Annotated in this window: 51 protein-coding genes and 1 other RNA gene (2 of these 52 running past the window's edge); 29 read left to right on the plus strand and 23 right to left on the minus strand. The window is 35.0% G+C overall.

What is annotated here, in order from left to right; translation table 11 throughout:
* Nucleotides 1-1,055, minus strand: the 5' portion of a protein-coding gene (locus tag ES724_RS06785) for an ABC-F family ATP-binding cassette domain-containing protein (RefSeq protein WP_146931309.1). Its footprint begins 577 nt before the window's first position; only the first 1,055 of its 1,632 coding nucleotides appear in the window; it begins with the start codon at nt 1,053-1,055; its stop codon lies off the left edge, out of view.
* 181 nt (nt 1,056-1,236) lie between these two features.
* Here ES724_RS06785 and ES724_RS06790 point away from each other — a divergent pair, with 181 nt between their 5' ends.
* Nucleotides 1,237-2,658, plus strand: a complete 1,422-nt coding sequence (locus ES724_RS06790; protein ID WP_146931311.1) for a hypothetical protein — start codon at nt 1,237-1,239, stop codon at nt 2,656-2,658.
* An 81-nt stretch (nt 2,659-2,739) separates the two neighbouring features.
* Here ES724_RS06790 and fsa read toward each other — a convergent pair whose 3' ends face one another.
* From fsa to ffs, 3 genes are all read right to left on the minus strand, one after another.
* Nucleotides 2,740-3,393, minus strand: coding sequence for a fructose-6-phosphate aldolase (fsa, locus tag ES724_RS06795; RefSeq protein ID WP_026839165.1), 654 nt, complete (start codon nt 3,391-3,393; stop codon nt 2,740-2,742).
* Between the two features lie 48 nt (nt 3,394-3,441).
* On the minus strand, nt 3,442-4,260 hold the full coding sequence (locus ES724_RS06800) for an SDR family oxidoreductase (RefSeq protein ID WP_146931313.1): 819 nt from the start codon (nt 4,258-4,260) through the stop codon (nt 3,442-3,444).
* A gap of 40 nt (nt 4,261-4,300) precedes the next feature.
* An RNA gene (gene ffs, locus ES724_RS06805) (signal recognition particle sRNA small type) lies at nt 4,301-4,399 on the minus strand.
* An 87-nt stretch (nt 4,400-4,486) separates the two neighbouring features.
* On the opposite strand from ffs, the gene ES724_RS06810 reads away from it, so the two are divergent.
* Entirely contained in the window at nt 4,487-5,542 is a 1,056-nt protein-coding gene (locus ES724_RS06810; protein WP_146931316.1) for a glutaminyl-peptide cyclotransferase, read from the plus strand.
* A complete protein-coding gene (locus ES724_RS06815; RefSeq protein WP_146931319.1) occupies nt 5,539-5,943 on the plus strand; it encodes an acyl-CoA thioesterase in 405 nt (134 codons plus the stop codon). The genes ES724_RS06810 and ES724_RS06815 overlap by 4 nt, the downstream gene beginning before the upstream one ends.
* A 19-nt stretch (nt 5,944-5,962) precedes the next feature.
* Here ES724_RS06815 and hemL read toward each other — a convergent pair whose 3' ends face one another.
* From hemL to ES724_RS06835, 4 genes are all read right to left on the minus strand, one after another.
* Nucleotides 5,963-7,249, minus strand: coding sequence for a glutamate-1-semialdehyde 2,1-aminomutase (gene hemL / locus ES724_RS06820; RefSeq protein WP_146931321.1), 1,287 nt, complete (start codon nt 7,247-7,249; stop codon nt 5,963-5,965).
* 21 nt (nt 7,250-7,270) lie between these two features.
* The gene (locus ES724_RS06825; protein ID WP_146931324.1) at nt 7,271-8,083 is read right to left on the minus strand and encodes a glucosaminidase domain-containing protein; all 813 of its coding nucleotides are present in this window, start codon (nt 8,081-8,083) and stop codon (nt 7,271-7,273) included.
* Nucleotides 8,076-9,011, minus strand: coding sequence for a 1-aminocyclopropane-1-carboxylate deaminase/D-cysteine desulfhydrase (locus tag ES724_RS06830; RefSeq protein WP_146931488.1), 936 nt, complete (start codon nt 9,009-9,011; stop codon nt 8,076-8,078). Before ES724_RS06830 ends, ES724_RS06825 begins: the two co-directional genes overlap by 8 nt.
* Nucleotides 9,012-9,246: 235 nt before the next feature.
* Nucleotides 9,247-9,573: a hypothetical protein gene (locus tag ES724_RS06835; protein WP_146931327.1), complete on the minus strand. Its 327-nt coding sequence runs from the start codon at nt 9,571-9,573 to the stop codon at nt 9,247-9,249.
* Nucleotides 9,574-9,605: 32 nt separating this feature from the next.
* Here ES724_RS06835 and ES724_RS16465 point away from each other — a divergent pair, with 32 nt between their 5' ends.
* From ES724_RS16465 to ES724_RS06850, 4 genes are all read left to right on the plus strand, one after another.
* Complete coding sequence (locus ES724_RS16465; RefSeq protein WP_170249857.1) at nt 9,606-9,773, plus strand: DUF5522 domain-containing protein; 168 nt, start codon at nt 9,606-9,608, stop codon at nt 9,771-9,773.
* A gap of 61 nt (nt 9,774-9,834) precedes the next feature.
* Nucleotides 9,835-11,874, plus strand: a complete 2,040-nt coding sequence (locus ES724_RS06840) for a urocanate hydratase (protein ID WP_146931330.1) — start codon at nt 9,835-9,837, stop codon at nt 11,872-11,874.
* Nucleotides 11,875-11,902: 28 nt separating this feature from the next.
* Nucleotides 11,903-12,445, plus strand: a complete 543-nt coding sequence (locus ES724_RS06845; RefSeq protein WP_146931333.1) for a DUF4136 domain-containing protein — start codon at nt 11,903-11,905, stop codon at nt 12,443-12,445.
* Nucleotides 12,446-12,568: 123 nt separating this feature from the next.
* Nucleotides 12,569-14,326: an aromatic amino acid hydroxylase gene (locus tag ES724_RS06850; RefSeq protein WP_146931336.1), complete on the plus strand. Its 1,758-nt coding sequence runs from the start codon at nt 12,569-12,571 to the stop codon at nt 14,324-14,326.
* Nucleotides 14,327-14,597: 271 nt separating this feature from the next.
* On the opposite strand, the gene ES724_RS06855 is transcribed toward ES724_RS06850, so the two are convergent.
* The 3 genes from ES724_RS06855 to alaS form a co-directional block, all read right to left on the minus strand.
* Nucleotides 14,598-15,212, minus strand: a complete 615-nt coding sequence (locus tag ES724_RS06855) for a DUF4230 domain-containing protein (RefSeq protein WP_146931339.1) — start codon at nt 15,210-15,212, stop codon at nt 14,598-14,600.
* Nucleotides 15,213-15,586: 374 nt separating this feature from the next.
* The gene (locus ES724_RS06860; protein ID WP_146931342.1) at nt 15,587-16,564 is read right to left on the minus strand and encodes a GSCFA domain-containing protein; all 978 of its coding nucleotides are present in this window, start codon (nt 16,562-16,564) and stop codon (nt 15,587-15,589) included.
* A 36-nt stretch (nt 16,565-16,600) separates the two neighbouring features.
* On the minus strand, nt 16,601-19,216 hold the full coding sequence (alaS, locus tag ES724_RS06865; RefSeq protein WP_146931345.1) for an alanine--tRNA ligase: 2,616 nt from the start codon (nt 19,214-19,216) through the stop codon (nt 16,601-16,603).
* A gap of 131 nt (nt 19,217-19,347) precedes the next feature.
* Between alaS and ES724_RS06870 the strand changes: the two genes are divergently transcribed.
* The 5 genes from ES724_RS06870 to ES724_RS06890 are packed head-to-tail and all read left to right on the plus strand — an operon-like array spanning nt 19,348 to nt 22,514.
* Entirely contained in the window at nt 19,348-20,325 is a 978-nt protein-coding gene (locus tag ES724_RS06870) for a M23 family metallopeptidase (protein ID WP_146931348.1), read from the plus strand.
* The gene (locus ES724_RS06875; protein WP_026839180.1) at nt 20,325-20,654 is read left to right on the plus strand and encodes a MerR family transcriptional regulator; all 330 of its coding nucleotides are present in this window, start codon (nt 20,325-20,327) and stop codon (nt 20,652-20,654) included. Before ES724_RS06870 ends, ES724_RS06875 begins: the two co-directional genes overlap by 1 nt.
* Nucleotide 20,655: 1 nt before the next feature.
* Nucleotides 20,656-21,255, plus strand: coding sequence for a LemA family protein (locus ES724_RS06880; RefSeq protein ID WP_146931350.1), 600 nt, complete (start codon nt 20,656-20,658; stop codon nt 21,253-21,255).
* Between the two features lie 8 nt (nt 21,256-21,263).
* On the plus strand, nt 21,264-21,704 hold the full coding sequence (locus ES724_RS06885; RefSeq protein ID WP_146931353.1) for a TPM domain-containing protein: 441 nt from the start codon (nt 21,264-21,266) through the stop codon (nt 21,702-21,704).
* Complete coding sequence (locus tag ES724_RS06890; protein WP_146931356.1) at nt 21,705-22,514, plus strand: TPM domain-containing protein; 810 nt, start codon at nt 21,705-21,707, stop codon at nt 22,512-22,514. It begins immediately after the preceding gene.
* A 218-nt stretch (nt 22,515-22,732) separates the two neighbouring features.
* Here the strand turns inward: ES724_RS06890 and der are convergent, their stop codons facing one another.
* The 3 genes from der to serA all read right to left on the minus strand — a co-directional run bounded on the left by der (nt 22,733) and on the right by serA (nt 26,691).
* Nucleotides 22,733-24,040: a ribosome biogenesis GTPase Der gene (der, locus tag ES724_RS06895; protein ID WP_146931359.1), complete on the minus strand. Its 1,308-nt coding sequence runs from the start codon at nt 24,038-24,040 to the stop codon at nt 22,733-22,735.
* Nucleotides 24,041-24,194: 154 nt separating this feature from the next.
* Nucleotides 24,195-24,776 carry an RBBP9/YdeN family alpha/beta hydrolase gene (locus ES724_RS06900; protein WP_146931362.1) on the minus strand — a complete coding sequence of 194 codons (582 nt, stop codon included), beginning with the start codon at nt 24,774-24,776 and terminating at the stop codon, nt 24,195-24,197.
* 22 nt (nt 24,777-24,798) lie between these two features.
* Complete coding sequence (gene serA / locus ES724_RS06905) at nt 24,799-26,691, minus strand: phosphoglycerate dehydrogenase (RefSeq protein WP_146931365.1); 1,893 nt, start codon at nt 26,689-26,691, stop codon at nt 24,799-24,801.
* 1,044 nt (nt 26,692-27,735) lie between these two features.
* Between serA and sbcD the strand changes: the two genes are divergently transcribed.
* From sbcD to ES724_RS16470, 3 genes are all read left to right on the plus strand, one after another.
* On the plus strand, nt 27,736-28,962 hold the full coding sequence (gene sbcD / locus ES724_RS06910) for an exonuclease subunit SbcD (RefSeq protein ID WP_146931368.1): 1,227 nt from the start codon (nt 27,736-27,738) through the stop codon (nt 28,960-28,962).
* 3 nt (nt 28,963-28,965) lie between these two features.
* A complete protein-coding gene (locus ES724_RS06915) occupies nt 28,966-31,989 on the plus strand; it encodes an AAA family ATPase (protein ID WP_146931371.1) in 3,024 nt (1,007 codons plus the stop codon).
* A gap of 119 nt (nt 31,990-32,108) precedes the next feature.
* Complete coding sequence (locus ES724_RS16470; RefSeq protein WP_170249858.1) at nt 32,109-32,276, plus strand: hypothetical protein; 168 nt, start codon at nt 32,109-32,111, stop codon at nt 32,274-32,276.
* Nucleotides 32,277-32,366: 90 nt separating this feature from the next.
* Here the strand turns inward: ES724_RS16470 and ES724_RS06920 are convergent, their stop codons facing one another.
* On the minus strand, nt 32,367-33,194 hold the full coding sequence (locus tag ES724_RS06920; protein ID WP_146931373.1) for an alpha/beta hydrolase: 828 nt from the start codon (nt 33,192-33,194) through the stop codon (nt 32,367-32,369).
* Nucleotides 33,195-33,450: 256 nt separating this feature from the next.
* On the opposite strand from ES724_RS06920, the gene ES724_RS06925 reads away from it, so the two are divergent.
* Nucleotides 33,451-34,368 (plus strand): oxidoreductase, encoded by a 918-nt coding sequence (locus tag ES724_RS06925; RefSeq protein WP_146931376.1) that lies wholly within the window; start codon nt 33,451-33,453, stop codon nt 34,366-34,368.
* Between the two features lie 202 nt (nt 34,369-34,570).
* Here the strand turns inward: ES724_RS06925 and ES724_RS06930 are convergent, their stop codons facing one another.
* Both ES724_RS06930 and ES724_RS06935 read right to left on the minus strand, forming a co-directional pair.
* Nucleotides 34,571-35,968 carry an exonuclease domain-containing protein gene (locus ES724_RS06930; RefSeq protein WP_146931379.1) on the minus strand — a complete coding sequence of 466 codons (1,398 nt, stop codon included), beginning with the start codon at nt 35,966-35,968 and terminating at the stop codon, nt 34,571-34,573.
* A gap of 276 nt (nt 35,969-36,244) precedes the next feature.
* Complete coding sequence (locus ES724_RS06935) at nt 36,245-36,763, minus strand: DUF4494 domain-containing protein (protein ID WP_026839193.1); 519 nt, start codon at nt 36,761-36,763, stop codon at nt 36,245-36,247.
* Nucleotides 36,764-37,182: 419 nt separating this feature from the next.
* Between ES724_RS06935 and hemN the strand changes: the two genes are divergently transcribed.
* From hemN to ES724_RS06965, 5 genes are all read left to right on the plus strand, one after another.
* Nucleotides 37,183-38,547, plus strand: a complete 1,365-nt coding sequence (hemN, locus tag ES724_RS06940) for an oxygen-independent coproporphyrinogen III oxidase (protein ID WP_146931382.1) — start codon at nt 37,183-37,185, stop codon at nt 38,545-38,547.
* A 124-nt stretch (nt 38,548-38,671) separates the two neighbouring features.
* The gene (deoD, locus tag ES724_RS06945; RefSeq protein WP_146931385.1) at nt 38,672-39,370 is read left to right on the plus strand and encodes a purine-nucleoside phosphorylase; all 699 of its coding nucleotides are present in this window, start codon (nt 38,672-38,674) and stop codon (nt 39,368-39,370) included.
* A gap of 1,058 nt (nt 39,371-40,428) precedes the next feature.
* Nucleotides 40,429-41,691 carry a PAS domain-containing sensor histidine kinase gene (locus ES724_RS06955; RefSeq protein WP_146931390.1) on the plus strand — a complete coding sequence of 421 codons (1,263 nt, stop codon included), beginning with the start codon at nt 40,429-40,431 and terminating at the stop codon, nt 41,689-41,691.
* Entirely contained in the window at nt 41,692-42,735 is a 1,044-nt protein-coding gene (locus ES724_RS06960; protein ID WP_146931393.1) for a response regulator, read from the plus strand.
* A gap of 432 nt (nt 42,736-43,167) precedes the next feature.
* Nucleotides 43,168-43,974, plus strand: a complete 807-nt coding sequence (locus ES724_RS06965) for a universal stress protein (protein ID WP_146931395.1) — start codon at nt 43,168-43,170, stop codon at nt 43,972-43,974.
* Between the two features lie 287 nt (nt 43,975-44,261).
* Here the strand turns inward: ES724_RS06965 and ES724_RS06970 are convergent, their stop codons facing one another.
* The 6 genes from ES724_RS06970 to ES724_RS06995 form a co-directional block, all read right to left on the minus strand.
* Nucleotides 44,262-44,645: a group III truncated hemoglobin gene (locus tag ES724_RS06970; RefSeq protein ID WP_146931398.1), complete on the minus strand. Its 384-nt coding sequence runs from the start codon at nt 44,643-44,645 to the stop codon at nt 44,262-44,264.
* 3 nt (nt 44,646-44,648) lie between these two features.
* Entirely contained in the window at nt 44,649-44,930 is a 282-nt protein-coding gene (locus tag ES724_RS06975) for a hypothetical protein (RefSeq protein ID WP_146931401.1), read from the minus strand.
* Between the two features lie 277 nt (nt 44,931-45,207).
* A complete protein-coding gene (locus tag ES724_RS06980; protein ID WP_146931404.1) occupies nt 45,208-46,482 on the minus strand; it encodes an acetyl-CoA hydrolase/transferase family protein in 1,275 nt (424 codons plus the stop codon).
* A 66-nt stretch (nt 46,483-46,548) separates the two neighbouring features.
* Nucleotides 46,549-47,115 carry a YceI family protein gene (locus ES724_RS06985; RefSeq protein ID WP_146931407.1) on the minus strand — a complete coding sequence of 189 codons (567 nt, stop codon included), beginning with the start codon at nt 47,113-47,115 and terminating at the stop codon, nt 46,549-46,551.
* A gap of 95 nt (nt 47,116-47,210) precedes the next feature.
* Nucleotides 47,211-48,482: a hypothetical protein gene (locus ES724_RS06990; RefSeq protein WP_146931410.1), complete on the minus strand. Its 1,272-nt coding sequence runs from the start codon at nt 48,480-48,482 to the stop codon at nt 47,211-47,213.
* 24 nt (nt 48,483-48,506) lie between these two features.
* Complete coding sequence (locus ES724_RS06995; protein WP_146931412.1) at nt 48,507-49,085, minus strand: YceI family protein; 579 nt, start codon at nt 49,083-49,085, stop codon at nt 48,507-48,509.
* 183 nt (nt 49,086-49,268) lie between these two features.
* Between ES724_RS06995 and ES724_RS07000 the strand changes: the two genes are divergently transcribed.
* The 8 genes from ES724_RS07000 to ES724_RS07035 form a co-directional block, all read left to right on the plus strand.
* A complete protein-coding gene (locus ES724_RS07000) occupies nt 49,269-51,671 on the plus strand; it encodes a heavy metal translocating P-type ATPase (protein ID WP_146931415.1) in 2,403 nt (800 codons plus the stop codon).
* A 4-nt stretch (nt 51,672-51,675) separates the two neighbouring features.
* The gene (locus ES724_RS07005; RefSeq protein ID WP_146931418.1) at nt 51,676-52,047 is read left to right on the plus strand and encodes a hypothetical protein; all 372 of its coding nucleotides are present in this window, start codon (nt 51,676-51,678) and stop codon (nt 52,045-52,047) included.
* Nucleotides 52,048-52,143: 96 nt separating this feature from the next.
* The gene (gene ccoS / locus ES724_RS07010; protein WP_146931421.1) at nt 52,144-52,338 is read left to right on the plus strand and encodes a cbb3-type cytochrome oxidase assembly protein CcoS; all 195 of its coding nucleotides are present in this window, start codon (nt 52,144-52,146) and stop codon (nt 52,336-52,338) included.
* Nucleotides 52,339-52,340: 2 nt separating this feature from the next.
* Nucleotides 52,341-54,536: a cytochrome-c oxidase, cbb3-type subunit I gene (gene ccoN / locus ES724_RS07015; protein ID WP_146931424.1), complete on the plus strand. Its 2,196-nt coding sequence runs from the start codon at nt 52,341-52,343 to the stop codon at nt 54,534-54,536.
* A 12-nt stretch (nt 54,537-54,548) separates the two neighbouring features.
* Nucleotides 54,549-54,755 (plus strand): cytochrome c oxidase subunit IV, encoded by a 207-nt coding sequence (locus tag ES724_RS07020; protein ID WP_026839210.1) that lies wholly within the window; start codon nt 54,549-54,551, stop codon nt 54,753-54,755.
* Nucleotides 54,756-54,757: 2 nt separating this feature from the next.
* Nucleotides 54,758-55,714 carry a cbb3-type cytochrome c oxidase N-terminal domain-containing protein gene (locus tag ES724_RS07025; RefSeq protein ID WP_146931426.1) on the plus strand — a complete coding sequence of 319 codons (957 nt, stop codon included), beginning with the start codon at nt 54,758-54,760 and terminating at the stop codon, nt 55,712-55,714.
* A 250-nt stretch (nt 55,715-55,964) separates the two neighbouring features.
* Nucleotides 55,965-57,383 (plus strand): cytochrome c oxidase accessory protein CcoG, encoded by a 1,419-nt coding sequence (gene ccoG, locus ES724_RS07030; RefSeq protein WP_146931428.1) that lies wholly within the window; start codon nt 55,965-55,967, stop codon nt 57,381-57,383.
* Between the two features lie 131 nt (nt 57,384-57,514).
* A protein-coding gene (locus ES724_RS07035; RefSeq protein WP_146931431.1) for a FixH family protein crosses the window boundary here: on the plus strand, nt 57,515-57,671 show its beginning. 293 nt of this gene lie beyond the right edge of the window; 157 of the gene's 450 nt are visible here — the first part of the coding sequence; its start codon is at nt 57,515-57,517; its stop codon lies beyond the right edge, outside the window.

Consider the following 57,671-nt stretch of genomic DNA (forward strand, 5'->3'; position numbering starts at 1 on the left):
GAATAGATAACGATCTTATCTCCCTTTTTCAGGTTGATATCTACATTTTTGAAAATCACCTCTCCATCAATAGATGCTTCCAAACCTTCAATATTTAATATTTGATCTCCCGCCTCACGTTCTCTTTCAAAAATAATGGCAGGATATCTTCTACTTGAAGGTTTAATACCTTCAATATTTAGCTTATCTATCATTTTTTTACGAGAAGTCGCTTGCTTAGATTTTGCAACGTTTGCGCTAAATCTTCGAATAAACTCTTCTAGCTCCTTTTTCTTTTCTTCGGCTTTCTTATTTTGTTGTGAGCGTTGTCTTGCTGCTAGCTGAGAAGATTCGTACCAGAAAGTATAGTTTCCACTAAAATGATTGATTTTACTAAAATCTATATCAGAAATATGGGTACACACTGCATCTAAAAAGTGCCTATCGTGAGAAACTACGATTACAGTGTTTTCGTAATTTGCTAAGAAATTCTCTAACCACAAAATAGTTTCGTAATCCAGGTCGTTGGTAGGCTCATCCATAATAAGCACGTCTGGATTACCAAATAAAGCCTGAGCTAATAAGACTCTTACTTTTTGTTTCCCATCCAGATCCTTCATTAATGTATAATGATGATTTGCTTTAATCCCTAAATTAGAAAGTAAGGCGGCTGCGTCACTATCTGCATTCCAGCCATTCATCTCTTCGAATTCTACTTGCAATACCCCTACTCTTTCTCCATCTGCATCATTAAAATCTTCTTTGGCATAAATGGCATCCATTTCATTTTTAATCTTATACAATGGCTTATTCCCTATAATTACCGTTTCCAGCACCGAAGTTTCATCATATAAATTGTGGTTCTGCTCTAAAACAGACATTCTCTTTCCTGGCTCCAAATGCACATGACCGCTTGTAGGATCCATTTTTCCCGAAAGTATGTTTAAAAATGTAGATTTTCCGGCACCGTTAGCTCCAATGATTCCGTAAATATTACCCTGTGTAAAGGCTGTATTTACCTCATCGAATAATATACGTTTACCAAATTGAACCGATAAATTAGATACTGATAGCATATTTTTATATTTTCTTTCTGAAATTTTTGCAAAAATAACCATTATTGCCCACGTGATAAAACATTAACGTTTTAATTAATCCTTTTAACGAGTGGTTAACATGAAGCAAATATCTCAAAATCTATATTTGTAGCAGTACATACCATATCTGCTTTAAAAAAACAAGCAAGAATTACCCCAAATGAAATTTAAATTACCTCTTTTACTAATTATTTCTTTGTTTTTTCTCTCCTGCGACAAAGAAAACAAAACTTCTAAGGAGGTTTATATAAAAGGCCAAATAGCCAATCCCAGTAGTGAGTACGTTGTCATTTCTAAGAATAACATAAATATTGATACACTGCGATTAGATAAGAATAATCGATTTGAAGGAAATCTAAAAGATATAGAAGCAGGCTTATATGTTTTTAGACATCCGCCAGAAAATCAAATAATCTATTTAGAACCTGGAGACAGCACTTTAGTATGGCTGAATACCCTAGAGTTCGATGAATCTTTGAATTTCAGCGGAAAAGGTTCTGAAAAAAGCAATTTTCTTACCAATTTATATCTCCTTAATCAACAAGATAACGATCTTATTTTATCTTACTATAAATCTGATCCTTCAGAATTTGCTAAAAAAACAGATTCTATAAGAGCCAATAGAAAGCAAAAACTGATTGATCTTGAAGAAAAATATGAGGTTTCGCAAGATTTTTATAAAATTGCAAATTCAAGTATTAACTATGAGTATTACGATCTTAGAGAACGTTACGCATTTTTAATTAGAAAATACAACCCTAGCTTAGTAGAAAAGATCCCATCAGATTTTCATGATTATAGGAAAGATGTTTCCTTTAACGACACTATTCTAGAAGATTCTTATGTCTATTTAAATTTTATAGATGATTTTTTAAGAACAAAAACTTTAGAAGATTGCGCTAAAATTAAACCAAACGATAAAAATTGCACTAATTTAAATAGTTTCGAAAATATAAAATCCCGTATAGAATTAGTAGATTCCTTAATTCAGAATAAAAATATAAAGAATACATTTTTAGACAGATTAGCCTCACAAGGAATCATTTATTCCCAAAAAGAAGAAAATATAGATTTGATTTTGAATTTATTGAAAAATATGGATTATTCCGGAAATATGAAAAATGGAATAGCTCAGATGGCTAAAATCCAATCAGATTTTTTACCAGGTAATTCCCTTGGTGATAAGGTTTATATAAATACGAAGAAGGATACTGTTAAGCTTAAAAGTTTTACGCGAAAACCAACGATCACTTATAGATGGATGAGCTCGTCCTCATCGCATTACATATGGCAACAGGACATTATTAAGAATTTACAATTTAAATATCCAGAAGTGGATTTTATAGGTATAAACCTAGACATGGCTGATCCTGATAAATGGATTGAAGTTATTAAAAACAATTCATTCGATCCTAAATTACAATTTCAAGCCACTAATATTCGGGTAGATGAGAACCTTCTTAAAAATTATTTGAATAAGTTAATTTTCATGGATGCTAAGGGTACTATTATAAGAGGAGATCTTCAAATAAACACTCCAGACCTGGAAAAGAAGATCTTGGAATTTATAAGCCAGCAATAACAAATTTCATGTAATAAGAAACATAAAAAAGCCTGATCAAATTAATGATCAGGCTTTTTTTGAATTATAATCTGTTTAAAATTAATTCCCTTTATTATAATCTTCAAGGAATTTAGCCAATCCAATATCTGTAAGTGGATGATTTAGCAATCCTTCTATAGACGACAATGGCCCTGTCATTACATCTGCTCCTAGTTTTGCACAATCTATAACATGCATAGTATGTCTTACTGAAGCTGCCAAGATTTGAGTTTCGAATTCGTAATTATCGTAGATCAATCTGATTTCTGAAATAAGATTTAAGCCATCTGTAGAAATATCATCTAATCTCCCAATAAACGGAGAAACATAAGTTGCTCCCGCTTTAGCAGCTAATAAAGCTTGCCCTGCAGAAAACACCAAGGTGCAATTTGTTTTAATTCCTTTGTCACTAAAATATTTAATGGCTTTTATACCATCTTTAATCATAGGAACTTTCACTATAATCTGCTCATGCAATTCAGCTAATTCCTCTCCCTCTCTTATAATTCCTTCATAATCTGTAGCAATAACTTCTGCACTAACATCGCCATCTACAATATCACATATCTTTCTATAGTGCTTAAATATATTATCCTTCCCTGTAATTCCTTCCTTAGCCATAAGGGATGGATTAGTGGTAACCCCATCTAAAACCCCTAGTTCTTGAGCTTCTCGTATCTGGTCAAGGTTTGCAGTATCAATAAAAAATTTCATAGTCTTGTTTTTAAATAAGTTTAATACTTGTATTTACGCATTGCAAAATTACAATTTATAATGCTTTAGCAAGATCTTCTCATATAATTTGTCCGGAAGAATTCGCTTTAAAGCTATTGAGAATTTTTGTAAAGGTTCCCCAACTTTATAATGACCTCTTGGCTTTGGAGTATTTATAATTTTATAGATCATTTTAGCCATAAGCTCTGGGTCCTTACCTTCATCAACATGCTTATTCATTATATCCAGCGTATTCTGATACGCTTTTCTATAAGGTGATGTCTCCAAAACCGGAGCATGATATCTTCCAGCAGCAATATTGGTTGCAAAATCGCCTGGAGCCACATTAGTCATATGAATATTAAAATTCTTTAGCTCCATTCTAAAAGCCTCTGTAGTTAACTCTAAGGCTCCTTTGGTTGCAGAATATATTCCGCGGTACGGCAATCCCATATATCCCGCAATAGAAGTAATATTAATTATAAGTCCTCCCCCTTGCTCACGCATTTTAGGAAGTACGGCTTTGGTCACATTCAACGGACCAAAATAATTGGTATCGAATGCTTTTTTGATCTCTTCTTCAGGAGTTTCTTCAATAGGACCTGTGATCCCGATTCCTGCATTATTGATTAGAATATCTATTTTTCCTTCTTTTTCTATCAATTCAGAAATAGCTGAAATGATAGTTTCATTTTTAGTAACATCTAATGCTAAAAGAGGAAAGGAAGTTGATTGCGTCGGATTTGGATTTCTACTTGTTCCGTAGACCTTAAAATTATTAGACATTAAGAATTCTCCTATGGATTTTCCAATTCCGGAAGAGCCTCCTGTAATAAGAACAATTTGTGGGGAAGTATCTGTTTTCATGATCACAAAGATGCGATAAAATTTAAATATCAGATACAAAAAATGGCAAGCGACCCACATCACACCGCTACGACCACTTACCCTTGCTGCGTTCCCGCCCTGGGGGATTCAGCAGGAGCTGGTTGTGTGGGACTTGCCGCTGCAAATATACAATGTTTACTACATTTTGCAAGGATTTTTTAAATTGAATTAATTAAATTAGCCCAAAGCAAATACCAATATTTTCATGAAGAAAGCTAAGTTCCTGTTACTGTTTATTTTAAATGTTTTATTTATTTCCTGCGGAAGCAATTCCGATAAAAATAAAAGTGATTTTTCTCTCAGTTTTGTGAGTTCTAAAGCCGAATTTGAGGTAGGTGAAACAGTAAAAGTGAGTATTCAGAATCCTAAAAACAAAAAAATAGATTCTACTTCCTTTTATTTTGAAGACCAATTATTGGGAACTGCAACAGCTGCTCCCGAATTAGAAATTCCTTTAAATTTTGAAAAACTAGGAAATCAGAAGATCAACGCAATTGTTTTTTCTGAAGGAGCAACGGACAGTCTTCAAATTGACTTTAAAATTTTTAATAATACTGCCCCTGAGATATACACATATAACATTATAAACACCTACCCTCATGATGTGGGAGCCTATACTCAAGGCTTAGAGTTTTTTAATGATACTTTATATGAAAGTACGGGACAATATGGTACTTCAACATTGAGAAAAGTAGATTTTAGAACTGGGGAAGTTTTTGAAAAAACAGAATTATCCGATCAATATTTCGGAGAAGGTTTATCTATTCTTAATGGTAATATTTATCAACTTACCTGGAAAGAAGGAGAAGGACTTATTTATAACCTTGAGAGCCTCAAAAAAACAGGTTCTTTCAAATATAATAATAGTAAAGAAGGCTGGGGCTTGTGCAATGATGGTAAACAATTCTACAAGAGCGACGGAACCGAAAAGATCTGGATCTTAAATTCAGAAACTTTAGCTGAAGAAACTTTTATACAACCCACCACAAATAGATCTATCTCGACGCAATTGAATGAATTGGAATGGGTAGAAGGGAAAATTTATGCAAACACCTATCAAAAAGATGGCGTTGCCATCATTAATCCCACGAATGGGGCTATAGAGGGAATTATTAACTTTAAAGGCTTAAGAGATAAGGTAAGCCAGCATCCTGAGTTAGATGTTTTAAATGGGATCGCATATAACCCAAATACTAAGAAATTGTATGTGACTGGAAAGAACTGGGATAAATTATTTGAAATTGAAATAATTAAAAAATGAGTGGTACTCCCGAAATCTTTGAAAAAACTATCACTGTAAAAGCTTCAGATCTAGATGAACTGAAGCATGTAAATAACGTTCAGTATGTCCAATGGATCCAAGATATTGCAAAAGAACATTGGGAAAAACGAGCTTCAGAAGAAATATTGAACACCTGTTTCTGGGTCGTGATTCGTCACGAGATAGATTATAAACAACAAGCTTTCTTGGATGATGAATTAATAATTCAAACTTTTGTAGGAGAACATACTCATGTAACCTCACAAAGATTGGTAAACATCTTGGACAAGGAAACTAAAAAGGTGCTTGTAAAAGCCAAGTCCACTTGGTGCTTGATGGATTACAACACCAAAAAACCCGTAAAGATCTCACAAGAGATGTTACGGGTTTTTTATATGTAAATTCTAGAGAAGGCTTTCCTTATAAAGTTTTAGCAACCTTATCTACCGCTGCTATAGTTTTATCCAGATCTTCATAAGATAAAGCTTCAGTTATAAACCAAGTTTCAAATGCACTCGGTGCAATATAGATACCCTCAGCCAACATTCCGTGAAAAAATTCTTTAAAGATATGGTTGTTAGCATTCGCTGCCGAGGCAAAATCTGTTACCGGAGTTTCAGAAAAATGAATTGAGATCATAGACCCTATTCTATTAATAGTATGCGGAATATTGTTCGATTTCAAAGCTGCACCGAAGCCTTCATGTAAGTAGGCAGTTTTCTCATCTATACTTTTAAAGATCTCTCTCTTACTATCCAACTCTTCTAACATCGCCAAACCAGCAGCCATTGCCAAAGGATTTCCACTTAAGGTTCCTGCTTGATACACTGGCCCTATTGGTGCCAAATAATCCATAATCTCTGCTCTGGCAGCAAAAGCGCCAACTGGCAATCCGCCACCAATTACTTTACCAAAAGTTACTATATCTGCGCGCACATCCAGTCTTTCCTGAACTCCACCTCGCGCCAATCTAAATCCAGTCATCACCTCATCAAAAACCAATAAGATATCATTCTCATCACATAGTCGGCGTAATCCTTCTAAAAACCCATTACTTGGGGCAATACAGCCCATATTTCCCGCCACAGGCTCCAAAATTATACATGCAATTTCTCCCTGATTCAGTTCTACAAGATTTCTAACATCTTCAAGGTCGTTATAAGTTGCAAGCAAGGTATCCTTGGCAGTACCTGTAGTCACCCCAGGACTATTCGGAGTTCCAAAAGTTACGGCACCACTGCCCGCTTGAATTAAAAATGAATCACTATGACCATGGTAACAACCAGCAAATTTTATAATTTTTTCTTTTCCTGAAAAGCCACGCGCCAATCTCACAGCACTCATACATGCCTCTGTTCCGGAATTTACAAATCTTATCTTATCTATATTCGGAACCATTTTTACTGCCAATTCAGCAATCTTGGTTTCAATCTCTGTGGGAGCTCCAAAAGAAGTTCCTTTTTTCGCCTTTTCAATAACCGCATCTACAACGGGTTTAAAAGCATGACCAAGGATCATTGGCCCCCAAGAATTTATATAATCTATATACTTGTTTCCGTCTTCATCATATAAATAAGCACCTTCAGCTTTTTCAATAAAAATTGGGGTTCCTCCAACTGCATTAAATGCTCGAACTGGAGAATTTACTCCTCCAGGTATTACTTTCTGTGCAGCTTCAAATAATGCACTACTTCTTTTATAATTCATAATATATTTTCAATTTTATACTTATTTCAAAATCAATTCCTGTCCAATAGAAATATTGTTATTAGATAAATTATTGATCCTGCGTAAGTCCTCGACGCTAATATTATTTCGTTTTGAAATAGAATATAAGGTGTCTCCTTTTTGTACTATATAATTATTAGACCCATTTGCTTGAACAGCCACTTCTCTTCTGTCTCTTTTATAGGTATTACCTAAAACTTCACTATCAAATCTATCAAGATTATACCGTTCTATTATTTCTATTAGCTTTTTGGGATACAATCTATCTGTTGCATACCCCGCAGCACGAAGGCCTTTTGCCCAGGCTTCATAATCATCGGGATCCAATTCAAAAAGATCTGCATAACGCCTTCGCTGGCTTAAGAATAAAGAATGATCGCGATAAGAATATTTAGGATCGTTATATTTCCTGAAGCATTCCTGAGATCTATCATCATCATGATACACCTTATCACCTTCCCAGTCATGGCATTTTATTCCAAAATGATTATTAGCCCTCCTGGTGAGATCTCCTCTTCCTGCTCCAGATTCCAAAATTCCTTGTGCCAGTGTAATACTAGCCGGGATCTTATAGAGTCTCATTTCTTCTTGAGCTATCTCATAAAATTCAGCCACATACTCTTCTACCACATTTGCGTACGAGCCTCTGGGAGCACTTTCTCGTTTAGAAGAACTCTGGTCATCTCTTTTTGAAGAAACTTCTTTTCTCTCTTCATTTTTATGTGAAGCCACCTTCTTTTTACTTCCACATGAAGCTAGAAAGAGTAAAAGAAAGAGCCCTACGAAAAGCTTATGAAGTTTTATTTTATACATCTAGTAACGGAAGATTTTTTTTGATCAATAATTCATTCATTCCGGGGATACCTTGAAGCCCTCCAGTATGAATGGCTAAAATACGAGAATTTTGAGGGAATTTAGAATTTTCTATCATATTGATAATCCCATATAACATCTTACCTGTATAAACGGGATCGAGCGCAATCTCGTATTTTTCATTGAACTGATTTATAAAATGTACCAACTTAGAATCCACTTTTGCGTAGCCTCCAAAATGATAATCGGTTACTAAACTCCAATTGTTTTGTGTAGAATATTTTTTTATTTCTGATGAGATCCAATCCCCTTTAAGTGCTGGAAATCCTAAAATTTTTTGATTGGGATTTGAGGTATTAATAATCCCCGCAATCGTACCAGCTGTACCAATAGAACAACAGATATAATCAAACTCCTTATCTTCCTCTTTTAAAATTTCTTCGCAACCTTTTATCGCCAAAGAATTTGTTCCTCCCTCTGGAAGAAGGTAGAAATCTCCAAATTCCGCCTTTAAATTCTCGATAAAATCTGGCTCCTCTTTTCTTCTATAAGTTTCTCTGGAAATAAAATGGAGTTGCATCCCATGCACTTCTGCATATTTTAAGGTCTCATTAGTATCCAAGGTTTTCTTAACATCCTTCCCTAGCTCCTCACCCCTAATAATTCCTATCGTTTTTATACCATATTTCTTACCTGCAGCAGCGGTTGCGGCAATATGGTTAGAATAAGCCCCGCCAAAGGTCAAGAGTGTTGGAGTGTTGCTTTTTAAAGCTTCAGAGATATTATATTTTAATTTTCTGAATTTATTTCCTGAAACAAAAGGATCTATCAGGTCTTCTCTTTTTATATGTAACGAAATGTTGGAAGGTTTAAAATGAGCAACCAGTTGATTGGTTGAAAAAGTAAAATTAAAATCGGCTTCCTGCATCATTCTGCAAAGATTCAAAAAATGCATTCAGAAAATATAAAAAACTAGTGTCAATTTTTGAAGAGATAAAAGATATTGATTGTCCATAAATAATAATGAATTAATAAATAACGTCATTCTGTTCCGAAACTTCGGGAGATTCAGAATCTAACAACCCCTTATCTTTACAGTGAATTGAGACCCTGAAATAAATTCAGGGTGACGGGATTACTATTAGTACAAAAAGTGGATATACCTATAAATATTTCAGGAAACCCCAAAATCTTCTGTCTTTTATATAGTTCATATTCAACTCATTCCTATAAGCCTCCTTTTCAAAAGATATATTTCGGTATGCTAAAAATTTATTTTTATACTGAAGATATCTGATGCCAAATTCTATCCCGTACCACACATAGAAAAACACGATGAGCATTTCTACTTGCTGCTTTAAATGGATCTTTTCATGATTTAGTAAAACAGGATCATTTTTAAAACTTTTATTTTTCACAATAATAAATGGCCATAGGCTAATCCCATTAAAACCTTTAGCGAGTAGAAATTTGTTTACCAGAACAATCATTGGCGAAAGTTAAGAATTTGTATTTTTGTGATATGAATAATTTTTCAAAAAAGATTCCTTTAGAGGAAGGTGATTTCTATATAACACCAGAAGGCTACAGGTGTTTTACAGAGCAATACCATTTAAAAAGAGGGTATTGCTGTGAGAGTGGTTGTAGGCATTGCCCTTACGGGTATGATAAGAAAACAAACTCTATATAATTTCATGATATTTCCTTCAAAAGAAGCCTACATAAAAAAATCAATTTAAAATAGCGCATTAATGAATTTTAAAGATCTTATCCTACAGGGAATTCCTTCAACACTGCCAGAGCAACGAACTTATGATCTATCTGTAAATCATACCCCTAAGAGAAAAGAAATTTTAAATGCTGAAGAAAAAAATCTTGCTTTAAGAAATGCATTACGATATTTTGAACCAGAACATCACGCCACTTTAATAGAAGAATTCAAAGAAGAATTGGAAACCTCCGGAAGGATCTATATGTTTAGATTTAAACCGACTTACGATATTTATGCAAGGCCGATTGAGGAATATCCGGGACCTTGTTTGCAAGCGAGAGCTATTATGCTAATGATCCAGAATAACTTGGATCCAAAAGTTGCTCAACACCCTGAAGAATTAATCACTTATGGTGGAAATGGTGCCGTATTCCAAAACTGGGCGCAATATTTATTGGTGATGAAGTATTTGGCGCAAATGGAAGATGACCAGACCTTGGTTATTTATTCCGGACATCCAATGGGATTATTTCCTTCCAACAAAAATGCTCCACGCGTGGTAGTAACCAACGGAATGATGATTCCAAATTATTCCCAACCAGATCACTGGGAAAAATTCAATGCATTGGGTGTAACTCAATATGGCCAAATGACTGCAGGCAGCTATATGTATATTGGACCACAAGGTATTGTTCATGGAACTACTATCACCGTATTAAATGCGGGTAGAAAAATAGCCGAAAATAAGGAGGATCTAGCTGGTAAACTTTTTATCACTTCTGGTTTAGGCGGAATGAGTGGAGCGCAGCCAAAAGCGGGAAATATCGCTGGATGTATTACTGTTTGCGCTGAAATAAATCCGAAAGCGGTTCATACTCGTCATTCTCAGGGATGGGTAGATGAAGTTTTTACAGATCTTAACGAATTAACTAAAAGGGTAAATCTAGCTAAGCATAACAAAGAAGTGGTTTCCATCGCTTATCAAGGGAATATTGTAGATGTATGGGAACATTTTGATAAAGTGAATCTTTTCGTAGACTTAGGAAGTGATCAAACTTCATTACATAATCCATGGGCTGGTGGTTATTATCCGGTAGGGATGAGTTTGGAGGAATCTAATGATATGATGGCTAATGATCCGAAGGAATTTAAAATTAAAGTCCAGGAAAGCTTATGCAGACAAACTACTGCAATAAATAAACACACCAAGAAAGGAACTTATTTCTTTGATTATGGAAACGCATTCCTATTGGAGGCTTCTCGGGCAGGTGCTACTATTTATAAAAATAAGAATGGGGAGTTTGTAGATTCCAGCGCTTTTAAATCATCAGACCTGGAAAGTGCTCCTTTTGCATATCCTTCTTATGTGCAAGATATTATGGGTCCGATGTGCTTCGATTATGGATTTGGACCATTTAGATGGGTTTGTGCATCTGGACTTCAGGAAGATCTAGACAAAACAGACAAAATTGCTACAGAAGTATTAGAAAGATTAAAAAAGGATGCTCCAGAAGAGATCCAATCTCAATTATCTGATAATATAAAATGGATAAGGAATGCCAAAGCCAATAATTTGGTAGTTGGGTCTAAAGCCAGGATTCTTTATGCCGATGCTATTGGTAGAACTGAAATTGCTAAAGCCTTTAATAATGCTATTGCAGAAAATAAAATAGGCACTGTTGTTCTAGGTAGAGATCATCATGATGTTTCAGGAACAGATTCTCCCTTTAGAGAGACCTCCAACATTTATGATGGTTCAAGGTTTACGGCAGATATGGCTATCCAGAATGTAATAGGTGATAGCTTTAGAGGAGCTACCTGGGTGAGCATCCATAATGGTGGTGGCGTTGGCTGGGGAGAGGTTATAAATGGTGGTTTCGGTATGGTTCTTGATGGTACAATAGAAGCGGAAAACCGCTTAAAATCTATGCTGTTTTGGGATGTAAATAATGGTTTAGCAAGACGGTCTTGGGCACGAAATAAGGAAGCAATTTTTTCTGTAAAACGTGCGATGGATCAAGAGCCAAAACTTAAGATAACTATCCCAAATCTTGTAGATGATGCGTTGTTTTCAGAATAAAGACCACAAACCATTTAAAACTTGATTTATGAAATTCTTTAAAATTACAGCCGTGCTATTGTTGTTAGCTGTGGGCATGACTTCATGCAATACAGTTAAGGTAGCATCAGATTACGATCAGAATGTGAATTTTAGCCAGTACAAAAGTTTCGCGTTTTTTAAGCCCGGAATCGATAAAGCTGATATTTCAGATTTAGACAAAAAACGAATTTTGCGAGCTATAGAAGAAGAAATGATGTCGAAAGGCTTTACCAAGTCTGAAGAACCAGATCTTTTGGTTAGTATTTTCACTAAAACTAAAGAGAATATCAATATTTATCAAAATAATAGATTTGGATATGGTTATGGTTGGGGATGGTATCCTTGGTACTGGGGAGCAGGACAGAATACTGTTAGCACAACCAGCGAAGGAACACTTTATATAGACCTTATAGATTCTGAAGGAAAAGAATTAGTATGGCAAGGAATGGGTACTGCCGCACTTGCTAAAGAAGTTAATAAAAAGCAAGAGCGAATAAGCGAGATCGTAGAGAAAATTTTTGAGAAATATCCTCCGGGACAAACAAATTAATATAACTAAAGCCTCCAAATTGGAGGCTTTTTTATTACTTGCTATTATTCAGAAATAAGCAAAGGCTTTATATTTGGGTTCCTATTTTGTATCTTTATACTCACATTTAATGAGTTACCAGCTATGTTAGAAAAAATTGAATCTAATGAGATTTTAGAGAGGCTTCCTGCACATCTAAAGCAATTTATTAAACCTCAGGATTATGGCGAATACAGCGCTATAAATCAAGCACTTTGGAGGTATGTGATGCGTAAAAACGTAGAATACCTAAGTAAAGTGGCTCATAAATCTTATTTAGATGGCTTAAAGCAAACCGGGATCTCTATAGATCATATTCCCAACATGTATGGAATGAATAGGATCTTGCAAGAAATAGGATGGGCAGCAGTTGCTGTAGATGGATTTATCCCACCAGCTGCATTTATGGAATTCCAGGCTTACAATGTATTAGTAATTGCTAGCGATATTAGACAAATAGATCATATAGAATATACTCCCGCACCAGATATTATACATGAAGGAGCAGGGCATGCCCCTATTATTGCAAATCCGGAGTATGCTGAATACCTTAGAAGATTTGGTGAGATTGGCTGCAAAGCGATCTCCAATGCTAAGGATTATGAGATGTATGAAGCCATTAGACATTTATCTATAATCAAAGAGGCAGAAGATACTCCCGAAAAAGAAATCAAAGCCGCGGAAGATAAAGTAGATTATTTACAGAATAATATGGGAGAGCCAAGTGAAATGGCTCAAATAAGAAATCTTCATTGGTGGACCGTAGAATATGGACTTATCGGTTCATTAGAAAAGCCTAAGATCTATGGAGCAGGACTGCTCTCTTCTATTGGTGAAAGCGCTTGGTGTATGACGGATAAGGTTAAGAAAAGGCCTTATTCCATTGAAGCAGCAAAACAGGAATTTGATATTACAAAGCCACAGCCACAATTATACGTGATCCCGGATTTTGCTCACCTAAGCAGTGTTTTAGAAGAGTTTGCGAACTCAATGGCATTAAGACGTGGAGGCTTGGAAGGGATAAATAAATTAATTAATTCTAAAATTCTAGGATCAATAGAATTGAGTACCGGCCTACAGATCTCTGGAGATTTCACCAATGTGATAGAATCAGACAACAAACCGGTATATTTTCAAACTACAGGAAAAACAGCCTTATCCTATAGAGACAAAGAACTTGTGGGTCATGGCGTAAATAATCATCTGGAAGGTTTTGGATCCCCAATTGGGTTACTAAAGGGGATTAATTTAGCCATAGAAGATATGAGCCCCCGCGATCTTAAAGCTTATGATATTTATGAAGAAAAGAAAATTTCCTTTGAATTTGAAGGAAATATAAAAGTAAGCGGAAGGATTGTTACAGGAACTCGAAATTTACAAGGAAAAATTATACTTATAAGACTTAAAGATTGTACGGTTACTCACGGTGAAGAAACCTTATTTAAACCAGAATGGGGACATTACGATATGGCGATCGGGAAGAATGTGATTTCAGCATTTGCAGGCCCTGCAGACCCTTTATCCTTCGACCTTATAACCCATACCCCATCAAGTACTACAATTAAGAGTAAAAAGAATCCAGAGAAATTGGAACTGGAATCGTTATATGAAGCAGTAAGGGATAGCAGAGAAGGTAACAATACAAAATTTTCTCTTCAGGCCGCTTTCGATCTGGTGCAAAAGCATCATCATAACGATTGGTTGCTTTCCGTAGAAATTTATGAATTAATATTTCATCAAGATCCAAAACTCGCTAAAGAAATTAAAGAGCATCTCAATAAATTGAAAGTGCGCAGACCAGATGTGGCTCATCTTATAGATGGCGGATTGGAGTTAATTGAAAACGATCTAGTTCTGGATTAAGAATAAAAAATAACTTATTAGATTAAAAACCCCTATCAATTATGTCTTAAAATAATTGATAGGGGTTTTGCATACTACTAATTTGGAACCGTCAAAAGCCAAGTAAAGAAGCGGCTTGAAAAAAAATAAAAGAGTATTCAAACAATAATCAATTTGCAACTTAGCCAAAAGAATAGAAGAGTGCTCAGAGAACTAGTTGGAAAATATTGAGAATAGAAATTCGATTTTTTTTTAAAATTGCAGCTGAAGTTAAAGCTTGGAGAAGATAAAACTAAAACTTCAAGGATTCCATAGAATCAGAACTTTCAATCTCATTGCCATTATATTCCAAGGTCCACCCCATTGTATTTGTGAGAATATATATCTTTTGGAGCTCACTGATCAACCTGTTTTCAGCATTGGACTTGAGAGTCGACTTTTCTATTTTCGTCTTTAAGGACTTCTCTATTCTCTTCTTAATATTGTTATAATCTTCTGCTTCAAACTGATTTAGATAATCCTGAGTTACATCGTAATATTGAATATTTGGATTTATAGAGATCTCTTCTTCGGGAATAAAAGTTATGGTAACCGTTTTCGTTTTAGGATCAATTTCCGTTTTAAGCTTACTTAGATCATATGCAATAGTTACTTCTGCATTTACAATAATCAATGCTTTTTTCCTTGCAGAAAGCACATCTAAATAGAACTTTTTAGAATCTTTATATGAGAACACCTGAGCAAAGTTACCTTCTGTAACTACTAATTTTCCAACATTTTTGATCTGTTTCTCAATCAAACCCGTACTTTCAATTAGTTGATCTTTATCTTTCTGCTTATCGTCAAAATATTGATAAGCGATAAAGCCAATTATCACTAAAACTACTAAAAGTAAAACTTTCCTCATGTCAAAAACTTTGACGCAAGATACAAATATGTTTAGATGCTATTTCAATTAAAAGGAGTCGGAAAGACATAAAAAAAGCTAATGGACGGCCCCACCCGTCCATTAGCAATTAATTCTAAAATCTACCCCAACAAATTTTAGAAACTTAGTTTTAAAATCAGATCAAAAATCACAAAGTGAAAAGTGATATTACTTTTAAAACTTAATTAAAATTACAAAAATTAATTCTATAATCAATACTTATAAACTAATAAAATAAACCTATAATCTTATAAACCAAGTGTTTAATAAGAAGTTTATAATAGAGTTATTAACAAATTATGATTCCGATAACATAAATTATGTTCTTCAGAAATGTCTTCGCAAAAATTAAATTATAAAGGAATATTTTTAAAAGTGGCGGTAGGTATTTTATTTTTCAAGCTAAGGATTTTATCCTCCAAATTTTTTAAAAAGAGCTGATGCTTTTCTGAGTTTTCGTTGAAAGGTTTATGTCCTAAACCACTATGAATTATTTCAATAGATTTAAATAATTCTAATGCTTTTTTCGCTATCCATCCTTCAGTAAAATGTGACCAGATATAGTCTATCGCAAGAGAATTGGGATGCAGCATATCTTCGGCATAAAACCTATAATCCCTTAGCTCATCCAGCATAATTTCATAAGCAGGAAAATAGAAACAAGAATCTGCATTAGTTGTTTTTTGTGCTGCTATAAACTGATGAATTCCTGTAAGTAAATGTGCTTTACTTTGCTGATTTTCAACAAACCCATCTTTAAGGTGACGCACTGGAGAAACAGTAAATATTATTTTAATGTCAGGATTTATTGTTAATAAACATTGAAATGTATTGTTGAAAACATCTTCAATTTCTTTAACTGAAAGCAGTTCTTTTTTAAAATTTTTTTGGTCTAATTTATGGCAATTGGCTACAGAAAGGCCTGTTTCCTCCTCTTTATAATACCATGAAGTCCCAAGAGTGAACACAATATGGGTAGCATTTTCTATAAAAGAGCGTGTTTTTTGAACCCCTTCATTTAATTGAAATAACAATTCTTTTTTATTTGAAGAATTTAAACAGGAATGAGCATCAAAACAATGCCACTGTTCGTTGTGATAGAATACATCTTTGTCTTCATAATTATAAGAAGTAGCAACTTTTTCAATGAAATTACCAATTGCTCCGGGATGGTAAAAAATTCCAAATGGATTTCGAAGGTTCTGAAATTGATAGTAATCCAGCTTCTTTCCAATATTTTCAACAAAACAAGAACCTAAAAGTAAGATCTTAGAAGTATGATTTATTTTAGGTTCTTGTTCTATTACGGGTACAGATGTCCTGAATTTCATTTTCTTATATCTCTGTTCCTATTTGTAAAAAGCTCTTTACTCTAAAAAGCTTTTGGCATTTTCCAAAGCTTCAGCAATTCCTTGCGGATTCTTGCCTCCTGCAGTTGCAAAAAATGCTTGGCCCCCACCGCCTCCTTGGATATATTTCCCTAATTCTCTAACCACTTTTCCTGCATCTAAATTCTTCTGCTTTACCAATTCTTTAGAAATAAAGCAGGAAAGTAGAGCCTTTCCATCATTTTCTGCTCCCAGTAATAAAAATAAATTGTCATTATTTTCACCAAGCTGAAATGCAAGATCTTTTATTCCACCAGCATCTAGATCTACTTTTTTAGCTAGAAAAGAAATTCCATTGATTTCAGTTATTTCCTTTTGTAGTTCCCCTTTTAGATCTTTTGCTTTCTCTCTCAATAAAACATCTAACTGTTTCTTAAGGTTTGCATTTTCTTCCTGAATATTTTGAATCGCTTTTATAGGATTGTTAGTATTCTTCAGCTCAGCTGAGATTTCACTTAAAACTGAAGTTTGCTCTGTAAAGTACCTCTTAACAGCATCTCCAGTTATGGCTTCAATTCTTCTTATTCCTGCTGCAACAGCACCTTCAGAAGTGATCTTAAAATACCAGATCTCTGCCGTATTATTTACATGAGTCCCACCACAAAGTTCCATAGAATTTCCAAATTTTATAGCTCTTACAGAATCCCCATATTTTTCTCCAAATAAAGCAATCGCACCTTGACCTATAGCTTCATCGTAAGTTAAATCACGTTGCTCATTTAATTTAATTTGCTCCTGAATTCTTGAGTTAACAAAATGTTCTACTTTGGTTAATTCTTCGGAAGTAAGTTTGCTAAAATGAGAAAAATCGAATCTTAAATGATCATGATTCACCATAGATCCTTTTTGCTCTACATGAATTCCAAGAACATGTCTTAATGCCTGATGTAGTAAATGGGTAGCAGTATGATTTGCTTCTGTTCTTCTTCTTTTAGTAGTATCTACCTTAGCCATTAATAAACCAGATAAGTCTTTAGGTAAGGTTTTAGTAAAATGGATAATTAAATTATTTTCTTTTTTAGTATCAATAACCCCAATCTTTTCAGCATCCAGACTTAACAGAAATCCCTTATCCCCTACTTGTCCTCCACCTTCTGGGTAGAATGGTGTCTTATTTAATACTATTTGAAATAATTGACCGTCTTTCTTACTATCAACCTTTCTATATCTGGTAATTTCTACCGGCGACTCTACAAGATCATAACCTACAAATGGGTTAACATCTTCTTTTCCACGAACAGTCCAATCTCCAGCAGTAACTACAGATGCAGCTCTGGATCTATCTTTTTGTTGTTTTAATTCGGCATTAAATTCATTTTCATCTAGGCTATAACCACGTTCTCTTAATATAAGGGCTGTAAGATCTATTGGGAAGCCAAAGGTGTCAAAAAGCTCGAATGCTTTTTTTCCTGAAACAACCTCACCTTCAGTTTCATCAATGATCTTTTCAAGTAAAATAAGCCCTTGATCCAAAGTTCTTAAAAAAGACTGCTCTTCTTCTCTGATTACATTTTCAATTAAAGATTTTTGAGATTTAAGCTCTGGGAAAGCTTCTCCCATTTGATTGCTTAAAGTGGCAACCAATTTATAGATAAAAGGTTCCTTAATATTAAGGAAGGTAAATCCATATCTAATTGCTCTTCTCAAAATACGTCTTATTACATATCCTGCGCCAGTATTGCTTGGTAATTGACCATCTGCAATAGAAAATGCAACTGCACGAATATGATCTGCAACTACTCTTATCGCAATATCTGTTTTCTCAGATTCCCCATAAGTTGAGCTTGTTACCTTTTCTATGCTAGAAATTAGCGGAGTAAAGACATCGGTATCGTAATTAGATTTCTTATCCTGAAGCACCATACATAAGCGTTCAAAGCCCATTCCTGTATCTACGTGTTGTGCTGGAAGCTTTTCAAGCGAACCATCTGCTTTTCGGTTGAATTCCATAAAAACAAGATTCCAGATCTCTACCACCTGAGGATGATCTGCATTTACAAGATCTCTTCCGGGAACCGCTGCTTTTTCTTCTTCAGTTCTAAGATCCACATGAATTTCAGAACATGGTCCACATGGTCCCTGATCTCCCATTTCCCAAAAATTATCTTTTTTATCACCGTAGATAATTCGCTCTTCAGGAACAATTTCTTTCCAAAGATCATATGCTTCTTGGTCCAATCCTAGATTATCATTGTCTGAAGATCCTTCGAAAACAGAAACATATAATAGATCCTTTTTAACTTTAAAAACCTCTGTTAACAGCTCCCAAGCAAAATGAATTGCTTCTGTCTTAAAATAATCTCCGAAACTCCAATTCCCTAGCATCTCAAACATTGTATGATGGTAAGTATCCATCCCAACTTCCTCCAAATCGTTGTGTTTCCCGCTAACACGAAGACATTTTTGAGTATCTGTAACCCTATTATGCTTTGGCACGGTATTTCCTAGGAAATATTCCTTAAATTGGTTCATTCCTGCGTTGGTAAACATCAAGGTTGGATCGTCCTTAATGACCATTGGAGCAGAAGCTACAATTTCATGGGATTTAGATTGAAAAAATTCGAGGTATTTTGAACGTATCTCTTGAGATTTCATATGCGGAAAAGAGTCAAATAATTAATTAATTGGAGGATGAGAAAACAATTTTTATATTTGTTCGTTACTCATTACCCATTGCATGATTTTTGCAAGATTATATACTCGCAAAAATAGCATAATTTTAATATATGTCGAAGGTTAAATATTATTACGATAGTGAAACGCTTTCATATAAAAAAATAGCACATAAAAGTGGAAGAAAATTCGGTTTTGCTCTTATTGGAGTTGCCGGAGCTTTTCTAGCTGGTTTTATTTTATTGGTTATCTATATTAATATTCCTCAAATTGAGACGCCCAAGGAAATGGCTCTTAAACGAGAATTGCAAAACATGCAATTACAGTATAATATAGTCAACAAAAAAATGGATCAGATCGAGAATGTCTTGGCTAATGTAGAAGACAGAGACAATAACATCTATAGATTGTATTTTGAATCTAATCCCATTCCAGAAGAACAACGTAAAGCTGGATTTGGAGGGATTAACCGTTATAAAAATTTAGAAGGCTACGAAAACTCTAAATTAATTACAGAAACCAATCGTAGAATGGACATTCTTTCCAAGCAAATTGTGGTACAGTCTAAATCTTTAGATGAAATTGCAGTTCTTGCTGAAGAAAAAGAAAAATTACTAGCAGCAATTCCTGCTATCCAACCTGTGAAAAATGAAAATTTAAAACGTATTGCTTCTGGTTATGGATGGAGAAATGATCCATTTACTAAAGTTAAAAAATTCCATTATGGAATGGACTTTTCTGCACCAAGAGGCACGCCGGTGTATGCTACCGGAGATGGTCGTATAGAACGTGCAGATAATAGATCTACAGGTTATGGAAATCATATTAGAATAGATCATGGGTATGGCTATACCAGTCTCTATGGGCATTTGTATAAATATAATGTTCGTAAGGGACAAAAAGTGAAGCGCGGGGATGTCATTGGATTTGTGGGAAGCACAGGACGATCAGAAGCCCCTCACCTACACTATGAGATCTTCATGAATGAAGATCGAATAAATCCTATAAACTTTTACTACGGAAATCTTTCTCCCGAGGAATTTGATCAGGTCCTAATCAAGGCGCAACAAGAAAACCAATCTCTGGATTAATGCATATAAACCTACCGGAAAAAAGATACTATGCCATTGGCGAAGTTGCCGAAGCTTTTGGAGTTAACACCTCGCTTATTAGATTTTGGGAAAAAGAGTTCGATGCTCTAAAACCAAAAAAGAATGCGAAAGGCAATAGGCTATTTACGCCTCAGGATATTAAAAATCTTGAACTTATCTATCATCTTGTAAAAGAGCGTGGTTTTACTTTAGAAGGCGCAAAAATTCATTTAAAAGAAGAAAAGAAAAAAACTCTTAGTAACTTTGAAATTATACGTAAACTACAGACCGTAAAATCTGAATTAACAAAAATCAAAAATCAACTATAACATGAAAAAATGGCTTATCCCGACAATTGCGATTATTGTCTTAGGTATTATAATTTACAGTACCACTGTAGGATTTAACAACACAGCAATTGTAAAACAGGAAGATGCTAGAGAGACTTGGTCCAATGTGGAAAGTTCCTATCAACGTAGAAACGACCTTATTGGGAACTTGGTAAATACTGTAAAAGGGGCAGCAGATTTCGAAAGAGGAACACTTACAGATGTTATTGAGGCCAGATCTAAGGCTACGGGAGTAACAATAGATCCAACCAATATTACTCCCGAGCAAATGGCTCAATTCCAACAAGCACAAGGTGGCGTTTCTTCAGCTTTATCAAGGCTTTTAGTTACAGTAGAACGTTATCCTGAGTTAAAAGCAAATCAAAACTTTCTTCAGTTACAATCTCAATTAGAAGGAACAGAGAATAGAATTAATGTAGCAAGAGATCGCTACAATGCAGCTGTTACTGAATTCAATAAGTACATTAGACAATTCCCGAATACTATTTTTGCAGGTTGGTTTGGATTTGACCAGATGGTGAGATACGAAGCCGATTTAGGATCTGAGGATGCTCCGGATGTAGAATTCGATTTTAAATAGATCTTAATATGAGTAAAGTAGAAGATTTTTTGACCAAACAAGATGAAGGAGAAATTGTTGAGGCGATAAGGAAGGCAGAAAAAGCTACTTCCGGAGAGATCCGCGTACATATAGAAAAAACCCATGGAGCTACAGATATTTTCGAACGCTCCATGGAAGTTTTTCATCTCTTAAAAATGGATAACACCAAGGAGGAGAATGGAGTTCTTATCTACGTTGCGGTTGAAGATCGGGATTTTGTAATTTATGGTGATAGCGGGATTAACAAAGTAGTTCCAACAGATTTTTGGGAGAGCACTAAAGACGCTATTGTTGCCCAATTTAAATCCGGTAATTTCAAACAAGGTCTTATAGATGGAATCTTAAAAGCCGGAAAAGAATTACAAACACATTTTCCCTGGAACGAAGATGGCACAAATGAACTCTCCAACACTATATCTAAAGGATAAATGCTGAATTCCAAATTTTCATTTCTAATAACTTTTTTATTTTTACTTTCATTTTCAATTGATGCGGTCGCACAATTGGACGTTCCACCCAAACCTAAAAAGGAAACCAGTGTTTATGACTCTGCAGATATGCTAACTCCTTCTGAAGAGCAGTTACTGGAGCAAAAACTAATTAATTACGCAGATACCACTTCCACACAAATTGTAATTGCCACAATAGAATCCCTAAATGGAGAATATATTGGTTTATATGCTCCAAAATGGGCGCAAGAATGGGGAATAGGGCAAGCTAAAGAAGATAATGGATTACTGATCTTGCTTTCTAAAGTAGATAGAAAAATATGGATCACCACTGGGTATGGCTTAGAAGAGTATCTAACCGATTATAACACAAAAGACATTATAGAAAACATCATTCTGCCTGAATTTAAAAATGGTTCCTTTTATGGTGGATTGGATCAAGGAACTACTGCAATATTTCAAGTTTTAGACGGAAGTTTTGAAGGTTCTCCGGTAAGGGAGAATAAACCTTCAGGGATCCCTATCAATTTAATTGTGATGGGAATTTTCTTCGTGATTTTTCTTATTTCCTTGGCGAAAAAGAACCGAAACAATAAAGGCGGACCGGGAAGCAGAGGCGGAATGGGAAGCACAATATTAGATGCTATTATTTTAAGTAGTCTTGGAAGAGGTGCTTTTGGTGGCGGTAGCTCTGGTGGTGGCGGTGGCTTTGGTGGCGGCGGAGGCGGCTTTGGTGGTGGCTTCGGCGGCGGTGGCTTTGGTGGTGGTGGTGCCGGCGGAAGTTGGTAATTACTCAGTTAACAATAAATAATTAGCAGTTAGCAGTTAGCAGTTAGCAGTTAGCAGTTAGCAGAATTTAAATATTCTGAATCTCAGTTAAAAGACTTATTAGATTTAATTTTTAAAACAGAAACCTAAGTCTAAAACGAAAACATTATAAATAGAAAAAATCCCAAAAGATTAATATCTTTTGGGATTTTTTTATTGAATTTAGATTTTAGAAAAAGTTACTTCTTTCTAAAATATACAGATACCGGTACTCCTTTAAAGTCGTACTCTTCTCTTAGTTTATTTTCTAAATAACGCTTATATGGGTCTCTTACATACTGTGGAAGATTACAGAAAAATGCAAACTGAGGCTGTGGAGTAGGCAATTGCATACAGAACTTGATCTTTACATATTTCCCTTTCCAAGCCGGAGGAGGATAACTTTCTATAATTGGCAACATGCGCTCGTTAAGCTCGCTAGTTTTAATTTTCTTGCTTCTGTTTTTAAATACTTCAACTGCAGTTTCTATCGCCTTGAAGATTCTTTGCTTAGTTAATACCGAAATAAATACAATTGGCACATCTGTAAAAGGTTCAATTTCACTTCTAATTCTGCGCTCATATTCTTTCATAGTATTGGTTTCCTTATCTTCAACCAAATCCCATTTATTAACCAAGATCACGATTCCTTTTCTATTACGTTGTGCAAGCCAGAAAATGTTTTGGACTTGACCATCAAAACCTCTGGTTGCATCTAAAATAATAAGACACACATCACAATTTTCTATTGCTCGAACAGATCTCATTACAGAATAAAATTCCAGATCTTCTTTTACTTTAGATTTTCTTCTAATTCCGGCAGTATCTACCAAATTAAATTCGAATCCGTATCTATTATATTTTGTGTCAATTGCATCTCTAGTAGTTCCGGCAACATCGGTTACAATATATCTCTCTTCCCCGATCAATGCGTTTATAAAAGAAGATTTTCCTGCATTTGGTCTTCCTACTACCGCAAAACGAGGTAATTCAGATTCTTCCTCATCTTCTAATTCTGGCAATATCTCTATTAATGCATCTAATAATTCTCCAGTTCCACTTCCACTGGTACTAGCAATTGGATATAATTCTCCTAATCCTAAAGAATAGAATTCTACTGCATTTTCCAGTCTTTTAGAATTATCTACCTTATTAACAGCTAACAATACCGGCTTATCTTGCTTTCTAAGCAAATTTGCCACATCTTCATCCATCCCAGTAACTCCAGATTCTACATCTACCATAAAGATAATAGCATCTGCTTCTTCTATAGCTAGTATTACCTGCTTATCGATCTCTGCTTCAAAAATATCATCACTACCTTTAACGTATCCACCAGTATCAATAAGGGAGAATACTTGACCATTCCAGTCGGATTTTCCATAATGACGGTCTCGGGTTACCCCACTTACCGAATCCACAATAGCCTCACGGCGTTGAATTAATCGGTTAAAAAAAGTGGATTTACCTACGTTTGGTCTTCCCACAATGGCTACTATATTGCCCATATCGACTTTAATCTTAAATTAGGCTGCAAAATTAGGGTTTTTAGTTGAATAATAAGGTAGAAAGAAGTCCTGTGTATAAGAATGCAAAAAAGCAATTTAAACTACTTTTTAAAAATAAAATATTTTTGGTGAAATAGAATTAGTTTTCACTGATTCAATCATTTAAAGAATCCAAAAAATTCACAAGTAATTCTTTTCCTTCTTCCCAGATTTCAAATTCTTCAGCTCCGCAGATATGATTCTTTTTTCCAATATTTATAAGGGGGATGGCCAAGCGATCAGACCATTTTTCAGCAACCTCTATAGCGCACCACTCATCGTTTTCGCTAGAGACCATGATCCCAGGAATAAATAATTTGCTTTTCGGCATGGGTACAAAACCTGAACATTCTTTTGGAAAATCATCCCGTTCTATATCTGGCAAAGCCACCATAAAAACCCCTTTTACGCCATTTAGTTTATTCAAATGATCGGCATGAATTACAGCGCCGCCACCAAGGCTATGTGAGATTAGTATAATAGGTTTCTCGCTATACTTCTGAATATAAGATTCTAAATTTTTTACCCAAGCTTCTCTATCTGGGTTTTCCCAATCTTTCTGAACTACTCTTTTAATTTCAGGAAACAAATTTTCCCATTGGGTGTGCCAATGGTTTTCTCCAGAATCCCCAATCCCCGGGACATTAAGAAACTGGTACTTTTCTGTATACTTCCTTAAGGCATTATTAAGCGTCATTCAGAATAATTTAATATAGTCATTAATAAAGCACTCTAAACTTAATTGTGTGTTCTATCTTTTTCAATTCTTTAATAACCTCTGTGTCGTAAGCCTTATCTATATCTGTAATTACATATCCAATGGTCTCATTGGTTTTAAGATATTGTCCAACAATATTAATATCATGGGCCGCAAGTATCTTATTAATTTTGGCGATGATCCCTGGTCTATTCATATGAATATGGATCAATCTATGGGCATTCTCTAAAATAGGTAATTGTAGATTAGGGAAATTCACAGAGTTGGTTGTTCCTCCTGTATTTATATAATCTATAATCTTCCCAGGAACAAAATTCCCTATATTCACCTGTGCTTCTTCTGTGCTACCTCCAATATGTGGAGTTAAGATCACGTTTGGTAAATTTCTTAAAGCTGACTCAAAAGTGTCGTTATTTGTTTTTGGTTCTTCAGGAAAAACATCTATTCCTGCTCCCCTTACTTTCCCTGATTTTATGTTTTGCTGAAGAGATTCAATCTCAACCACATGACCTCTACTTAAATTTAGTAAGATCACCCCTTCTTTCATCTGCTCAAACTGTTTTGCAGAAATAAGATCTTTATTCTCTTTTCTTCCATCTACATGTAAACTAACAATATCAGATTTCTTCAACAATTCCTCTAGACTACTACATTTTGTTGCGTTCCCTAAAGCTAATTTTTCAACCAGGTCATAATAATAAACATCGAATCCAATGGCTTCAGCAAGAATAGAAAGTTGAGAACCAATATTTCCATATCCTACAATCCCTAGTTTTTTTCCGCGAATCTCAAAACTATTACTGGCAGACTTGTCCCAGTTCCCATCATGCATTTTGGAGATCTTATCTGGAAGATTCCGCATTAAAAGAATAATTTCTCCTATTGCCAATTCTACTACACTTCTAGTATTGCTATAGGGCGCATTAAAAACAGCCACTCCTTTTTCCAAGCAGGCATCAAGATCTATCTGATTAGTTCCAATACAAAAAGCTCCAACTGCAATTAATCTATTTGCATTGGCTAGAACTTTTTTGGTTAGCTGGGTTTTAGAGCGTATTCCTAAAACTGAAACATCCTTTATCTTTTCAGACAATTCCTCTTCATCCATCGCGCCGGTATATATAGTAACATTATAACCTTCGTTCTTTAATATTTTCAAAGCATCTGGATGGATGTTTTCCAAAAGCATCACCTTTATTCTGTTCTTAGGATAAGAAATAGCTTTATTCATTTTATGCATATATAAGAATTCATCTAAACTTGGTGTAATATGGTCAGCTTTTTTCAAAACGCTATCTCTTTCTACGTTTTCTGTAAAAGCATAGAATTTATTTGCTAGGCCTGCTGCTTTAATTTCATAATCTGTATAGCCATCTCCAATTACATAAACATCTCCCTGTAGATCCATCAATTTTAGCTGTTCTACTTTGCCATTATTAGAAGAAAGAACATTATCCTTATTAAAACTTATAATATTATCTGCGTCATCAAAAACAAAATCGTTTGCAAAAACATGATCGGCTTTAAGTCCAAGTTCTTTTACAATTGGAATTATAAACTCTTTGAAACCATTGGAAATGATATAAATATCTTCTTTATTCTCTTCAAAAAAAGATTCGTTCCTAACAAATGAGGTAGAAATTCTAGTTTTTAAGGTTTCTATTAATGGTTCAAGATGTGCTTTTTTAGCATTCAATAATTTTAAACGCTGCACTAGAGATTCTCTAAATGACAAGCCACCCTCCATTCCGCGATCTGTAAGAGATTTTAATTCTTCCAGTTTTTCCTTTTTGTTTTTATCTCCACTTAAGGAGATCTCTCCAAGAATATCTAGGGCTTCTACTTGAGTAAAAGTGCTATCAAAATCTATCACATAATTTCTCTTAATCTCCATAAATACAATATTCGAAATGTTTTTTTCAAAGGCTTAAAACTACCATTTTTAAGAGTAATTAAAGCGCTAAAGCAAATTAATTAAGTTGAAATTAACGATTAAAAAGAGATGCTGACTATAGTTATGGATTCGATAATTTACATGGATTATTTCTGAATAAAATGTAATTTTTTTGATATCTGGTAATTAAAATATTCCATTATGTCATTTCTGAAAAAATATCAATTCAGCTGAATTAACAACTATATCCACAAAATTGAAGGTTTCAAATCAAGAACCTCGGGGCAAGCCCGCCCGAACGGTACGGGCGGGCCCACGAGGTATGTCTCGATGGTTCGGGAGGAAAATACTTTTAAAAATTTGATGCAAGCCCGACTGAATGTTTCGGGCAGGCCTCGGGGAACCTGCCCAGCCGGTCAGGCGGGTTAAGCCCTCAATGAGGGATTAAATTCAATAAAAAACCCAAGAAACTATTTTTAAAAAGTTTCTCGGGTCTTCCGTTAATAGTAGGGCAAATATTATTAGAGTTTTAGTTACTGGTAACTTTATGATCTCTAATCTTAAAGGGGTAAATTTTGAAATTTATTTTTTAGATTTCCATCTTCCAGTTTGATCCTTTAGATCTCATAAATATTCTATCGCTATTATATCTAGCTATATACTTATTCTGAGCCATGATCCAGCATTAGGTCGTTTATATAATTATCTACTTACATCTAAGGGAATTAAAATATCTTGAAAGGTTTGGCTGGTTTCTACTTGTTTACATCCTTTTTATAAACTGCCCCAATGTGTTATAACAAAATACATCTATATTAAGATCCTTATATTTTGTTAGTTCCAGCATTTTAAAAATATTACGGAAAGGCCAAAAGAACAATTAAAACCACATTAGTGCTCCTTCGTGTTTCAATTGAAAAGAGCTTTTTTATTTACAAATAATTTTAAAAAAGAATAGCTATTGAAATTGGTACGATGCAGGAGATATTGTATTTTCAAAATTCGAAAAAGACGCACATTCTGCATTACAAAAAGAATCTCTGAATGAAAATACTTCATACTGCCGATTGGCATATCGGTAAAAAGTTACATAAACATGACCTATATCCAGATTTCGATCTATTTATAAACTGGTTGTGTAATTGCATACAAGAGAATGATATAGAATTGCTGCTGATCTCTGGTGATGTATTTGATCTTGCCAATCCATCATCTGATGCCAGAAAGCAATATTATAAAGCCTTATTGAAGTTAAGGAATCTCGATTGTAAGATCATATTAACCGGTGGAAATCACGATTCTCCTGCAATGTTGGATGCCCCAGGAGAAATTCTTCGGGAATTAGAAATGCATGTTGTTGGTAGTTTGAGGGAGAATATTGAAGAGTGTATTATTCCAATTAAAGGGAAATCTGGAGAAACAGAGATTGTGGTTGCAGCACTCCCCTATTTGCGAGATGCAGACTTGCGCTCAGCTGCCGATGGAAATACATATGAAGACCGTTTAGAGGCAATTAGAATGGGAATTCAAAACACCTTTTTCTGTGCTGCGGAAATTTGTAAAACCAAATATCCAAATATTCCAGCTTTGGCCATGGGCCATTTATATGCTGCGGGTGTTGAAACTTCAGAAAGTGAGCGCGATATTCAAATAGGAAATCAGGCTGCTTTTCAAGCTTCTCAATTTGGAGATTTTTTCAACTATATCGCTTTAGGTCACATTCATAAACCTCAAAAAGTGAACGGACTAGTTCCAACTTATTACAGTGGCTCCCCAATTCCACTTTCCTTTAGTGAACGTAAAGATGAAAAAAGGGTTCTGATACTGGATTCTGGAAAATCCTGGATTCCGGAAAGTATCCCAGTTCCCATTTTTAGGAAGCTGTTGAAGATAAGTGGGGATCTTAATGAGCTTCAAACTAAACTCTCGCAGCTGATTAATAATTCTTCTCTGAATAATTTGATAGAATTAGAAATGATTGAAGAGCAGTATGATGCAACTAAATTATATGAACTGGATAAGCTGATCCAAAATTTTAATAGCCCGGGATTTGAAATTGTAAAAAGCCGTGTGAACTTTAAAAACAAGTTGTCTGGTGCGAGTGAATTATATGCTGGTAGACCCCAATTAGAGGATCTAAAACCTAGAGAAGTGTTTTTAGAATTATTAGCAAAAAAACCATATGAAACAGATATAAGCAAGGAGATTTTAGGCGCTTTCGATGAACTCATGGAAGACTTACAACAACAAGAAACTCCAAACGAACTCTAAGTAATGAAGATCTTAAAAATAGAATTTCAGAATATAAATTCCCTTCGGGGAGAACATCAAATAGACTTTACCAATTCACCTTTTACAGAAAGCTCTCTTTTTGCAATAACCGGACCCACTGGAAGTGGAAAATCAACCTTATTAGATGTTATTTCTTTAGCTCTCTTTAATCAGGTTCCTAGATTAGGGAAGATCTCAAGATCTGAGATCTTGAATAAAGGTGCTATTCTTACTCGCAATCAGAAAGAAGCTTTTGCAAGAGTTACTTACGAATGTAAATATGGAATTTTTAGCTCTCAATGGAGTATTTCTACCAATAGAAATGAAAAATTACGGGAATATGAAATGGAAATTTCTTCCGTAGAAAACGGAGCTATTTTAGACCTAAAGAAATCTGATGTTCCAGGCAAAAATGAAGAATTAATTGGACTTAATTACAATCAGTTTATAAAATCTGTGGTTTTGGCTCAGGGAGATTTCGCACAATTTCTTAGGGCGAGAAAAGATGAACGAGGGGAATTATTAGAAAAGATAACCGGCACCGGTATCTATAGAAAACTAGGAATAAAAGCTTTCGAAAAATTTAGAGCCAGTAATGCGGATATTAAAGAGCAGCTTTTAAATATTAAGCGAATTGAAGAGGAATTATTAAGTCCTGAAAATCTGGATTCCTTTAAAAAGGAGTTTCTGGAAAAAACAAGCTTTTGTGAGCCATTAGTTAAGGAAGTCAAACTTAAGGAAGAGCAATTAAAACTAAAGAAAGAAATACTTTCTCAAACCTCAGCAGTAGAAAAAACAAAGCTTCAGCTCGATCAAGCTTCACAAAAATTAAAATCTTTTGATACTATAAAAGGTTTGCAATTGTCCCAACATGAAAAACTTCTATCTGTTTCAGAAGATCTAAGAAATTGGAAAACATGGTCTACAGAAATAGCTTCTTTAGATAAAGAACGTGAATTGCTTCAGCAGAAAAAAGAAAAGAATACAGAGCATATTTCCACCCAGCTGACGAACATTCAGGAATTCATTAAAAAGCCAATAATAGCTAATGAAGTTGCCTCAAGCTTAGAGCAATTTAGTTCTCAAGTGAGCAGCCTGCTTGAGGAACGGAATAAAAAAGGAGCGGAATGGAAAAACTTACAACAACTACTACAAGTGGAGCTGAAAGAAGTTTCATTGGTGATTACAGATTCTCCGGAAGAAGACCTTCAAAAACTTGATAGTTTAAAACAAAATTCGACACAAATAATTGAAGATCTCAAGTCTAATCTGAAAGATTTTCAACTTCAAGACATTCCAAAGGAAAGGACTCATATTAGAAAAAATCTGGAAGAAACCCGTGAAGCCAAAAATTTCAAAATAGAATTGCAGCAACTGCTTTTTTCCCATGCCGATAAATTAAAAGAAAAAGCGCAACTTCTTCCTATTACTAACGACTTGCCTAACAAAATAGCGCTATTATATTCTAGAACCACTATTGAAAGTAAGAATCTTGATAATTTAGAATTACAAAAAGAGAATTTGTTGATGCGCGCTCAATTGGAAGATTACCGTAATAAACTGATAAACAACGAGCCCTGTCCGCTTTGTGGAGCAGTACATCATCCTTATACAGAACATCTCCCTAAAGAAGATGATCAACTTCAGCTGCAGATTACAGCAGCTAAAAATAGTTTAATGACCTCTACCAAGGAAATGGCAACATTAAATTCTGAGTTAAAATTAGCTACTTCAAGCTTAGCTGTTTTAGAGGTTGAGATAAAAGAACTGGACGAGAAATTAGAGTCGAAAAAGGAGTTATTTACTGCCACTTTCAAAAACTATAAAGTAGAAGAAAAAGTAGATTGGGATACTAAGATCTCATATTTTGAAGAGCAACTTGATAATCTGGAGACTTACGAAAAGGAACTTTCCAATTACCAAAAGATAGAAAGAGGTATTCCAATCCTGAAAGAAATGCAGGAAATTCTAAATGATGGCAGTAAAATAAAACAGCAATTGACCAAACTTTATACAGGTGCGAATATTCATGCAGATTGTCGGGAATTAGAGGCCAAATGGATCCAATTGAACCAACAAAAAGAGCATCTAGCTGAAGTGTTTAAAGTAAGCGAGGCTAAAAGAAGCGGTTTTAAAGGCAAGATTACAGAATTAGAACCACAACTTTTAAAAGAGCTACTAGAAAAAGGTTTTTCCACTATTTCTGAGGCAATTGCAGCCTTATTAAGTGATACGCTATTTAACGACCTTAGAACAGAACGGGATTCCTTACGTACAGAAATAGCATCGGCTACCACTACCTTAAAGGTGATATCTACACAATTAGAGCAGTTAAAGACTAAAGATGTATTAGCAAATACAGATCTGCTTCAGCAAGAGTTAAACACAAAACAGGAGCAGTTAAAGTCACTTCAGGACGAAAGCAAGGAATTGGAACGTGTTTTAAAGAACCATGAAGAGTCTTTAGCAAAATTACAATCTATAAAACTTGACATTGCCGAAAAAGAGAAAAAAACCAAGCGCTGGACTCTATTAAATGAGTTGATAGGTGATGCAACAGGGAAGAAATTCAACGATTTTGCGCAAGACCTTACCTTATCTCAATTGCTACATTTAGCAAATATTAGACTGAAAGATCTTAGTGATAGATATCTTATAGACAAGCCTACCACAGATGAAGACGACGGATTAGTAGCTATAGACCAGCATATGGGTGGGCAACGCCGCTCTGTAAAAACACTTTCTGGCGGAGAAACCTTTATTTTAAGTCTTTCCCTCGCTTTGGCTTTAAGTGATCTGGCTTCCAAAAATGTGGAAATAAACAGTCTGTTTATAGATGAAGGCTTTGGGACGCTGGATCCTGAAACACTGGATCAGACATTAGACACTTTGGAAAGATTACAGGCAGAATCTTCTAAAACTATAGGCATTATAAGCCACGTAGATTCTCTAAAAGAACGAATAGCAACTCAGATAAAACTCACCAGAAACGGACAAGGATATAGCAGTTTGGAGGTTGTTGGTTAATGTTTCAGTTTTCAGGATTGAGGTTTGAGGTCTGAGGTTTGAGGTCTGAGGTTTCAGGTTTGTGGTTTGAAAATAAAAAAAGTTATAGGTATATTTATCCTTTTCAATTTATTGCAGAAATGGCCAAAAAAGGAGCTCAAAAGAACACTCAGAATAAAGCAAAACACACCAAGCTTATAAATCGAAAGAAGAATAAGCTTCGTAAAGAAAAAGAGGCACATAAAGAACGCCTAAAAGCTATAGTGAATAAAGCAAAAGAGCAGAAAAATAATGACATCAATATATAATCACCCTATATAAGTTTTGGATAATTGCTTATTGTTAATTGCTCATTGTTTATTGTTTATTGTTTATTGTTTATTGCTAATTGTTAATTGTTAATTGTCACTCATAAACCTAATCATTTCCTGATATCTATTGTTCCACGGCCAGATAAATTGAGTCATCATTGGGATATGCTTCTTATCTAAAAGTATTGGTTCCAGATCTGGTTGAAATGGTTTTATAGCTTCCAAAAACCTTTTGTTTGCTACCTCAATAGAAGAATAGGTTTTCTCACCAACATACATCATGATCTCTGGAGTGTTTTCAGACACATAAAAGATTGGTGAAGCTTTTTTCCATACTTCTGGATCATCACTCCAAGTGCTGAGATAGTTATCTGTAGTTGTTGGTGGATATTGTTGTAGATAGTGATGCATATCCAGACCAGCTGCATCATTTAAGATTATTCCAGAAATAGAAGATGGTTCAATTCCATATTCCTCATTCATTGTAGCTAAAGCAATCAGATGTCCTCCAGCGGAATGACCTGTTAGAAATAGTTTTTTAGGATCTCCTTTATATTCAGTAATGTTTTCTTGAGTCCATTTTATGGCTTCAGCTACTTGAGTGGTCATCACTTTATAATCTGCTTCAGGACTTAAGGTGTATCCTACCACAACCGTGGTAATCCCTTTCTTCGCGAAATTTTTTCCGTAGAAATCATACAATTCCTTTTTCCCACTATTCCAATTTCCGCCATGAACAAAAAGTAATACCGGAGTATTTTGGTATTTAGACTTTTTGGGACTGAAAACATTTAAACTTGGCGTGTTTTCTGAATTTGCCTGGACTTTCTGAAGATATTCTATATCTGCCGACTTTCTAACTCCGCAAGAAGTTATAATGAGACATAGTATTATTCCTAAAATTGGGTTTCGCATTTTTTTTTGCTGAAGATACTAGAATAATTTCTTCGGAATAAAAAAAGTGCACTTTAACCACGCGCTTTCACAAAAGTTTATGCTTTAAAATATTTCTTACTAGCTTAGCTTTTTTCCGGCTTCCATAAGTATTTGTCATTTTAGGTCCTGATATGAATCAGATAACTATCTTAACATGAGGATCTAGATAATTCAATTGATTTTTTTTTAAATATGAACCAATTAAGTAAGTACTTACATTTAAATTATAAATAATATGTCTACTCTAAAACTTGATGACATTCCAAATCAAAAAGAAAAAATAGCGATTGTTACCGGCGCTAATGCCGGACTAGGTTTTGAAACTACATTGGAACTTGTAAAAAAAGAGATTAAAGTAATAATGGCATGCCGTAATTTGAATAAGGGACAAAGCGCCAAAAATGAAATTTTGAAACAAGTTCCAAAAGCCAAGTTGGAGATTATAGAAATAGACCTTAGTGAATTAGATTCTGTTCGAGAATTTGTGAAGTCTTTTCTTGCTAAATATAATAGTTTGGATTTATTAATTAACAATGCCGGGGTGATGATGCCACCTTATCAAAAAACTAAAGATGGGTTCGAGTTGCAAATGGCTGCAAACTATTTTGGGCATTTCCTATTAACAGGACTATTAATTGATATAATCACAAAAACTGAAAATTCACGAATTATATCTCTTAGTTCCATTGCACATAAAAATGCTTCAATCAACTTCGAAGATTTGCAAAGTGAACAGAAATATTCCAAATTTGGTGCTTATGCACAGAGTAAATTGGCTTGTTTAATTTTTTCAAAAGAATTACAACGAAGATTAGAGGCTAATAAAAAAACAAATACCATTTCTATAGCAGCCCATCCTGGTGCCTCTAATACAGAATTGGCTAGACATTTACCAAAACTGGCCTCCATACTTCTAACTCCTTTGCTATTATTAGTTACACATTCTCCAAGAAATGCAGCTAAACCAACCTTATTGGCAAGTTTAAGTAAGAACGTAGACGGAGCCGATTATTACGGGCCACAAGGATTTATGGAAATGAATGGTAATCCTGGATTGGCAAAAGCTGAATCTCAGGCTTATGATGTCCTAGTTGCAAAACGTTTGTGGGAAGAGTCTGAAAAACTCACAGGTATTAATTTTTTGAGTTATTAGTTACATTTCCAAAAAAAAAATTCGAAGATAATTTTGATGCAAACTTTCTTAAAAATTTTCAATTTTATAGCACCTATAGTGCGCGTTACTAAAAATAGCTACACATCTACATCTAATAATATTTGCGGCACGTCATGACTCAAGTCTATAATATTTTGGACCCAATGAATTGACCAAAAAAAATTAACTCAGAAATACTTTTTTAAGCATACTCCAACTGATCAAAATAAAACACGTTTTTCTCTCCATGCTTCCGCAAATAACTATTTAATACTTTGTGGGTATGAAAAGTGGATTCTTGAAGATTTAGAAAAGGTTCATAATCCTCAATCGACTCTATTTGAACTTCAGAATCCAAATAACCATAACCTTTATATCTTCCCTCTTTCACCAGAATAAAAGCCTCTTCCTCAAAATGCCTTCCTTTTTCACGGATCACATACGTAGGTTTTTCTTCGCCTAAACTATTTATAGCCTCTGTCACTTTCAAATTATAATCTGAAACAGATTCAGAGTCGTCACAAACACCTTCACAATTCTTCAGTTTATAATGTGAGCATTTTTCCATACTGCTCTGTAAAGTGCAATATCGGGGGCATAGCTTAAAATTTTCACATATGAGCTCCAGCTTTTCAGTCGCTAAAGACCGATTATAAAAGGTGCCAACAGAATCTTGTATTCTCTTTGTCTTGCCGATTCCAAGCTGAATTATTCCACGCTGATTAATATAACTAATGATTTGATAAGTTATCCCTGGACGCTTTTGCGCACTATTGAATTTTGGATAGTGTTTCCTAATATATTCTGCTTCCAAGAGTAAGGCTATTAACTCATTACCTGTGCTTTCATGATCTACATAGTAAGTCTCCTGCCCCAAGAGGTATTCTTTGGACATCTTATCGTAAAAATGTGATAAGACACGTTTTTTAATGTTGATTGCTTTTCCCGCGTATATTACCTTATGTTGTTTATCCTTAAATAAATAAATCCCTGGTTCTTCTGGCAACTCATGAATTTCTTCAGCGGAAAGATGTGGTGGTAAAGTCGCTTGCTTGGAATGTGCATGTAAAAAAGAATTAAAAATCTGTCCATCTGTATCTAAAGATAATAAGCGCTGAAATAAGATAACTGTAGCATCTGTATCTCCTTCTGCCCTATGCCTATTTGTAAGTGGAATATTAATAGAATCACACAATCTCCCTAAACTATAAGATAATAATCCCGGGATCAGTTTTCTGGAGAGACGAACTGTACACAATTTTTTTCGATTAAAATCGAAGCCCAATTGCTTGAATTCATTGCGAAGCACATTATAATCGAAATTCACATTATGAGCTACAAAAATAGCATCCCGCATAAACTCCTCGATCTCTTTGGCAACTTCATCAAACTTTGGAGCATTCTCCACCAATTCATTATCGATCCCCGTTAGTGCGGTTATCTGGGCAGGAATGTGCTTTTCAGGATTTATAAGCGTGGTATATTTATCTTGAATTTCTCCACCTTTAAGAAGCACAATACAAACTTCGGTAAGTCTATTTCCATTAATCCCACCACCAGTGGTTTCCACATCTATAACTGCAAATAATTTATCTTTCATTTCATAAATTCTGAAGCTATAAAAGTAAGCATTATTTATGATAAATAGGATTATCTCCTAAATTTAGGATTTAATCCAACAACAGGATCTATAGCAACAATTAGCTAGAACCTGAAAACACAAAAAACACCTCTTAAAATCAAGAGGTGTTTTTTATATTAAATCAAGAACCTCGGAGCAAGCCCACGAGATGACTTGGAAAACACTTTTAAATATTCGAGGCAGGCCTCGGGGAATTAAACCCTCAATGAGGGATTAAAATGCTATGATAGAAAATTATTTAAGTTCTGTCTCTTCCACGAGGCTTTCTTCCTTATTTTCAGATTTTTCTGTAGCATTAAATTTTTCTAACTTTTCTTCATCTCCAGAGAAGTATGGAAACACATCTAGAATTGGAGATTCTGTGATAGCAGGAATGGAATACTCTCCCATGGTATTATCCATTGCCTGAGAAGTATTCTCAAAAGCCTCTTTTACATCATTAGCCTGCACCAGCATATAAATATTAGTTTTTTTCTCCTTTCCGCTATTTTCATCTAATGCAATTAGAGAAACTTTAGATTTGAACCATCTATCGGAATTTTCAAAAGGATGAACCTCAGATAAATTAGCCACTTTTATATTTGTAATTAGAAACTCTTCACTAGTATAAGCAGCCATCTCCTCATTAATTCTGGCTTCTGCTTCTGTAAACGAAATTGCATCTAATAAATAGGTTTCTGTAGTTACTTTTTGTTCTCCAGAATCATGTGTTTTTCTGTATTTTACTTTACACTCATACCAAGTTGCGCTCATATCTTTATTTTTTGGATGCCAAATATAAATTTTAAAATAAGCATTGACGATAATCCTGATAATAGATATTCACAATCTGTTTTTTATTCAGTTTTTAATATAATGGAAATAGATATTGAAAATAAACCTCTATATAAAACCGCTAAAATTTACAGATAAAGAGTTAAATTCTGGCATCTCCATAAAATGAACTATATCTGAGTTAAATTAGAATTCAAGAACCTCGGGGCAACCCCATGAGGTATGACTTGGAAAATACTTTTAAAAATTCGAGGCAAGCCCGCCTGAATTAAATTCTTTTCGGGCAGGCCTCGAGGAATTAAACCCTCAATGAGGGATTCAACTTTAGCATACCTGACAATCCTCATATTATCTAACATACTACCTTATTATTTTTGAAACTCTAAATAGGAATAATTATGAGTTCAAATTTAATTTCTAAATACAATATTGCGGGTCCTAGATACACTAGTTATCCAACTGTCCCTTACTGGGATAATAAAAAATTCTCATTAAGGTCCTATAAAGAAACTTTAATCAGAAGTTTTAAAGAAAGTAATACCTCTGAAGGAATTAGCATATATATCCATCTTCCTTTTTGCGAAAGCCTCTGCACTTTTTGTGGGTGTAATAAAAGAATTACTAAAAATCATTCCGTAGAAATACCTTATCTCAAATCTGTAATCAAAGAGTGGGAAATGTATTGTGATCTTTTGGGTGAAAGGCCGGTTATAAAAGAGCTACACTTGGGTGGAGGCACACCAACTTTTTTTTCTATCGACAATTTAAACTTACTATTAGATGGCATTTTTAGAATTGCAAATAAAGCAGAAAATACAGAATTAAGTTTTGAAGGACATCCCAATAATACTACTAAAGAGCACTTATCTTTATTTTCTAAATTAGGATTCCAACGGGTTAGTTATGGCGTTCAGGATTATAATGAAAAGGTGCAAAAATCTATTCATAGGGTACAACCTTTCGAAAATGTAAAGAAAGTTACACAAGACGCTCGGGAAGCTGGATTTACTTCTGTTGGTCATGATATTATTTTTGGTCTGCCTTTTCAAACTAAAGAACATGTTATTCATACCATAGAACGTACAAAAGAATTATTACCAGACAGAATTGCGTTTTATAGTTATGCTCATGTACCATGGATAAAAGGGAATGGCCAGCGCGGTTATAAAGACGAAGATCTTCCAACTGCAGAGGAAAAGCGTGAACAATACGAAATTGGTAAAAAGATGTTGCTAGAAGCTGGCTATTTTGAGATCGGAATGGATCATTTTGCGCTTTGCACAGATAGTCTTTACCAAGCTATTGAAAACAAAACATTGCACCGAAATTTCATGGGCTATACCACCTCCAAAACCCGAGTAATGATTGGACTTGGAGTGTCGGCCATAAGTGACAGCTGGTACGGATTTGCTCAAAATGTAAAAGGAGTGGAGGAATATCAGAATTTGATTGAAAATAACATTTCCGCGATATATAGAGGTCATATTCTTACAAAGGAGGATCTGGTAATTAGAAAACACATCCTTAACCTTATGTGTAACTTTAAAACAACTTGGGTCACGAGGGAAGATTATTTTGAGGATCTGCCAGAGGTTATTCATTCTTTAAATGAGATGTATGACGATGGATTGGTGGAATTCGATACTAATTTTTTAAAAATCACAGAACGCGGAAAACCATTTGTGAGAAATATATGTATGGCTTTTGATATGCGATTACAAAGAAATAAGCCGGAAACCCAACTATTCTCTATGACAGTTTAGTTTGAATTATAAAATACATAAAAAGCCAGAGAAGGCGTATTGAGTTGAAACATATACCCTAAAAGTAAAACAGAAATTGAAGTACTTAAAAAAATAAAATAATTGATTAAAATTCTTAGAAGTAATGAGTTTACATATTGAAGCTAAAAAAGAAGAAATAGCTGAAACGGTATTGTTACCGGGAGATCCATTGCGAGCAAAATGGATTGCTGAAACCTTTCTTGAAGATGGAATCTGTTATAATAATGTTAGAGGGATGCTTGGTTATACAGGTTTTTACGAAGGGAAACGCGTTTCTGTTCAGGGTACAGGAATGGGTATCCCTTCAGCAATGATATATGCTCATGAACTGGTAAATGAATATGCTGTAAAAAACCTTATTCGGGTAGGAAGCGCAGGAGCTTTTCAGCCAGATATGAAATTACTCGATCTTGTTATTGCGATGTCGGCTTCAACCACTTCATCCTTGAACCGGTCCAGGTTTGATGGTGGAGATTATGCGCCAACAGCGAGTTTTAATCTTTTTATGAAAGCAGTGAACCATGTTAAAGGGAAAGGAATAGCTTTTAAAGCTGGGAATGTTTTGTCTTCAGATATTTTTTATGATGAAGATCCTGAATACTATAAAAAATGGGCAAACTATGGAGTACTTTGCGTAGAAATGGAAACAGCAGGTCTCTATACCCTCGCTGCAAAATATGGAGTAAATGCCTTATCTATTCTCACAATTTCAGACTCCCTTGTAAACGGGGATAAGATTTCCCCTGAGATGCGAGAAAAAAAACTGGGTGAAATGGTAGAAATAGCACTTAATTCCTATTAGTTAATCTTATATTCCTTCGGTATCCATCCTATTTTGCATACTTAAAGTTTCTAGGAGTTAATGCTAGATACCATGGTCATAACTAGGCAAATTATATCCATAATAATATTTGTAAATCCCTACAGGGACGAAGAATTAAAATTCTCATCACATCTTGGAGTTGCTATCATTGGATTGCAATTTAATTAGCTAGAATTTTCGTTGAACTCACGAATCGCGGAATAAGATAATTTCGATTTCAAACAAGTATAGCCACAATATTTTGATTTTTCTCAAACCTATTATTTGGCCTAATAAAAAAGTACAAAACCAACGAGCTGAAAGCGATATTTATAATTTTTAGATAATTTTTTAGCGAAACCTTAAGAATATAATGTTAGAGATATTCTTAACTTCATAATAAAAATGAAAAGCTCTGGTATTTTCTTTTTAGTCCTAACCAGTATTGTGCTAGTATTGGTAGCAATTTTTTCAGTTTTAAACTTTCCTTTTCCTCTTGTTTTTTATCTGGTTTGTTTTGGGCAACTATTATTAATAATTACAGTGTATAAGGTTCTTAAAGAAGATTATAAACCTGATAGTACCTTTGACGAGTTCTATGAAAAAGAAACTGGAGATACTAAGGAGTGATTATTCTTAAATATTGCAACTTGTTTTTTAAATCAGTAATATCTGGTTAAAGTCAAAAGACCGCTGCGCTTTAAGAAACAAGACTTGACTTGCTATTAATTTACTGATAAACAGTATAAATTTCGACACTATTTATAGATAACTTGTTTTAAGCATAAATTTTAAAATGCAAAAAATAAGAGCTAAACTATTTATAAAGGGCTTACTTCGTGCTTAAAAAGTTCTACTAGAAACGAGTGCTTTTAACATATATCGAAGGCGTAATTAACCTCTTTTAAGTAGCTTAAAAATTTTAATAGTTACCTGTAAAAAACATCTCTATTCTTATACTTTTTATACTTCTGCAATCATAAAAAATTACAGCTAGCGGATTTTTTCAATCCTGCTTTAAATCTTTACCTTTACTCCAAATTATAATATTCAAATCTTTGCAGAAAACATTTCAGGATAAAGGTCAAATTTTCAATATCTTATTCGAGGCTGCCTCCGAAGGGATTATTGTGGTTGATAGTACCCAACACATAGTTGCGGTAAATGTAGCTGCAGAAAATATGTTTGGATATGAAAAAGGGGAGTTGAACGAACAACACTTGAATTTATTAATTCCACCTAAATACCATACGAATCATCATCACCATTTCGAGGGTTTTCTAGAACACAGCGAGAAACGGCAAATGGGTCATGGTAGAGTCCTTCATGGAATTAAAAAAGATGGTTCCTTATTTCCAGTTGAAGCAGGCCTAAACCCATTTAAGAAGGATGGACAGGAATTTGTGATGTCTCTAATAATAGACATTAGCGTACGAATGGAAACCGAGCGCCAAATACATGACCTCAACTCTCATCTAGAGGAAAAAATAAAAATCAGAACGGGAGAACTTAGTGAAAGCATTAATAAATTAGAAGAACTGAATCAAAATCTTCAAGCTGAGGCGAAGAGAAGAAAAGCTGCAGAAGAAAAAATTAAAGATGCCCTACAGAAAGAGATAGAGCTTAGTGAATTAAAGACAAAATTCCTCTCCTTGGTTTCTCATGAATTTAAAACTTCATTAAGCGGTATACTGACCTCTGCGACACTGGCTGAAAAATACACTGAGAATGAACAGCAAGATAAGCGGGAGAAACATTTAGGCACCATTCGTAATAAAGTGCATTATCTTAATAACATCCTGAACGACTTCCTATCTATAGAAAGGCTAGACAGTGGGAAAGGCCAATATAAATATGCTTCTTTTAGCCTCAAAAGGCTCATAAATGAAGTAGTTTATAACGCAAATGTTACCTTGAAGGATGGGCAGGAAATTTTATATCCAAAAGATATTAAAGATGAAGAACTTTATCAGGATGAAAAGATCCTGGAGTTGGTACTCTCAAATATTTTAGGAAATGCTATTAAGTATTCCCCAGAAAACACTACCATTAAGCTTGACGTCTTACTAAAAGACAATAAAATTATTTTTAGCATTAAAGATCAAGGAAGAGGTATACCTAAAGAAGATCAAAAACATATTTTTGAGAGATATTTTCGAGCAGAAAATGCTTTGCTGGATCAGGGAACTGGTATAGGCTTAAATATTTCTAAAACCCATTTGGTAAATATGGGTGGACAAATAAGTTTTTTAAGTGAAGAAAATAAAGGAACCCTATTTAAAATAGAAGTTCCAATATTAAACCCCGGAAATAGCATTTAGATGAAAAAAATATTGCTGATAGAAGACGATGTCACTGTTCGTGAAAATACGGCAGAACTACTTGAGCTTTCGGAGTATGAAGTCGTGACCTCCAACGATGGGCGTCAGGGTTGTATCAAAGCACAAGCAGAACTGCCAGATATTATCATTTGCGATATTATGATGCCAGAAATGGATGGTTATGGGGTGCTTCAGGAACTTAGTGAGAACCCTAAAACAGCCAATATCCCATTTATTTTTCTTTCAGCTAAAACAGAGCATAAAGATATTCGGAGGGGAATGGATCTTGGTGCAGATGATTATCTTACTAAGCCATTTGAAGAGGTAGATCTATTAAGTGCCATAGAAAGCAGATTAGCGAAAGTTGCAATATTAAATTCTTTTCAAAAAAATCAAAATTCCCCAGAAGAGCCTGGGAAATTAAAAAATATTTCGGAGTTCCGTGAACATTTTGAGTCTAATCCAATATTGAATTTTAAAAAAGGAGAATTTGTATACGAAAAAGGAAAACACTCAAATTTCTTTTATCTAGTTAAAAGTGGGGTTGTAAAAACGCACCATAATGATGATAAAGGGAAAGAACTTATTACCTATTTATACAAATCTGGCGATTTCCTCGGAAATGCTAGTGAAGATCCTCAAGCTTCAAATTCCGATTATGCCACGGCAATGGAAAACACCGAGCTATATGCCATCTCGCGAGAACATTTTTATGAAATATTGTTGCAAAACCCACATATCAGCATCAAACTAGTAGAGATTCTGAATAACAATCTCGTTGGGCTTAAAAAACAATTAGTGAATATGGCATATGGTTCTGTTAGAAAAAAAACAGCAAATACAATTCTGCTTTTTGCTGAAAAAATAGAAAAACATCCTTTACAATCTATTCGGATATCCCGCTCCGATCTTGCTAGTGTAGCTGGCATGGCCGCAGAAAGTTTGATAAGAACTCTGTCTGAATTTAAAAAAGAGGGTCTAATAGAGATTGAAGGAAGAAACATTAAATTACTAAACTCACAAGCTTTAAGAACTATTGATTAATAATTTACTGAATCAGTTTTGCTTCCAATATTAAACACTTATTCTCTTTGAAATGGCCACGTCACCCTGTCCCGAAGCCTCGGGAGTTTCATGGTCTCAAACCCTTATAAGTAGGTTGCTGAAACAAAACCGGTACTTATCGACAACATTACACAAAAATTGGGTACTGTTAGTTGAAAATTACTCGGTGGAACAAAAGCGGACTATCAATCAAGAACCTCGGGGCTAGCCCACGAGGTATGTCCCGAGGGTTCGGGAGGAAAAACACCTTTTAAATTCGAGGCAAGACCGCCTGAATGAAATTCTTTTCGGGCAGGCCTCGGGGGAATTAAACCCTCAATGAGGGATTAAATAAGCCCGTAACTGATTTTCATCATTTTTAAGCGTGAGCACTTGTTCTAATTTTGAGTAAATTAATTAGAACCAGCACGAATGAATGTCTTAATTCTGACAGATTTTTCAGAAGTATCGGAGAACGCCAGCAGGTATGCAATAGATTTTCTAAGAGAAACTCCCTCTACAATTTCACTACTTAATATTCAGGATATTAATTTTAATATGGAGTCTAGCGAAAAGCTAGGCAAGAAAATGCTTTTAATATCTGAAAAAATGCATGCTGCCATAGAAAATTTAGAAATTTATAGTACAAATCCCGAACATAAATTTCATCTCAATCTATCACTGGACAATTTAATTACGGCGGTTAGACGTTGTGTTGAAGAAAAAAATATAGATCTTATTTTCATTGGTGCGGCTAGTCAAAAAGAACATAAGCATCCTTTACTTGGTAATCATGCATATGAAATAATTCAAAAAATAAAGTGCAATATTTTGGCGGTACCTGGTAAGGTCCAATTTGTTAATCCTAAACGTATGATCTTACCAATAGATTACTCTGTACTTTCAGAAAGAAAATCGTTTCAAGTTCTAAGAAATCGAAACTATGTGAAAAGTGAGAGTTTCACCATAGTAAATGTTAACGAGAATGAAAATTACTGTTTGAAGGAGAAAATGATCCAAGAGTTATGGGAAAGTGATTCTGAAGAGAATATTGACTTTAGATTTTTAAATAAAAACGCGTTTTTCAACTCAGACTTTTTACTGGAAATTCAAGATAAATTTGATGTTATTGTTATTCTTGGTAAGAATCTGAGTATTTCTGATAAGCTTCTAAATAGCCGTTATGGGTTGTTTTCCAAGATAAGTAACAAATTACCGATCTTGATTCTACATGAATAATAATGGAAGTTTATATTCTTTATCATTGTCGTCAGACAAAAGATATGATCGCTGCGCTGATAGATTCAAGACGCAAGACTTCATTTTAACTAATTGAAAATCAATATTTTAATCTGTATAAATTTTTCAAAAAGGAAAAAACAATTCTGTGTTCCAATAGCAAGCATTGAAAACGGTCTTAATTCAGGTTAATTCTAGCCTCACCTAAATCCTGAATTTTTTTACCAGACAATTCTAATTCTTTTTCAAAAGCAGTAGTAAAAAAGCCAAATATTAGAAGAGGAAATTTAAGAAGTTCTGCTTTGGTAGATTCTTAAAAAAAGATGTGTAGACATTTTTCTGGCATTATCTTTAAGGCGCTGAGCCATTTCGCCTTCAAAAAGCTCATCTATAGTTTGGAACCAGAGGTTCATCCAGATTCCAAAATGATATTCTTTAATACTATTATTGTGCTCCTTATCTACCTTAGCATGAGCTATTGCGGGATTTCCACGAAACCCACCAGTATAAAAAAGGTTCGTTTCCCAAAAATCTGTAAGCCTTTCCAGATGCTCATCCCAATTTTGAATGTTATTAAAAAAATAACCTATTTCTTCATTTTTCCGGACTTTACTGTAAAAGCTTAATACAAGTTTATTTACATCTGCTCGGTTCTTTAGATCCTCTTTCATGTATTATAATATATTCAGAAGTATAAATGAAGTACTAACCAAGATACTCGCAATTAAAGAATTAAAAACAAATTTGGCTTTTAATTGTGCAAGAACAGAGGCATTATACCACATACAAACTACTACAACAATCCCTAGCTGGATCATATCTATTACAGTATGGCCATTCATTAAGATAAGCATAGCTGCGATTGAACCTATACAACTGGAAACAAGAATTCCCGTTGTTGCTCCTGCAAAATAATCCTGTTTAAATTCTGATAGTTGTTTTTGATAAATTGTCATGATTTTAGCATTTTAAATTATAGGTAAATTTAAATTTTAGTTGGCTCAAGAAATATGACAGAGATCAGTTAGGGCTAAAAAAAGTTGAATCATTCCGGTTAAGGAAAGTTCAACTTGGTATTGATAATCAAGAACCTCGGGGCAAGTCTGCGAGGTATGGTTTGGAAAATACTTAAAAAAAATCGAGGCAAGCCCGTCTGAATGAAATTCTTTTCGGCCAGGCCTCGGGGAATTAAACCCTCAATGAGGGATTAAAATAAAATTTTATTGACCCTTACTATTTTATCAACTCAAAAGAGGTTTTTTCGAGTTCCTCTCTATAATTTGGATGGGCGATACTTATTAAAGCTTTGGCGCGTTGCTTTAAATTTTTTCCGAAGAGATCTACTACGCCGTATTCTGTTACAATATAATGCACATGAGCCCTTGTGGTAGTCACACCTGCTCCTTCCTTGAGATAAGGTACAATTTTACTGAATCCTTTATTGGTAATAGATGGCAATGCGATAATCGCTTTTCCGCCTTCAGATAAGGATGCTCCACGCATAAAATCCATTTGACCTCCAACACCTGAAAATTGATATTTACCAATGGTATCTGCACACACCTGGCCAGTAAGATCTATTTCTATCGCCGAATTAATTGCTGTTACTTTTGGATTTTTCCTTATAATAGCGGTATCATTAGTATAAGCAGCTTCCTTAAAATGGACAATAGGATTATCGTCTATAAAATCATATAGTTTTTGAGATCCTATAGCAAAGCAAGTCACCAATTTACCTGTTTTTACAGTTTTTTCTTCTCCTGTTATCACTCCGTTTTCAATTAGAGGAAGTATCCCATCAGAAAACATTTCGGTATGAATTCCCAGCCTTTTGTGGTTGGTGAGGTTGTTTAAAACAACATTGGGTATTCCTCCAATTCCCATTTGTAAAGTAGCGCCATCCTCCACTAATTCCGCTACATACCTTCCAATTTTCAATTCGGTTTCAGAAGGAGCCAGAATATGGTAAGTATGAATCGGTTGATCAACCTCTACCGCAATATCTATCTGGCTTATATGTATTATACCATCCCCGTGAGTTCTTGGCACTTGTCGGTTTACCTGAGCAATAACTTTTTTAGCAGTTTGAATGGCAGCCAAGGTAATGTCTACTGAAACTCCTAACGAGCAGTATCCATGTGCATCTGGTGGGGAAACCTGAATAAATGCTACATCTAAGGCTAAGATATTTCTTTTGAAGAGTAAATGTATCTCGCTTAAAAAAATAGGAATATAAGATCCAGAATTTGAATTTACTGCTCCCCGTACATTGCTGCCAACAAAACAGGAGTTGGTTTTAAATGTTTTATTGTAAGGTTCTTTAGTATACCAAGCCTCCCCTTCCGTATGCATATGAAAGATCTCAATATCTTGTAAATCATTATATCTTTCACAAAGAGTATCTATCAATAAATTTGGCGTCATTGCAGCGCCCTGAACAAAAACTCTTTGCTTAGATTTCACTTCTTTAACAGCTCCTTGAGGAGAAACAATTTTCAAACTTTTCATGTTTTTTTTATTTTTATAACTGGGGTTTCAAACGTGATAGAATATTATGAAAAATCTAAAATTTTTCTAGTCTGAAATCTTCAAATCAAATTGAACTTCAATCATCTCGTCTACTACTATAAGTCCGAGAGCCTTTTTAGGTGGTTCAAGACCAAAATCACGAATATTCATTTTGAACTTTCCTTTGAACCGACTGTTTCCGGTTTGAACTGGTAATTCGTAGTTGTTTTCTTTTCCGGCAATCTGAACTGTGATAAATGCTTTAAGATATTCTGCTGAAATAAACTCAACCTTATCTACCGAGATCATAATTTCGGGATAGTCTTCTGCTACCAACAAGTCTTGAAAATCTGAATTCATTCTTTTATTTCCGCAGTCGAAACCTTCGGTAAGGAATTGAAGCTTGAAATCATTGAAAATAAAACATTCTTCCTGCTGAGCAAATCTTACAATCATATATTTATTAATATGATCGATATTGAAACGGCAATCAAATTTATTCACATTTGTACTACCTCCTATGATTAATTCACTCTCTGGGAGTATTTCGATACTTACCTTTTCAAAATCTTTCTGAGCATTTAGTGTCATTGCAGAAAGCAAAAAAACCATGTATAATAATAATCGTTTCATGATTAATAGATTTGAAATTATCAGAAAAAATTTCGGGCAGAACTACTTAAAATATAAGGATTAAGTAACTCTACCCGAAAATTATCATTCAAACTTTAGAAGCTAATTACAGCTTCAAAAACAATTCCGTCAAATTGTCCATTGCTATGAATATCGGCTGCAGGATAGTCGTTATAATTTTGGTTAACGTACTCCAATTTAGTCAGGATATTCTTGGTCATAAACCAACCAGCTCCAAGATTAAAACGGTCTACGCTCACATCTTGTCCGCTAGCCAATTCTCCATCTACAACATTATAGCGACCTCCAACATATAATTGTTCTTTTGTGCCAAATCTATAGATAAGTTCTCCTGCATATTGGTTCCAAACTCTTTCGTCGGTTTCGTTGACAGATTTCCCTGAGGCTCTTTCATAAATCCCGAAGAATTCAAGTCCACCATACTTCAAGAATGGATTAATCATAATAGAAGTCAGTTCGTTTCTTAGTCCTGGATTAACTCTTCCGGCTCTAAAGCCATCTCCACCACCATCTACATCTGTAAACACATTGTAGTAACGTGATCCTGCACGGTCACCGCTGTATAAGTAAGCGCTACCTGTTTGAGCAGTATGATAAACAGATCCTGTTAATCTAAATCTAAAATCCTCACTAATTAAATTATCATAACCAACTTTTGCAAGCAAAGATGGGCTGGTAGACTTTGGATTTGTAACAGATTGGTTTAATTTACCATTGGTAGCACCTACCATGGCTAAAAAACCATTATTGAAATAATAAACTTCTGCACCAACTTCAGTTGTAAAACTGTCCATTAGATAATTTCCAACAAACGGATTATATAAAGCCATGGCATTATCTGTTCTTCTAAAGTGAGCATCACCATAGTTACTTTCCATATGACCAATTTTGATTCTCATGTTTTTCATAAGACCTTCAGCAAAACCTTCACTTATAAAGTCCAGTTTATCTATTTGTAGATAACCACCCTTTACCCAGGTTTCTTCGTGGTGTTGAGAAGATAAGTAAGTTCTAAGATGAAGTTGCACTCCATCGTAAAGCATAACATCAAAATCTAAATTTGCAGTTGCCAGGTTGAAGTTTCCTCCTATTTCCTGTAGCACGGGAGTATCTAGATTCCCGGAATTTTCGTGATCTATATCTTGAAACTGAAGCGCAAATGCACCACCAACTCTCACATAAAGACCGTCAAAATTAGTTACACTGTCTTTTGGCGCTTCAAATTGGCTAATCCCTCTTTGATCTGGATTTCTGAAGTTATCAAAATCTCTCTGGCTCTGGGCCATTGTTGGCATAGCCAATAAGACCATAAGCGCTAAACTGAAGTATTGAATAATGTTTTTCATCTTTATTTAATTTTGAGGTTTGGTTTATTTATTAAAATGTGTTTCAAATTTTATTAGTACTTCTTCTCCGGTTTTAATGGTTCCGAACATAGCTGTTGGAGGGTCGATTTTAAAATCGGTCATATTGAGTTTATATTGACCTTTGAGAACAAGTTGATCAGAATTACAATTGAGATTAAAATTGAGGTTGATGTCTTTCTTCACCCCTGCTATCATAAGACTTCCCGTTGTTTTTACTTTATAATCGTTACCGGAAAGTTTTTCGATACCATTCACTTTATTTAAAGTGTAAGTGATATTCTTATATTTATCTGTATTTAGAGCTTTATAAGTGTTCTTATCCATTCCACTTTTCCCACTCACTAAACTTTCTGCTACCGCGGTAAATTCAAGTTTCTCGATCTCTTCGAGTTCTCCTTCATCAAAACCTACGCTTAGCAAACCGCCGGTGTTTTCCGCTTCAATTGTCCAGTCATGAATGTTGGAAGTACCATCTATCAAAAGACTGGAAGTTTTATTATTTAGATTATAAGATTGAGCATTTACTCCAAAGCTAAAAAGAAGTACTGCTGATAACATTATTAATGTGCTGTAAGCTTTCATATAGATTCTGTTTTTAAGTCTATACAAAGTTGGGGTAGTAGTAATTGCTAAATAATGATGAATGTCACATTACACGATATTTCACAAGATCTCCTTTACCAGCATTATTCAATATAATATGACAGCCGTCATTTTTTAAAGTCTGCAAATCCATAAAATTCGCATTTCTAACTTATAGAGAATATGGTGACTTGTTATCATTGTGGAGAAAACTGTATAGATGATATTATACATTATGATGAAAAGTCGTTTTGTTGTTCAGGCTGTAAAACTGTCTTTGATATTCTCAATTCAAATGATCTCAGTTATTATTACGACTTGGAGAGATCTCCTGGCACAAGTCCTAAAAGTCTGGAAGGGAAATATGATTACTTGGAAAATGCAGATATCGTAGAAAAATTATTAGAGTTTAACGATCTCGATACTCAGGTTATTTCCTTTGTTATCCCAAGCATTCATTGTAGTTCCTGTATCTGGATCTTGGAAAATCTGAATAAATTAAATAATGCCATCAAGAGCTCTCAGGTAGATTTCCCAAAAAGATCTATTCGGGTAAGTTATAATTCCGATAGCATTTCCTTAAAGGAATTGGTGATATTATTAAATAGAATTGGGTACGAACCTTCTATTTCGCTGGAGAATTACAATAAAAAAGCTAGTGTAATAGACCGAAGCCTGATATACAAACTAGGAGTTGCGGGTTTTGCATTTGGCAATATTATGTTTCTGTCTTTTCCTGAATATTTTGAGGTAGAGGAATTTTGGCTGGATCAATTTAAAGTTTTGTTCCGCTGGCTGATGTTTGGCTTTTCTATACCTGTAGTCTTCTATTCGGGTTCAGATTATTTTGTTTCAGCATATAAAGGATTGCGGGCTAGAATACTGAATATAGATGTTCCTATTGCATTAGGGATCGCTGTATTGTTTTTAAGAAGTTCTGCGGAAATTATTCTGAATTTGGGTACCGGTTTTTTCGATAGCCTAAGTGGATTGGTTTTCTTTTTACTTCTCGGAAGATATTTTCAGCAGAAAACTTATGCCTTCCTTTCTTTTGACAGAGATTACAAATCCTATTTTCCAATTGCGGTCACTCGCTTAATTAATTCAATAGAAGAACAGGTCCAAGTTTATAAAATAAAAAAAGGAGACCGTATCTTAATTAGAAACGAAGAATTGCTCCCTATGGATGCTGTTCTTATAAAAGGAAAGGCTTCTATAGATTATAGTTTTGTGACAGGCGAAGCCGAGCCTGTAGTCAAAAAAAGTGGAGATAAACTTTTCGCCGGAGGACGTCAACAAGGCGGTATAATAGAAATTGAAGCCTTAAAAGCAGTGCAGCAAAGTTATCTTACCCAACTTTGGAGTAATGAGATCTTTAGTAAAAATAAGCCAAGTAGCTTTCAAAGCCTTACTAATCAAATAAGCAAACGTTTTACCATTGCGGTTTTAAGCATCGCAATACTTTCGGGCATATTCTGGCTTATTTATGATCCTTCAAAAGCCCTGAATGTTTTTACAGCAGTGCTAATTATTGCCTGTCCTTGCGCTATTGCATTAGCAGCCCCATTTACCCTGGGAAATCTTCTTCGCATTTATGGCAGGGAGAAATTTTACTTGAAAGAAGCATCGGTAATCGAGCAAATGGCGAAAATTGACACAATCGTGTTCGATAAAACCGGAACCATAACTACCAACAAACGAAATAGCATTTCCTATGAAGGTATAGAACTAACCAGATCTGAAGAGGAAATACTAGGTGGTAGTCTAAGGGCTTCCAATCATCCACTGAGTCGTTCTTTATATCAGCTTCTGAAAAAGAACAATATTGTTACACCCGATGAATTTCTGGAACACACTGGAAAAGGTATTGAAACGACCTATAAGGATACCAGTTTTAAAATTGGATCTGCCGATTTTGTAAAGATCAAATCAATTTCCAATAATTCAGTTGAGCTGAAGAAACCTGAGAAAACTTCTGTCCATATTAGCAGTAACAATATTTATAAAGGCTGTTTTACATTCAGCAATGCCTATCGTGAAGGGCTTTCAAAATTATTCGAAGATCTAAAAACTAAAAAAGACCTCATCATCCTTTCTGGAGATAATGATGGTGAGCGTGAAAATTTAGAGCTCATGCTGCCAAGGGATACTAAAATGTTTTTCAATCAGCAACCAGGACATAAACTTGAATTTATAAAAAAACTTCAGCAAAACGGCAAAACTGTAATGATGGTTGGCGACGGACTGAATGATGCCGGAGCCTTAGCACAAAGTGATGTTGGAATTGTTGTTTCTGAAGATATAAATGTCTTCTCCCCTGCTTGTGATGGAATTTTGGATGCTTCGGTATTTAAAAACTTGGAGGATTATATAGATCTTTCTCAAAATGGGATCAAGATCATCAAATGGGCATTTTTGCTTTCACTTTTGTACAATCTAATTGGTCTTTCCTTTGCCGTGACAGGACATTTAAGACCAGTGGTTGCAGCTATTTTGATGCCGTTGAGCAGTATAAGTATCGTAGTCTTTACTAGTGTTGCCACACACCTATTCAGTAGGAAAATATCAAGGGATCTAAAATATTAAAAATATGAAGCATCATAATTATACTTACAACCTATTCCTGGAAAAGGACTATACGGCAATCGAAATAGTGAATTTCTTATATAGAGATTTAGAAACAAACGACCCTAAAACCAAGTCTCTGGCTGTAATTGAAATATTGGAAGTATTTGTTAATAGACTCAGGAGTGAGATCTACACCATAAGGATTGAATTAGAAAATGAAGCCGGGAATCATTTTAAAACTCTTACAAATCAACTTGCAGCAGCAGTTACCTACTTAGAAAAGATCATTAATAAAACGATCGCTCACTATAAAAATGGAATAAATTATAAGCTAAGAAAATTGCAACAAATGAGACAAGAAATAGCTGTGATAGGACTGTATCTAGAGGTTTAACAGCATTAAATTTTTTTGCATATATAACTCAAAACATGATTTTGGTCATTTTTTGAAGTAGCCTAGCCAAATACTTTTACAGCAGATTAAAAAACTATGAATATTATTTACATGTTGCTAGGAGTAAGCGTAGTTGTAGCTCTAATTTTCTTCGTTGCATTTATTGTTTCAGTCAAAAAAGGGCAGTATGACGATGTCTATACTCCTTCAGTTCGTATGCTTTTTGAAGACGAACTAGTTAAACCTAACCCAGATAAAAATCAATCTGATTCTAAAGAGAAATCCAACTAACTATGGAATTACAGCAGTTTTATTACGATAATAAGGTCGTAAAGAAGTTTATTATCGCCACTATGTTTTGGGGTTTAATAGGTATGAGTATAGGTCTATTATTAGCCCTTATGTTCTTATTTCCAAACATTACCGATGGAATTCCATGGTTGAGTTTTGGTCGTTTAAGACCCTTACATACCAATGCAGTGATATTTGCCTTTGTAGGAAATGCCATTTTTGCAGGGGTTTATTATTCCAGTCAGCGATTGTTAAAAGCAAGGATGTGGAGCGATGCTCTTAGTAATTTTAACTTCTGGGGGTGGCAGGCAATTATTGTTGCTGCTGCTATTACACTCCCAATGGGTTTTACCTCATCTAAAGAATATGCAGAGCTAGAATGGCCTATAGATATTGCTATAACATTGGTATGGGTTGCTTTTGGAGCAAACCTTATAGGAACCATGATCAAAAGGCGACAACGACACTTGTATGTAGCAATTTGGTTTTACCTCGCAACTTTTGTTACCGTTGCCGTGCTTCATATAATTAATAATATTGAAATCCCTGTAAGTGCTTTCAAAAGTTATTCTGTGTATTCAGGAGTTCAAGATGCGCTTGTACAATGGTGGTACGGGCATAACGCGGTGGCATTTTTTCTTACTACTCCGTTTCTTGGGTTAATGTATTATTTTGTGCCAAAAGCGGCAAATCGTCCCGTTTATTCTTATAGGCTTTCCATTATCCATTTTTGGTCGCTCATCTTCATCTATATATGGGCTGGTCCTCATCACTTATTATATACTTCTTTACCAGATTGGGCACAAAACCTTGGAGTTGCCTTTTCAATAATGCTACTTTTTCCATCTTGGGGAGGGATGATCAATGGATTGCTAACCTTGCGTGGAGCTTGGGATAAAGTTAGAGTAGATCCGGTTTTAAAATTTATGGTGGTTGCAATTACTGGTTATGGGATGGCCACTTTTGAAGGCCCTTTGCTTTCACTCAAAAATGTAAACGCCATTGCGCACTATAGCGATTGGATTATTGCACACGTTCACGTTGGCGCCTTAGCCTGGAATGGATTTTTGACTTTTGGTATGCTATACTGGATGGTACCAAGATTATTCAAAACTAAATTATGGTCTGTAAAATTAGCCAATGTCCATTTTTGGATAGGAACGCTGGGTATAATTATGTATGCATTACCAATGTATGTCGCTGGCTTCCTTCAAGCTTCTATGTGGAAACAATTTAATCCTGATGGAACCTTAACTTACGGAAACTTTTTGGAAACAGTTACAGAAATTATACCGATGTACTGGATGCGTGCCATTGGAGGTAGTCTTTACATCGTGGGAGCGATCGTAATGTTGTATAACATCATCAAAACCGCAAAACAAGGTAGCGCAGTAGAAGATGAACTAGCTGAAGCCGCAGCTCTTACCCGTGTAACCATTAAGCGTGTTAAAGGTGAAGCTTACCATAGCTGGTTAGAAAGAAGACCTGTTAAATTGACCATTTTCGCCACTATTGCTATCCTTATTGGAGGGGCAGCTCAAATTATTCCTTCTTTATTGGTAGATGACTACGTGCCAATAATTTCCAGCGTAAAACCGTATACACCATTAGAACTGGAGGGCCGCGATATTTATATCCGCGAAGGTTGTGTGGGTTGTCATTCACAAATGGTGAGACCTTTTAGAAGTGAGGTAGAGCGCTACGGTGAATATTCCAAAGCTGGAGAATACCGTTATGACTTTCCTTTTCTATGGGGAAGTAAACGTACCGGCCCAGATTTGCATAGGATTGGTCAAAAATATTCCGATAACTGGCACTTAAATCACATGTACGATCCGCAAAGTACTTCAGCAGGTTCAATTATGCCATCATACCAATGGATTATTAAAGATGAGTTAGATAAGAGCGACACCCAAACTAAAATGAGAGCTATGCAAACGCTAGGCGTGCCTTACTCTGATGAAGAAGTTGCCAATGCCGAAAAATGGATGTTAGAGCAGGGGACTAAAATAGAAGAGAATCTATATTCCGATCCAGATTTTGCTTCTACTTATGAAGCCGATAAAAAGTACGCTTCAGAAAATGATCTGGAATTTACCGAAATGCGTAATAGAGAGATCGTTGCGCTCATCGCATACCTTCAACGCTTAGGTACCGATATTAAAGCGAAAGACTTACAGGAAATTTCTAATAATTAAAAAAATAAGGCAATGTTTAAATTTGTAAAAGGCCATATGGAAAGTATAGATGGTGTAGGGATCTATCCTCTTGTTTCCCTACTAATTTTCTTCATTTTTTTTGTAGTCCTATTCTGGTGGGTAATCACCGCGAAAAAAGATTATATAAATAAAGTAAGTAATCTTCCACTGGAAAAAGATGATGAACTAGATAATTCTAAACCACTTCAAAATAATTAATAATGAAACTAGTTTATTCCATATTAAGAGTAGTTGGCCTTGTTGCATTGGCCATTGTTTTGGCAGAAATAAGTCTCGAAAACAATGATAAATACGCGTTTGAAGTCTATCCATTTCTTTGGTTAATAATTGGGGTGGTCTTTCTTATTGCTATCGCTATAGAAATATCTGCAGGTGCACTACATAGTGTCTTATATAAAAGTTTAACACCAGAAGCTAGAGCACAATTCGATCTAACAGAAAATTCTAAAAAAGAAGCGAAACTGGAATGGTGGAGAAAAGCCTATAAAAACTTATTGGATAAAAAGCCTGTTGAAAATGAAGGCGAAATAATACTTGACCATGACTATGATGGAATCAGGGAATTGGACAATAATCTGCCCCCCTGGTGGCTCTATGGGTTTTATGCCACCATAATTTTTGCATTTGTATATATGTTTAAATATCATGTTTTTGATGGCACCACCCAACGTGAAGAATATTTAATAGAAGTTGCTGAAGCGCAGGAAGCAGTGGATGAGTACAAGAAAAATGCGAAAGGATTATTAACTGCAAATACGGTGGAACTCCTAACAGGAGAAACCGATATTAAAGCTGGGAATGCAATTTTCACAGCTAATTGTGTGGCTTGTCATAAAGTTGATGCCGGTGGAGGTATTGGTCCCAACCTTGTGGATTCATATTGGATACTTGGCGGTGGAGTCAAAAATGTGTTCAATACGATTACTGAAGGCGGACGCCCCGGTAAAGGAATGGTAGCCTGGAAGACCAATTTGAAGCCAGATGAAATCGCTCAAGTAACCAGTTATGTCCTAAGCCTGCATGGTACTACACCCTTAGATCCTAAAGAACCGGAAGGGGAATTGTATGTGGACCCAGATGCGCATGTAGAGCAAGTAGAAGTGGAGATGAAAGATTCTACTTCTGTAGAAATTAAGATGGGGTATGATGGGGAATAAAAAAACCTTTCCTGGACTTTAAAAATGAGCCCATTGGGAAATGTTTTGCCTTTTGGATCTCCCCGGAGCGGAAAATAATAAGATTAGAAATCAAGAACCTCGAGCCAAGCCCGCCCGAAGGGTACGGGCAGGCCCAAGAGGTATATCCTGAGTGTTCGGGAGGAAAATAATTTTAAGATCGAAGCCTCCCGATAGCTTTCGGGACGGAGAATTAAACCCATAATGAGGGATTTAAAATAAGGATAATATTTTGGAAAAGCAGGAGAACGAAAGATTTAGGGATAGTATTGGCACGTTGACCGAAGAAGGAAAGCGATCCTGGGTGTACCCCAAGAAACCTTCGGGAGTCCTATACGAATATCGTAAATATGTAAGCTATATTTTACTGGCTTTTTTGGTGTCCGCACCTTTTATTAAAATTAATGGCAACCAGTTTCTAATGTTCAATGTGCTAGAACGCCGGTTTAATATTTTTGGTTTTCCATTCTGGCCTCAAGATTTCTACCTGTTCGTGATCATTATGTTGATTGGCGTAATTTTTATCGCCTTATTTACCGTGGCCTTCGGAAGAATATTTTGTGGATGGATCTGTCCGCAGACCATTTTTATGGAAATGGTTTTTAGAAGGATAGAATACTGGATAGAAGGTGATCGTGGGAAACAGATCCGGTTGGAGAAACAAGAATGGAATGCAGATAAGATCAGGAAAAAAGGAATAAAATGGAGTATTTTCTTTGTGATTTCTTTTTTGATCGCCAATGTATTTCTAGCTTATTTAATAGGGAGTGACCGACTGATGCTTTATGTAATGGATGGTCCGGAAGCACATCTTAGCACTCTACTGTCCTTGGTGATCTTTACCGGTGTTTTTTATTTTGTTTTTGCTTGGTTTAGGGAGCAGGTATGTATAATTGCTTGTCCTTATGGTAGATTACAAGGAGTCTTATTAGATAACAAATCTATCGTTGTGGCTTATGACCATAAACGTGGAGAAAAAGAAAAAGGTCGGGCAAAATTCAAGAAGAATGAAGATAGGGAAGCTAGTGGGAAAGGTGATTGTATAGATTGCTTTCAGTGCGTAAATGTTTGTCCTACCGGAATAGATATAAGAAACGGTACTCAGTTGGAATGTGTGAATTGTACGGCATGTATTGATTCCTGTAATGACATCATGGAAGCAGTAGACTTGCCAAAAGGATTAATACGTTTTACAAGTGAAGAAAATATTGAAAAAAAGACCAAATTCAAATTTACTGCCAGGCTAAAAGGCTACACCGCAGTCCTATTTATACTCGTTTCCCTCTTAACGGGAATGTTGTTTTTAAGAAGTGATATAGAAGCCAATATTTTTAGGTTACCAGGGCAATTATATGAACACAAAGAAGGAACTATAATTAGCAATGTGTACACTTATAAATTGCTTAACAAAACTTCCAAAGCTTTTGATAAAATACATTTTGAGCTGGTTTCTCATAAAGGAACTATCGAACCGGTTAAAACCGATCTTATTGTTCCTGCACGCGGGATGGCAGAAGGCACCTTATTTATCGAGATAGACCAAAGTGCCCTTAAGAACGAAAAAGATAAAATAAAGATAGAAGTGTATAGTGGCGATATTTTAATTGAAACCACTAAAACTAATTTTCTGGGGCCAAGAAGTTATAGATAGATGTGAGGTGTGAGAGGTGAGGTGTGAGGAGTGAGGAGTTTGTGGTTTGTGGTTTGTGGTTTGTGGTTTGTGGTTTGTGGTTTGAAATAAACTTTAAAAAGGGCTTGAAACAATTAATAAAAATAAAGATTATGAAAATGAACTGGGGAACAGGAATGGTATTGGTTTTGGCTGCATTTATAAGCTTCATTATGTATTTTGTGGTGACCATGCTAACAAACAAAGATTACACTCAAGATCTGGTTGTTGAGGACTATTATAAGGCCGAGTTGCATTATCAAGAGGAAA

It is taken from the genome of Gillisia hiemivivida (assembly GCF_007997295.1).
Lineage (GTDB): Bacteria > Bacteroidota > Bacteroidia > Flavobacteriales > Flavobacteriaceae > Gillisia > Gillisia hiemivivida.

What these genes read in the sequence shown, in the direction of transcription:
- sbcD (WP_146931368.1), top strand. Translation starts at nt 27,736, where the DNA reads ATGAAAATACTTCATACTGCCGATTGGCATATCGGTAAAAAGTTACAT.
- ES724_RS06975 (WP_146931401.1), bottom strand. Translation starts at nt 44,930, where the DNA reads ATGACAATTTATCAAAAACAACTATCAGAATTTAAACAGGATTATTTT.
- deoD (WP_146931385.1), top strand. Translation starts at nt 38,672, where the DNA reads ATGAGTTTACATATTGAAGCTAAAAAAGAAGAAATAGCTGAAACGGTA.
- ES724_RS06995 (WP_146931412.1), bottom strand. Translation starts at nt 49,085, where the DNA reads ATGAAAGCTTACAGCACATTAATAATGTTATCAGCAGTACTTCTTTTT.
- ES724_RS06890 (WP_146931356.1), top strand. Translation starts at nt 21,705, where the DNA reads ATGCTGAATTCCAAATTTTCATTTCTAATAACTTTTTTATTTTTACTT.
- ES724_RS06880 (WP_146931350.1), top strand. Translation starts at nt 20,656, where the DNA reads ATGAAAAAATGGCTTATCCCGACAATTGCGATTATTGTCTTAGGTATT.
- ES724_RS06965 (WP_146931395.1), top strand. Translation starts at nt 43,168, where the DNA reads ATGAATGTCTTAATTCTGACAGATTTTTCAGAAGTATCGGAGAACGCC.
- fsa (WP_026839165.1), bottom strand. Translation starts at nt 3,393, where the DNA reads ATGAAATTTTTTATTGATACTGCAAACCTTGACCAGATACGAGAAGCT.
- ES724_RS06935 (WP_026839193.1), bottom strand. Translation starts at nt 36,763, where the DNA reads ATGAGCGCAACTTGGTATGAGTGTAAAGTAAAATACAGAAAAACACAT.
- ES724_RS06800 (WP_146931313.1), bottom strand. Translation starts at nt 4,260, where the DNA reads ATGAAAACAGATACTTCCCCACAAATTGTTCTTATTACAGGAGGCTCT.
- ES724_RS06815 (WP_146931319.1), top strand. Translation starts at nt 5,539, where the DNA reads ATGAGTGGTACTCCCGAAATCTTTGAAAAAACTATCACTGTAAAAGCT.
- ES724_RS06920 (WP_146931373.1), bottom strand. Translation starts at nt 33,194, where the DNA reads ATGCGAAACCCAATTTTAGGAATAATACTATGTCTCATTATAACTTCT.
- ccoS (WP_146931421.1), top strand. Translation starts at nt 52,144, where the DNA reads ATGAATATTATTTACATGTTGCTAGGAGTAAGCGTAGTTGTAGCTCTA.
- ES724_RS06825 (WP_146931324.1), bottom strand. Translation starts at nt 8,083, where the DNA reads ATGTATAAAATAAAACTTCATAAGCTTTTCGTAGGGCTCTTTCTTTTA.
- ES724_RS06840 (WP_146931330.1), top strand. Translation starts at nt 9,835, where the DNA reads ATGAATTTTAAAGATCTTATCCTACAGGGAATTCCTTCAACACTGCCA.
- ES724_RS06925 (WP_146931376.1), top strand. Translation starts at nt 33,451, where the DNA reads ATGTCTACTCTAAAACTTGATGACATTCCAAATCAAAAAGAAAAAATA.
- ES724_RS06970 (WP_146931398.1), bottom strand. Translation starts at nt 44,645, where the DNA reads ATGAAAGAGGATCTAAAGAACCGAGCAGATGTAAATAAACTTGTATTA.
- ES724_RS06860 (WP_146931342.1), bottom strand. Translation starts at nt 16,564, where the DNA reads ATGAAATTCAGGACATCTGTACCCGTAATAGAACAAGAACCTAAAATA.
- ES724_RS16470 (WP_170249858.1), top strand. Translation starts at nt 32,109, where the DNA reads ATGGCCAAAAAAGGAGCTCAAAAGAACACTCAGAATAAAGCAAAACAC.
- alaS (WP_146931345.1), bottom strand. Translation starts at nt 19,216, where the DNA reads ATGAAATCTCAAGAGATACGTTCAAAATACCTCGAATTTTTTCAATCT.
- ES724_RS07025 (WP_146931426.1), top strand. Translation starts at nt 54,758, where the DNA reads ATGAAACTAGTTTATTCCATATTAAGAGTAGTTGGCCTTGTTGCATTG.
- ES724_RS06985 (WP_146931407.1), bottom strand. Translation starts at nt 47,115, where the DNA reads ATGAAACGATTATTATTATACATGGTTTTTTTGCTTTCTGCAATGACA.
- ES724_RS06830 (WP_146931488.1), bottom strand. Translation starts at nt 9,011, where the DNA reads ATGCAGGAAGCCGATTTTAATTTTACTTTTTCAACCAATCAACTGGTT.
- ES724_RS06835 (WP_146931327.1), bottom strand. Translation starts at nt 9,573, where the DNA reads ATGATTGTTCTGGTAAACAAATTTCTACTCGCTAAAGGTTTTAATGGG.
- serA (WP_146931365.1), bottom strand. Translation starts at nt 26,691, where the DNA reads ATGGAGATTAAGAGAAATTATGTGATAGATTTTGATAGCACTTTTACT.
- hemN (WP_146931382.1), top strand. Translation starts at nt 37,183, where the DNA reads ATGAGTTCAAATTTAATTTCTAAATACAATATTGCGGGTCCTAGATAC.
- ES724_RS06980 (WP_146931404.1), bottom strand. Translation starts at nt 46,482, where the DNA reads ATGAAAAGTTTGAAAATTGTTTCTCCTCAAGGAGCTGTTAAAGAAGTG.
- ES724_RS06960 (WP_146931393.1), top strand. Translation starts at nt 41,692, where the DNA reads ATGAAAAAAATATTGCTGATAGAAGACGATGTCACTGTTCGTGAAAAT.
- ES724_RS06915 (WP_146931371.1), top strand. Translation starts at nt 28,966, where the DNA reads ATGAAGATCTTAAAAATAGAATTTCAGAATATAAATTCCCTTCGGGGA.
- ES724_RS06990 (WP_146931410.1), bottom strand. Translation starts at nt 48,482, where the DNA reads ATGAAAAACATTATTCAATACTTCAGTTTAGCGCTTATGGTCTTATTG.
- ES724_RS06875 (WP_026839180.1), top strand. Translation starts at nt 20,325, where the DNA reads ATGCATATAAACCTACCGGAAAAAAGATACTATGCCATTGGCGAAGTT.
- hemL (WP_146931321.1), bottom strand. Translation starts at nt 7,249, where the DNA reads ATGAATTATAAAAGAAGTAGTGCATTATTTGAAGCTGCACAGAAAGTA.
- ES724_RS06930 (WP_146931379.1), bottom strand. Translation starts at nt 35,968, where the DNA reads ATGAAAGATAAATTATTTGCAGTTATAGATGTGGAAACCACTGGTGGT.
- ES724_RS06790 (WP_146931311.1), top strand. Translation starts at nt 1,237, where the DNA reads ATGAAATTTAAATTACCTCTTTTACTAATTATTTCTTTGTTTTTTCTC.
- ES724_RS06855 (WP_146931339.1), bottom strand. Translation starts at nt 15,212, where the DNA reads ATGAGGAAAGTTTTACTTTTAGTAGTTTTAGTGATAATTGGCTTTATC.
- ES724_RS06845 (WP_146931333.1), top strand. Translation starts at nt 11,903, where the DNA reads ATGAAATTCTTTAAAATTACAGCCGTGCTATTGTTGTTAGCTGTGGGC.
- ES724_RS06850 (WP_146931336.1), top strand. Translation starts at nt 12,569, where the DNA reads ATGTTAGAAAAAATTGAATCTAATGAGATTTTAGAGAGGCTTCCTGCA.
- ES724_RS07000 (WP_146931415.1), top strand. Translation starts at nt 49,269, where the DNA reads ATGGTGACTTGTTATCATTGTGGAGAAAACTGTATAGATGATATTATA.
- ES724_RS06870 (WP_146931348.1), top strand. Translation starts at nt 19,348, where the DNA reads ATGTCGAAGGTTAAATATTATTACGATAGTGAAACGCTTTCATATAAA.
- ES724_RS06810 (WP_146931316.1), top strand. Translation starts at nt 4,487, where the DNA reads ATGAAGAAAGCTAAGTTCCTGTTACTGTTTATTTTAAATGTTTTATTT.
- ES724_RS07005 (WP_146931418.1), top strand. Translation starts at nt 51,676, where the DNA reads ATGAAGCATCATAATTATACTTACAACCTATTCCTGGAAAAGGACTAT.
- ES724_RS07020 (WP_026839210.1), top strand. Translation starts at nt 54,549, where the DNA reads ATGTTTAAATTTGTAAAAGGCCATATGGAAAGTATAGATGGTGTAGGG.
- der (WP_146931359.1), bottom strand. Translation starts at nt 24,040, where the DNA reads ATGGGCAATATAGTAGCCATTGTGGGAAGACCAAACGTAGGTAAATCC.
- ES724_RS06900 (WP_146931362.1), bottom strand. Translation starts at nt 24,776, where the DNA reads ATGACGCTTAATAATGCCTTAAGGAAGTATACAGAAAAGTACCAGTTT.
- ccoN (WP_146931424.1), top strand. Translation starts at nt 52,341, where the DNA reads ATGGAATTACAGCAGTTTTATTACGATAATAAGGTCGTAAAGAAGTTT.
- ES724_RS06885 (WP_146931353.1), top strand. Translation starts at nt 21,264, where the DNA reads ATGAGTAAAGTAGAAGATTTTTTGACCAAACAAGATGAAGGAGAAATT.
- ES724_RS16465 (WP_170249857.1), top strand. Translation starts at nt 9,606, where the DNA reads ATGAATAATTTTTCAAAAAAGATTCCTTTAGAGGAAGGTGATTTCTAT.